General features: G+C 58.6%; 55 protein-coding genes and 4 pseudogenes (1 of these 59 only partly in view). 34 read left to right on the top strand and 25 right to left on the bottom strand.

All coding sequences use genetic code 11. From position 1 onward, the window contains the following. The 3 genes from AACY30_RS05195 to AACY30_RS05185 all read right to left on the bottom strand — a co-directional run. A protein-coding gene (locus AACY30_RS05195; RefSeq protein WP_339468581.1) for a DUF1120 domain-containing protein crosses the window boundary here: on the bottom strand, window positions 1-579 show its 5' portion. The gene continues 45 nt to the left of window position 1, outside the view; only the first 579 of its 624 coding nucleotides appear in the window; its start codon is at window positions 577-579; its stop codon lies off the left edge, out of view. 39 nt (window positions 580-618) lie between these two features. After that, window positions 619-1236 (bottom strand): DUF1120 domain-containing protein, encoded by a 618-nt coding sequence (locus AACY30_RS05190; RefSeq protein ID WP_339468582.1) that lies wholly within the window; start codon window positions 1234-1236, stop codon window positions 619-621. Between the two features lie 94 nt (window positions 1237-1330). Further along, window positions 1331-1960: a DUF1120 domain-containing protein gene (locus AACY30_RS05185; protein ID WP_339539957.1), complete on the bottom strand. Its 630-nt coding sequence runs from the start codon at window positions 1958-1960 to the stop codon at window positions 1331-1333. Window positions 1961-2351: 391 nt separating this feature from the next. Here AACY30_RS05185 and AACY30_RS05180 point away from each other — a divergent pair, with 391 nt between their 5' ends. The 7 genes from AACY30_RS05180 (at window position 2352) to dacB (ending at window position 10355) form a co-directional block, all read left to right on the top strand. Beyond that, the gene (locus AACY30_RS05180) at window positions 2352-3164 is read left to right on the top strand and encodes a response regulator (protein ID WP_339539956.1); all 813 of its coding nucleotides are present in this window, start codon (window positions 2352-2354) and stop codon (window positions 3162-3164) included. A gap of 180 nt (window positions 3165-3344) precedes the next feature. Continuing rightward, window positions 3345-3980, top strand: a complete 636-nt coding sequence (locus tag AACY30_RS05175; protein ID WP_339468587.1) for a response regulator transcription factor — start codon at window positions 3345-3347, stop codon at window positions 3978-3980. 464 nt (window positions 3981-4444) lie between these two features. Then, window positions 4445-4915, top strand: coding sequence for a nuclear transport factor 2 family protein (locus AACY30_RS05170; RefSeq protein ID WP_339468589.1), 471 nt, complete (start codon window positions 4445-4447; stop codon window positions 4913-4915). A 36-nt stretch (window positions 4916-4951) separates the two neighbouring features. Beyond that, window positions 4952-5224, top strand: a complete 273-nt coding sequence (locus AACY30_RS05165) for a GIY-YIG nuclease family protein (protein ID WP_339468590.1) — start codon at window positions 4952-4954, stop codon at window positions 5222-5224. Between the two features lie 75 nt (window positions 5225-5299). Beyond that, on the top strand, window positions 5300-6235 hold the full coding sequence (locus AACY30_RS05160; RefSeq protein ID WP_339539955.1) for a glutathione S-transferase family protein: 936 nt from the start codon (window positions 5300-5302) through the stop codon (window positions 6233-6235). A 109-nt stretch (window positions 6236-6344) separates the two neighbouring features. Then, window positions 6345-8765: a TonB-dependent siderophore receptor gene (locus AACY30_RS05155; RefSeq protein ID WP_339539954.1), complete on the top strand. Its 2421-nt coding sequence runs from the start codon at window positions 6345-6347 to the stop codon at window positions 8763-8765. Window positions 8766-8909: 144 nt separating this feature from the next. Further along, complete coding sequence (dacB, locus tag AACY30_RS05150) at window positions 8910-10355, top strand: D-alanyl-D-alanine carboxypeptidase/D-alanyl-D-alanine endopeptidase (protein WP_339539953.1); 1446 nt, start codon at window positions 8910-8912, stop codon at window positions 10353-10355. Between the two features lies 1 nt (window position 10356). Here the strand turns inward: dacB and AACY30_RS05145 are convergent, their stop codons facing one another. Continuing rightward, window positions 10357-11136, bottom strand: a complete 780-nt coding sequence (locus AACY30_RS05145; protein WP_339417709.1) for an IclR family transcriptional regulator — start codon at window positions 11134-11136, stop codon at window positions 10357-10359. Window positions 11137-11256: 120 nt separating this feature from the next. Between AACY30_RS05145 and hmgA the strand changes: the two genes are divergently transcribed. From hmgA to AACY30_RS05125, 4 genes are read left to right on the top strand one after another with little or no spacing between them, the layout of a single operon-like run. Continuing rightward, complete coding sequence (gene hmgA / locus AACY30_RS05140) at window positions 11257-12540, top strand: homogentisate 1,2-dioxygenase (protein ID WP_339468596.1); 1284 nt, start codon at window positions 11257-11259, stop codon at window positions 12538-12540. 3 nt (window positions 12541-12543) lie between these two features. Next, window positions 12544-13830 (top strand): fumarylacetoacetase, encoded by a 1287-nt coding sequence (gene fahA, locus AACY30_RS05135; RefSeq protein ID WP_339468598.1) that lies wholly within the window; start codon window positions 12544-12546, stop codon window positions 13828-13830. A gap of 12 nt (window positions 13831-13842) precedes the next feature. Next, a complete protein-coding gene (maiA, locus tag AACY30_RS05130; RefSeq protein ID WP_339539952.1) occupies window positions 13843-14484 on the top strand; it encodes a maleylacetoacetate isomerase in 642 nt (213 codons plus the stop codon). A 55-nt stretch (window positions 14485-14539) separates the two neighbouring features. Further along, window positions 14540-15907: an MFS transporter gene (locus AACY30_RS05125; protein WP_339539951.1), complete on the top strand. Its 1368-nt coding sequence runs from the start codon at window positions 14540-14542 to the stop codon at window positions 15905-15907. On the opposite strand, the gene AACY30_RS05120 is transcribed toward AACY30_RS05125, so the two are convergent. Further along, window positions 15904-16707: a SirB1 family protein gene (locus AACY30_RS05120; protein ID WP_339417717.1), complete on the bottom strand. Its 804-nt coding sequence runs from the start codon at window positions 16705-16707 to the stop codon at window positions 15904-15906. The genes AACY30_RS05125 and AACY30_RS05120 overlap by 4 nt on opposite strands. Window positions 16708-16894: 187 nt before the next feature. Between AACY30_RS05120 and AACY30_RS05115 the strand changes: the two genes are divergently transcribed. Next, complete coding sequence (locus AACY30_RS05115) at window positions 16895-17914, top strand: Glu/Leu/Phe/Val dehydrogenase family protein (RefSeq protein WP_339539950.1); 1020 nt, start codon at window positions 16895-16897, stop codon at window positions 17912-17914. Between the two features lie 54 nt (window positions 17915-17968). Here the strand turns inward: AACY30_RS05115 and AACY30_RS05110 are convergent, their stop codons facing one another. Next, on the bottom strand, window positions 17969-18229 hold the full coding sequence (locus AACY30_RS05110; RefSeq protein WP_003171979.1) for a YebG family protein: 261 nt from the start codon (window positions 18227-18229) through the stop codon (window positions 17969-17971). A gap of 252 nt (window positions 18230-18481) precedes the next feature. On the opposite strand from AACY30_RS05110, the pseudogene AACY30_RS05105 reads away from it, so the two are divergent. From AACY30_RS05105 to AACY30_RS05095, 3 genes and pseudogenes are all read left to right on the top strand, one after another. Then, a pseudogene (locus tag AACY30_RS05105) lies at window positions 18482-18727 on the top strand (phosphate-starvation-inducible PsiE family protein); the annotation flags it as partial. A 150-nt stretch (window positions 18728-18877) separates the two neighbouring features. Continuing rightward, window positions 18878-19315 carry a phosphate-starvation-inducible protein PsiE gene (locus AACY30_RS05100; RefSeq protein WP_339539949.1) on the top strand — a complete coding sequence of 146 codons (438 nt, stop codon included), beginning with the start codon at window positions 18878-18880 and terminating at the stop codon, window positions 19313-19315. 36 nt (window positions 19316-19351) lie between these two features. Further along, window positions 19352-20530, top strand: a complete 1179-nt coding sequence (locus tag AACY30_RS05095; protein WP_339539948.1) for a DUF3800 domain-containing protein — start codon at window positions 19352-19354, stop codon at window positions 20528-20530. Window positions 20531-20686: 156 nt separating this feature from the next. Here the strand turns inward: AACY30_RS05095 and AACY30_RS05090 are convergent, their stop codons facing one another. Beyond that, window positions 20687-21631: a hypothetical protein gene (locus tag AACY30_RS05090; RefSeq protein ID WP_339539947.1), complete on the bottom strand. Its 945-nt coding sequence runs from the start codon at window positions 21629-21631 to the stop codon at window positions 20687-20689. 43 nt (window positions 21632-21674) lie between these two features. Continuing rightward, a complete protein-coding gene (locus AACY30_RS05085) occupies window positions 21675-22529 on the bottom strand; it encodes a DUF3800 domain-containing protein (RefSeq protein WP_339539946.1) in 855 nt (284 codons plus the stop codon). Window positions 22530-22775: 246 nt separating this feature from the next. Between AACY30_RS05085 and AACY30_RS05080 the strand changes: the two are divergent. Beyond that, a pseudogene (locus AACY30_RS05080) lies at window positions 22776-23027 on the top strand (phosphate-starvation-inducible PsiE family protein); the annotation flags it as partial. On the opposite strand, the gene AACY30_RS05075 reads toward AACY30_RS05080, so the two are convergent. Continuing rightward, complete coding sequence (locus tag AACY30_RS05075) at window positions 23024-23338, bottom strand: DUF3509 domain-containing protein (RefSeq protein WP_339468604.1); 315 nt, start codon at window positions 23336-23338, stop codon at window positions 23024-23026. The pseudogene AACY30_RS05080 and the gene AACY30_RS05075 overlap by 4 nt on opposite strands. A 693-nt stretch (window positions 23339-24031) precedes the next feature. Then, window positions 24032-24160, bottom strand: a pseudogene (locus AACY30_RS05065) (L-serine ammonia-lyase, iron-sulfur-dependent, subunit alpha); the annotation flags it as partial. A gap of 41 nt (window positions 24161-24201) precedes the next feature. Here AACY30_RS05065 and AACY30_RS05060 point away from each other — a divergent pair. Further along, window positions 24202-24584 (top strand): annotated as a pseudogene (locus AACY30_RS05060) (LysR family transcriptional regulator). Window positions 24585-24796: 212 nt separating this feature from the next. After that, the gene (locus tag AACY30_RS05055; RefSeq protein WP_339468605.1) at window positions 24797-25207 is read left to right on the top strand and encodes an HPF/RaiA family ribosome-associated protein; all 411 of its coding nucleotides are present in this window, start codon (window positions 24797-24799) and stop codon (window positions 25205-25207) included. A gap of 61 nt (window positions 25208-25268) precedes the next feature. Here the strand turns inward: AACY30_RS05055 and fecA are convergent, their stop codons facing one another. The 3 genes from fecA to AACY30_RS05040 form a co-directional block, all read right to left on the bottom strand. Next, a complete protein-coding gene (gene fecA, locus AACY30_RS05050) occupies window positions 25269-27605 on the bottom strand; it encodes a TonB-dependent Fe(3+) dicitrate receptor FecA (RefSeq protein ID WP_339539945.1) in 2337 nt (778 codons plus the stop codon). A 91-nt stretch (window positions 27606-27696) separates the two neighbouring features. Beyond that, window positions 27697-28638: a FecR domain-containing protein gene (locus AACY30_RS05045; RefSeq protein WP_339539944.1), complete on the bottom strand. Its 942-nt coding sequence runs from the start codon at window positions 28636-28638 to the stop codon at window positions 27697-27699. Then, window positions 28635-29123, bottom strand: coding sequence for a sigma-70 family RNA polymerase sigma factor (locus tag AACY30_RS05040; RefSeq protein WP_339417724.1), 489 nt, complete (start codon window positions 29121-29123; stop codon window positions 28635-28637). Before AACY30_RS05040 ends, AACY30_RS05045 begins: the two co-directional genes overlap by 4 nt. Window positions 29124-29293: 170 nt before the next feature. Between AACY30_RS05040 and AACY30_RS05035 the strand changes: the two genes are divergently transcribed. Genes AACY30_RS05035 through AACY30_RS05015 form a run of 5 tightly spaced genes read left to right on the top strand, consistent with a single transcriptional unit; the run spans window position 29294 to window position 33054 of the window. Then, window positions 29294-29596, top strand: a complete 303-nt coding sequence (locus tag AACY30_RS05035) for a DUF3649 domain-containing protein (protein WP_339417725.1) — start codon at window positions 29294-29296, stop codon at window positions 29594-29596. After that, window positions 29593-31167 carry a PepSY-associated TM helix domain-containing protein gene (locus AACY30_RS05030; protein WP_339468609.1) on the top strand — a complete coding sequence of 525 codons (1575 nt, stop codon included), beginning with the start codon at window positions 29593-29595 and terminating at the stop codon, window positions 31165-31167. The genes AACY30_RS05035 and AACY30_RS05030 overlap by 4 nt, the downstream gene beginning before the upstream one ends. Continuing rightward, window positions 31168-31494 (top strand): DUF3325 domain-containing protein, encoded by a 327-nt coding sequence (locus tag AACY30_RS05025; RefSeq protein WP_339468610.1) that lies wholly within the window; start codon window positions 31168-31170, stop codon window positions 31492-31494. 7 nt (window positions 31495-31501) lie between these two features. Then, window positions 31502-32080, top strand: coding sequence for an RNA polymerase sigma factor (locus AACY30_RS05020; RefSeq protein WP_445261417.1), 579 nt, complete (start codon window positions 31502-31504; stop codon window positions 32078-32080). After that, window positions 32077-33054 carry a FecR family protein gene (locus AACY30_RS05015; protein WP_339539943.1) on the top strand — a complete coding sequence of 326 codons (978 nt, stop codon included), beginning with the start codon at window positions 32077-32079 and terminating at the stop codon, window positions 33052-33054. The genes AACY30_RS05020 and AACY30_RS05015 overlap by 4 nt, the downstream gene beginning before the upstream one ends. On the opposite strand, the gene AACY30_RS05010 is transcribed toward AACY30_RS05015, so the two are convergent. Both AACY30_RS05010 and yejK read right to left on the bottom strand, forming a co-directional pair. After that, the gene (locus AACY30_RS05010; RefSeq protein ID WP_339468615.1) at window positions 33055-33405 is read right to left on the bottom strand and encodes a glutaredoxin family protein; all 351 of its coding nucleotides are present in this window, start codon (window positions 33403-33405) and stop codon (window positions 33055-33057) included. It abuts the gene before it with no gap. Then, entirely contained in the window at window positions 33405-34409 is a 1005-nt protein-coding gene (gene yejK, locus AACY30_RS05005; protein WP_049709838.1) for a nucleoid-associated protein YejK, read from the bottom strand. Before yejK ends, AACY30_RS05010 begins: the two co-directional genes overlap by 1 nt. Before the next feature lie 397 nt (window positions 34410-34806). On the opposite strand from yejK, the gene AACY30_RS05000 reads away from it, so the two are divergent. Next, window positions 34807-35088 (top strand): HU family DNA-binding protein, encoded by a 282-nt coding sequence (locus AACY30_RS05000; RefSeq protein ID WP_003212743.1) that lies wholly within the window; start codon window positions 34807-34809, stop codon window positions 35086-35088. Window positions 35089-35165: 77 nt separating this feature from the next. On the opposite strand, the gene rlmF is transcribed toward AACY30_RS05000, so the two are convergent. The 5 genes from rlmF to AACY30_RS04975 form a co-directional block, all read right to left on the bottom strand. Continuing rightward, window positions 35166-36185, bottom strand: coding sequence for a 23S rRNA (adenine(1618)-N(6))-methyltransferase RlmF (gene rlmF, locus AACY30_RS04995; RefSeq protein WP_339539942.1), 1020 nt, complete (start codon window positions 36183-36185; stop codon window positions 35166-35168). Window positions 36186-36390: 205 nt separating this feature from the next. Then, the gene (locus AACY30_RS04990) at window positions 36391-39237 is read right to left on the bottom strand and encodes a valine--tRNA ligase (RefSeq protein ID WP_339539941.1); all 2847 of its coding nucleotides are present in this window, start codon (window positions 39235-39237) and stop codon (window positions 36391-36393) included. A gap of 121 nt (window positions 39238-39358) precedes the next feature. Next, on the bottom strand, window positions 39359-39739 hold the full coding sequence (locus tag AACY30_RS04985) for a DNA polymerase III subunit chi (protein WP_339539940.1): 381 nt from the start codon (window positions 39737-39739) through the stop codon (window positions 39359-39361). Window positions 39740-39746: 7 nt separating this feature from the next. Continuing rightward, window positions 39747-40175, bottom strand: a complete 429-nt coding sequence (locus tag AACY30_RS04980; protein WP_339417743.1) for a DNA polymerase III subunit chi — start codon at window positions 40173-40175, stop codon at window positions 39747-39749. A 51-nt stretch (window positions 40176-40226) separates the two neighbouring features. After that, window positions 40227-41717, bottom strand: a complete 1491-nt coding sequence (locus tag AACY30_RS04975) for a leucyl aminopeptidase (RefSeq protein ID WP_339539939.1) — start codon at window positions 41715-41717, stop codon at window positions 40227-40229. Between the two features lie 283 nt (window positions 41718-42000). Here AACY30_RS04975 and lptF point away from each other — a divergent pair, with 283 nt between their 5' ends. From lptF to tadA, 10 genes are all read left to right on the top strand, one after another. Beyond that, the gene (lptF, locus tag AACY30_RS04970; RefSeq protein WP_339468621.1) at window positions 42001-43119 is read left to right on the top strand and encodes an LPS export ABC transporter permease LptF; all 1119 of its coding nucleotides are present in this window, start codon (window positions 42001-42003) and stop codon (window positions 43117-43119) included. After that, on the top strand, window positions 43112-44191 hold the full coding sequence (gene lptG, locus AACY30_RS04965) for an LPS export ABC transporter permease LptG (RefSeq protein WP_339539938.1): 1080 nt from the start codon (window positions 43112-43114) through the stop codon (window positions 44189-44191). Before lptF ends, lptG begins: the two co-directional genes overlap by 8 nt. 151 nt (window positions 44192-44342) lie before the next feature. After that, complete coding sequence (gene lepA / locus AACY30_RS04960; RefSeq protein ID WP_339539937.1) at window positions 44343-46142, top strand: translation elongation factor 4; 1800 nt, start codon at window positions 44343-44345, stop codon at window positions 46140-46142. Window positions 46143-46147: 5 nt separating this feature from the next. Further along, entirely contained in the window at window positions 46148-46999 is an 852-nt protein-coding gene (gene lepB, locus AACY30_RS04955; RefSeq protein ID WP_339468623.1) for a signal peptidase I, read from the top strand. 152 nt (window positions 47000-47151) lie between these two features. Further along, window positions 47152-47841: a ribonuclease III gene (rnc, locus tag AACY30_RS04950; protein ID WP_017136295.1), complete on the top strand. Its 690-nt coding sequence runs from the start codon at window positions 47152-47154 to the stop codon at window positions 47839-47841. Continuing rightward, window positions 47834-48736 carry a GTPase Era gene (gene era, locus AACY30_RS04945; RefSeq protein WP_339539936.1) on the top strand — a complete coding sequence of 301 codons (903 nt, stop codon included), beginning with the start codon at window positions 47834-47836 and terminating at the stop codon, window positions 48734-48736. The genes rnc and era overlap by 8 nt, the downstream gene beginning before the upstream one ends. Before the next feature lie 157 nt (window positions 48737-48893). After that, entirely contained in the window at window positions 48894-49583 is a 690-nt protein-coding gene (gene recO, locus AACY30_RS04940) for a DNA repair protein RecO (protein WP_339417755.1), read from the top strand. A 51-nt stretch (window positions 49584-49634) separates the two neighbouring features. Beyond that, window positions 49635-50378 carry a pyridoxine 5'-phosphate synthase gene (pdxJ, locus tag AACY30_RS04935; RefSeq protein WP_339468625.1) on the top strand — a complete coding sequence of 248 codons (744 nt, stop codon included), beginning with the start codon at window positions 49635-49637 and terminating at the stop codon, window positions 50376-50378. Between the two features lie 160 nt (window positions 50379-50538). After that, complete coding sequence (locus tag AACY30_RS04930; RefSeq protein ID WP_339493626.1) at window positions 50539-51915, top strand: multicopper oxidase family protein; 1377 nt, start codon at window positions 50539-50541, stop codon at window positions 51913-51915. After that, the gene (tadA, locus tag AACY30_RS04925) at window positions 51915-52412 is read left to right on the top strand and encodes a tRNA adenosine(34) deaminase TadA (RefSeq protein ID WP_339468627.1); all 498 of its coding nucleotides are present in this window, start codon (window positions 51915-51917) and stop codon (window positions 52410-52412) included. Before AACY30_RS04930 ends, tadA begins: the two co-directional genes overlap by 1 nt. A 140-nt stretch (window positions 52413-52552) precedes the next feature. On the opposite strand, the gene cmoB is transcribed toward tadA, so the two are convergent. The 5 genes from cmoB to AACY30_RS04900 all read right to left on the bottom strand — a co-directional run bounded on the left by cmoB (window position 52553) and on the right by AACY30_RS04900 (window position 56003). Continuing rightward, a complete protein-coding gene (gene cmoB / locus AACY30_RS04920) occupies window positions 52553-53509 on the bottom strand; it encodes a tRNA 5-methoxyuridine(34)/uridine 5-oxyacetic acid(34) synthase CmoB (RefSeq protein WP_339539933.1) in 957 nt (318 codons plus the stop codon). Continuing rightward, window positions 53506-54249: a carboxy-S-adenosyl-L-methionine synthase CmoA gene (gene cmoA / locus AACY30_RS04915; protein ID WP_339539931.1), complete on the bottom strand. Its 744-nt coding sequence runs from the start codon at window positions 54247-54249 to the stop codon at window positions 53506-53508. The genes cmoB and cmoA overlap by 4 nt, the downstream gene beginning before the upstream one ends. Window positions 54250-54394: 145 nt before the next feature. Next, the gene (locus AACY30_RS04910; RefSeq protein WP_339468631.1) at window positions 54395-54817 is read right to left on the bottom strand and encodes a hypothetical protein; all 423 of its coding nucleotides are present in this window, start codon (window positions 54815-54817) and stop codon (window positions 54395-54397) included. 135 nt (window positions 54818-54952) lie between these two features. Next, window positions 54953-55612: a lysoplasmalogenase gene (locus AACY30_RS04905; RefSeq protein ID WP_339539930.1), complete on the bottom strand. Its 660-nt coding sequence runs from the start codon at window positions 55610-55612 to the stop codon at window positions 54953-54955. Between the two features lies 1 nt (window position 55613). Further along, entirely contained in the window at window positions 55614-56003 is a 390-nt protein-coding gene (locus tag AACY30_RS04900) for a protease inhibitor I42 family protein (RefSeq protein WP_339437914.1), read from the bottom strand. Window positions 56004-56168: the final 165 nt, after the last annotated feature.

Raw genomic sequence — 56168 nt, 5'->3', positions numbered from 1 at the left:
TTCGTCGAGCAGGGTCAGGCTGCTGGCGGGGGCGATGGACGGCGTGACAGCCAAATCAGTGGTGAGCACCTGGACCGGAATCGGCGCCATGGTCGTGTTGTCGGCAACCGATGTAATGTTGCCGGTTGCCAGGGTCGGTTGCCGGACCCAGGTCGTGCCGCCGTCCGTTGAGCCAATGATGCGTCCGGCTACGCCGTCGGCGAGCGGAGCTTCGAGCCACATCTCGAGGAACCCGAGCTTCTCGGCACCGTTGATCAGGCCCAGGCCGAAGCGCGACGGGACGTTGTCAGAGCTGGAGCCTGCGCGGTTGTCCTGAGGTTCAATCGCCATCAAGGTTGCAGCGTCGCACGTCACGGTCAGTTGGAGGCGGTATTCGCCCAAGTTGGTGATGTCATCGAGCTTGAGATCCTTGGCGGAGATTTTGCCGACATCGACATTTCCACCATTGGGCAAGCTCGGCTCACAGGCGCTCGGCGTGATCAGGCCCTTCACGGTTAAATCAACGCTGGAGGCCGCGAGCGCATTACCGGCGCTCGCGATCAGCACAGCGGCAAGCAGGGGGTTCAGGCTTTTGTTCATGGTATTGCTCCTTAGCGGGAAAAGTTGAAAAACGGCTGCTCACAGGTACTTCAGTTGCAGCGTGGCCTGGCCGTCGATGGGCACTTCATCGAGCAGGGTCAGGTCGGTGGATTGAACGATGATGGTGAAGGCGCGCAACCTGGCGCTCAGTTTTTTCAGCGCGATAGGCGTGTGGGGGGGCGCGCCCACGGCGGCAAACGACGTCAGCGCCTTGTGGCCCAGATAGGGCGAGAGGCTCCAGCTGGCACCGCCATTGCGCGAGATGATCACGTTTACCGCGTTTTCATCCGCCACGGGGTCAAACAGTGAGAACGCCACACTGCCCAGTTTCTGGTCTTCAGGGGTGGTACCCAAGCCATGGTGCGCCGGGTTGATCGCCGAGCTGCCCGCACGGTTATCCACCGTGCTCAGGGTGAAAAAAGTCTCTCCCTCGCACTGCACTTCCAGGCGCATTTCTGCCGGATCAAGCTGGGTCGGCTTGGTCGGTTGCAGGTCTCGGGCGGTCATTTTGCCGTGATCGATCACGCCGCCATTCGACAGCAGGGGCGTGCATGAACTGGGGGTGATGGCCCCGGTTACATTCAGGTCGGTATTGCTGGCGGCGAAAGCGCCTGGCGTAAACGCCGCCAGCAGGAAGGCAAGAGCGTTTTTGTTCATAAGCACATGTCCTTGTGAGGGCGCGCAGTCGGTCTGCAGGCAAGCGCGCCTAACGTGGGTTGGTCGCCCAGCGGAAATTTCCAATCGAGAGGGGTCACAGGTAACGCAGTTCAAATGTGGCTGAGCCGTCCAGCGCTATCGTTGTGCCGGTCGGAATATCCGTTTTCGAGTGGATGAAGGACTCGACTAACAGGTCTAGAGAAACGTTCGTGAGGTGGACCGGTGCTCTGATGCCTGAGGTCTGGTTGCCAAACGCTATAAGCGTGCTGGACGGCAAGTCCTGTTCAGAATTGAACAGCCAGGTCGAGCCGTTATCGAAGGAGTAGATCGCATAGGCGGCAGGGTCATCGGTCAGGATGTTTTGCATCGTCAAGAAATAAGAACCGATCCACGTTGTTGGCGTCAGACGCCCCATGACCCAACTAGAAGAAGGGCCAGGTGTTGAAGCACGATTGTCTACGGACGCCAGTGCGAACAAACTTGCGCCCTCGCAATCAATTCCCAGTTTCAGGACGGCTTTAGGCAGTTCGGTTGGCCCTGTGGGTTCGAGGTCCTGTAACGAGATCTTGCCGTGATCCACCAGCCCGTTATTGCTGATGCTGGGGGTACAGGCGCTCGGCGTAATTGACCCTTTGACCGATAGGTCCACCGTGCTGGCGGCCATTGACACACTGGCGTGGGCAATGAGCAGGGCGCCGGTCAGGGCTGCGAGAGAGTCTTTCATGTCGGCTGGTCTTCCTGTGCAAGGGCCATGGGGACAGATTCGCGCGGTGAAGTTGCCCAAGGGTTTATGGTTTTTTCGGGCATGCGCAGCTTCAGCGAAAAGCGGGAGAGAATGTATCGCCGGGACCCCACACAGGAAATGCAACTATTACGAATGACAGGTCGGCACTTTCAAAAGGGCTTGTTTCTTGAAAGTTCGCGCTTGAGCGTCGGTTGTCGTACTTGTTGTATCGCCGTTTTCCATACATTCGGATACTTTTGCGCGCTCTTTGATTACCTGAACGCCTTCATTTGGACTCGCGTAATCGTCTCGCTGCGAGCAAGTCGGCTGTGATCCACGTGTTGCTCGCGCAGGTTGGGCGGTTGGACTGATCGCTCTCGATGAGGGCTCTATGCCGGGCAACTTTCCAGACCTAGGTGCGCCCGAAGACGCCCTGGCGAACCCTTGGTCCCGTGTGCGGGTGTTGGTGGTGGACGACCACTGCACCTATCGCCTGCTGCTGGGCTCACTACTGGGAAAACTCGGCGTGGCCCATCAGTGCTGCTGTAATGGCGAGCAAGCATTACAGGCGCTGGCGATCAAGCGTTTCGACCTCGTGATCAGCGATTGCCGCATGCCAGTCATGGACGGTTACACCATGACCCGCGAACTGCGCCAGCGCGAGCACGCCGAAGGTCGCCTGCCCATTACGGTGCTGGGGATGACCGCCAGCCTGGGCCCGGAAGAAACCCGCCTCTGTGTGGCATGCGGCATGGATGGATGGCTGCCCAAACCCATCGGTTTTGCGCAGTTGCGTGACGCCTTGCGTTGTTGGCTACCGCCGCCGCAATGTGCGGCTTTCGCCGGGACGCGAACAGGTTCGACGGTGGCGCACAACAGCACTTTCCCTAGCCGCGCCAGCCTGATCGAGGCATTTGGTTCCTGGGATGTGGTGGAGCCGATGCTGTTCAGTCTGATTCAGGAAGCTCATGCCGACTTGGCAATGCTGATCCATGCGCAAGCGACGCTGGACGCCAGGATGGCCGCACAATGTTTGCACCGCTTGGTGGGCAGTGTGGCGTTCCTCGGGGAAACCGGATTGGAAGGACCTACGGTGGCGTTGATCAACAGCGTGCATTCAACAGGCATGGCGTTGAACCGAACGGCCTTGGATGCGTTACGCCATGAAGTGGCGCGTTATTTGGATTATCTAAGTCATCTCTGAAGGAATACATCCTTTTGTTACGTAGTACTTTTCTGTATTACTTTTCTCTTATTTGTGTAGGTGCTTTTGTTGGGGCTTTAAATGCAGGACTAAATCGAAAGTTGGAGATTTATTACCTATTGTTGCAAAAAGACTATCGCGGTATTTTGCCGGTCTCAAATTGCCATCATGGAGCAGTCGATGATCCGCATTATTATTGCTGACGATCACCCTATAGTTCGTGTTGGACAACGCGTCGTGATCGAGGCGAGTGGCAAGTACAAAGTAGTGGGTGAGGCCGAGGGTCCGGATCAACTGTTGGAGTTGGTGAGTCGTGTGCCGTGTGATCTGATCGTCACCGATTTCGCGATGCCCGGGAACCAGCAGGCTGACGGGTATGGGCTGTTGGGATTATTGAATCGCACCTATCCGGATCTGCCGGTGATCGTGGTGACGATGTTTGCCAATGTCGCAACGCTGCGGGCGGCCTTCGGCCATGGCGCGCGCGGTGTGGTTGCCAAGAGCGCATCTGCCAGGGAATTGCCCCAGGCCCTTAACACCGTGGCTCAGGGGCGCACCTTTGTCAGTGAGTGTTTGCGCGTTCAGTTGGACCAGGCATGTTCGGCCCAGCCAACCACTGCGCCTACGCTTTCCGGCAAGGAGCAGGAGGTGGTGCGCATGCTGGCCAGCGGCATGACCGTCAGCCAGATTGCTGCGCGGGTTAATCGCAGTATCTCGACAATCAGTAAACAGAAGAGTACGGCGATGCAGCGGTTGTGTATTTCGACTGATGTCGACTTGTTTGCGTATGCACGAGATACCGGCATGGTGCCTTAGTTTGGCGAATGTTGAAGGGTTCGTAATTGTTGTATTGGGTGTGCAATAGCGGCGTTGTAAAGTATTGCAGGCTCTCGCGCAAAGAGTGTAGGCGCCTCAGTCACTCGTTTAATTGCAGAGGCGTACTGTTTAGCCGTCTGGCGGACAAATATGCCTTATGTTTGTCGATAAAGATGCAAGCTGGTGATCAGGGTGTTAATGAATGAATTACCGATCTCAGTGGCGGTTGTTGTTGCATGGGGCGCGATAAAAATAGCGATAAGCGGCGAGTAGTTCATCCACTACGACCCTGTTACGGACGCCGCTGCCCAAGGATCAAGAAATACCCATCCACGGCAGCGCTACCCTGGACATCGTCTACCTCTAACCGCACCGCCCTCATCTATGTGGCAAATGGGCATAGCCTTCCTCTCACGTGCAGACTATCGTGCAGCCCTGATAACAACGAACTGCGGAGCCTGCCCATGAGTGATGCCCACGACGCCTTGATCACCCGATTCTACCAGGCGTTTCAACGCCTCGACGCGCAAGCCATGGCGGCCTGCTACACCGACGATGTGGTGTTCAGCGACCCGGCCTTCGGCGAGTTGCACGGCCGTGATGTCGGCGACATGTGGCGCATGCTCACCACCCGCGCCAAGGATTTCTCCCTGACCTTCGACAATGTGCGCAGCGATGAAACCACCGGCAGTGCTCACTGGGTCGCGACGTATCTGTTCAGCGCTACCGGCAATACGGTGGTCAACGATATCGGCGCGCGATTTGTATTTCGTGATGGCAAGATCTGTGCGCACCACGACCACTTCGACTTGTGGCGCTGGTCGCGTCAGGCCCTGGGCGTCAAGGGGCTGTTGCTGGGCTGGTCGCCGGCGCTGAAAAACGCCGTGCGCGCCCAGGCGCTCAAAGGCTTGAAGGCATTCCAGGCCAGTCGTTGATAAGCTTGGCATCCCTTGGTCTTACCGAATGCACCCGTGACCACGCCTGAACCCAAACCCTGGTTTGTCTACCTGGTGCGCGCCGCCAATGGCTCGCTGTACTGCGGCATCAGCAATGACCCGGTGCGCCGCTTTGCCGCTCACCAGAGCGGCAGGGGCGCGCGGTTTTTCCTGTCCAGCCCGGCGGTGGCGCTGGTGTACACCGAGCAGTGCGCGAGCAAGGGCGAGGCGTTGCGTCAGGAGCGGCTGATCAAAAGGTTGAAGAAGAGCGCCAAGGAATGCCTGGCGGCGAGTGGCTCATTGATTTGACTGATGGGCTCTCATCGCCCCTAATCGGGTTTTTGCAGGCTAAGCTAGCGGCTCATTTCAAGAGCGGAATCTGGCATGTCTGAGTTGATTCTTCATCACTACCCGCAGTCCCCCTTCGCTGAAAAAGCCCGCCTGTTGCTGGGATTCAAGGGCTTGTCCTGGCATTCGGTGTTGATCCCGCCGGTGATGCCCAAGCCTGACTTTACTGCCCTCACTGGCGGCTATCGTAAGACGCCAGTGTTGCAGGTCGGCGCGGATATCTACTGTGACACCGCTATGATTGCGCGTCGTCTGGAACAGGAAAAAGCCGCTCCTGCGTTGTTTCCCCAAGGCCTGGAAATGGTCGCCCAAGGCTTCGCTGCCTGGGCTGATTCTGTAGTGTTTGCCCACTCGGTTGCGTTGGTGTTCCAGCCCGAATCCCTGGCGGTCAAGTTCGCCAAGGTGCCGCCGGAAATGATCAAGGTATTGGTGGCGGATCGCAGCAAACTGTTCAGCGGTGGCACGGCGGCGCGTCTGCAACTGGACCAGGCCAAGCACCAATGGCCGGCGATCATCAGCCGCATTGATCAGCAACTGCGGCACCAGTCGGGGGACTTCCTGTTCGGTGAGCCTTCTATTGCCGACTTCTCCCTGGCCCACCCGTTGTGGTTCCTTAAGGGCTCTTCGGTGACGGCGCCTTTGGTGGATGGGTATCCCTCCGTTGTTGCATGGCTGGACCGTGTGCTGGGTTTTGGCCATGGGGCTTCCACTCAGATGAGCGCCGAGCAAGCCTTGGACGTGGCGCGCAGCGCGACGCCGGCGGCAGTGCCGCATGAAATGTTCAAGGACTTGAACGGCTTCGAGCCAGGCCAGCAGGTCACCATTTGCGCAACTGACTATGGCACTGACCCCGTGGCGGGCGAGTTGCTATTTGCCGGCCGCGAAGAGCTGATCCTGAGGCGTACCGATGAACGCGCGGGCACCGTGCATGTGCATTTCCCACGCTTCGGTTTCCACATTCAGGCGCAATAAGTAAAAATATTTGCAAATAAGAGTGAGGTAAATTGCCGTCCCATCCGTGTAGTGCATGAAACTGCGATCTATTCGCATTAACAGCGTTTTCTACACGGGTTCTCACAGCATGAAGTCGACGGCGGGCGGTTTGGTTAAACAGTGGTTGGGCGCCTCGGTATTGGCAGCGTCGGGGTTGGCGTTGCTACCCCTCTGCGTGGCGCAGGCGCAGGAGCAGCAAAGTGTGCAGTTCAACTTTGCCCTGGCGGCCAAACCGCTGCCCCAGGCCCTGAGCGATTTCAGCCGGGTCACCGGGATCAGCGTGATCTACACCGATGAAGCGCCCTACGGCCTCAAGGCCCCGGCGGTCAGCGGGCAGATGAGCGCGACCCAGGCCCTGCAACGCCTGCTCGGTAACAGCGGCTTTACCTTCCGTCAGATCGACGCCCGCACCCTGGCCCTGGAACCGGTGCCCACCGAGGGGGCGGTCAACCTCGGTGCCACCACCATCAGTGGCGTCGGCCAGCAGACCCAGGACAGCACCAGCTACCAGCCACCGCCTACCAGTTCGGTGATGCGCTCCCACGGCCTGCTGCTCGAAACCCCGCAAACCGTCAACGTCGTCCCCGCCCAGGTACTGCGTGACCAGACCCCGCGCAACCTGGATGACGCCCTCGCCAACATCAGCGGCATCACCCAGGCCAACACCTTGGCCAGCACCCAGGACGCGGTGATGCTGCGCGGCTTTGGCGACAACCGTAACGGCTCGATCATGCGCGACGGCATGCCTATCGTGCAGGGGCGTGCGCTGAATGCCACGGCGGAGCGCGTCGAAGTGCTCAAGGGCCCATCCTCGCTGCTGTACGGCATCCAGGACCCGGGCGGCGTGGTGAACATCGTCAGCAAAAAGCCTGAGCGGGTGCAGTCCACGGCTCTGACCGTGCGCGGTTCAACCTTCGGTGACGGCAAGAACGGCAGCGGCGGCAGCCTCGACACTACCGGCCCGATTGGCGACAGCGGCCTGGCGTATCGGTTGATCGTTGACCATGAAGACGAGGATTACTGGCGTAACTTCGGTACTCACCGTGAGAGTCTGATCGCGCCGTCGCTGGCCTGGTATGGCGACACCACCAAGTTGCTGTTGGCCTACGAACATCGCGAGTTTCTCTCGCCGTTCGACCGTGGCACCGCCATCGACAAGTCCAACCACCCGCTGGATATCCCGTCTACCCGGCGTCTGGACGAGCCGTTCAACAACATGGAAGGCCGCTCCGACCTGTACCGCTTCGAAGCCGACCATGATTTGAACGACGACTGGAAAGCCCATTTCGGCTACAGCTGGAACCGTGAAACCTACGACGCGAGCCAGGTCCGTGTCAGCGCCGTGGCCACCAACGGCAACCTGACTCGCAGGATGGACGGCACCCAAGGTGCGATCACCACTGACCGCTTCACCACCGCGAGCCTTGAAGGCAAGGTCAATGTGTTCGGTCTGCAGAACGATCTTGTGTTTGGCATGGATGATGAGTACCGCAAGATCTACCGCGCCGACCTGATCCGCCAGAATTCACGCAGCCCGTTCAATTACAACAACCCGGTGTACGGCAACGAAGTGGCGGGCACCACCGTCAGCGCCGCCGACAGCGCCCAGACCGACCTGCTGCGCAGCGACTCGCTGTTCTTCCAGGACGCGATCCACCTGACCGATCAGTGGATTTTCGTCGCCGGCGCGCGCTACCAGATGTACGACCAATACGCCGGCAAAGGCGTGCCGTTCAAGGCCAACACCAACGGCAATGGCCAGGCCTGGGTGCCGCGTGCCGGCCTGGTGTATCGCTACACCGATGAGCTGTCGTTCTATGGCAGCTACACCGAATCGTTCAAACCCAACTCCACCATTGCTGCCTTGGCGGATGGCAGCACCTTGACCGGCGACCTCACGCCCGAAGAATCCAAGTCCTGGGAACTGGGGGCCAAACTCGACATTCCGGGGCGTATCACCGCCAGCGCGGCGTTGTTCAATATCGACAAGCGCAATGTCCTGGTGTCGTCCGAAGTGGCTGGAAGCACCATCTACAGTCTGGCCGGCCAAGTCCGCTCCCGTGGCCTGGAACTGGACGCCACCGGCCAGTTGACCGACCGCTGGAGCCTGATCGGCAGCTACGCCTACACCGACGCCGAAGACATCAAGGACAACGACCCGACGCTGGAAGGCAACCGCCTGCAAAATGTGGCCAAACACACTGGCTCGCTGTCGGTGGCCTATGACTTTGGCAACATTTTTGGCGGTGATCAGCTGCGTGTGGGCACCGGTGCGCGCTATGTCGGTGAACGCGCAGGTGATGCGGCCAACGATTTCACCCTGCCGGGTTACACCGTGGCGGATGCATTTGCCATCTACGACACCAAAATCGATGGGCAAAAGGTCAAGTTCCAGCTCAACGTGAAGAACATGTTCGACCGCGTCTACTACACCTCGGCCGCGAGCCGGTTGTTCGTGTCCATGGGCGATGCGCGACAAGTGTCGGTCTCCAGCACCCTGGAGTTCTAATGTGGGCTTGTAGTGAACGGGCTTGTCGAATCGTCGCACCGTCCCCCAGCGCGGGACGAGCCCGCTGACTGCACCAGCGCGCTCGCCACGCAGGGAGCGAGCTGGTAGCGTGGCCGCACAGTTTTTTGCGGAAATAAAGCACCGATGTTTTTTGGAAAATGGATATACGCCAGCGTCATACTGTTTCTGCTGGGTGGTTGCGCGAGTGTTTCGCCAACCTCCACCCAGGCCTCCCTGGACCATCTCCTGGCTGATCCAGCGCTGCATGGTGCCACCGTCTCCCTGATGGTGCGCGACGCCCGCAGCGGCAGCACCCTCTACCATTACAACCCACGTACGCGATTGGTGCCGGCTTCCAATCTCAAGTTGTTCACCACTGCTGCGGCGATGGACGTGCTGGGGCCGCAGTACCGGTTCTCCACTCAACTGCTCAGTAATGGCGCGCAGCAAGGTGAGCGCCTCAGCGGCAACCTGTACCTCAAAGGCCTGGGAGACCCGACCACGCAATTCGCCGACTACCAAGCGCTGGCCGCGCAACTGGCGGCGAAAGGCGTACGCCAGATCCAGGGCGACCTGGTGTTCGACGACACCTGGTTCGACGCTGAGCGCCTGGGTGTTGATTGGGCCCAGGACGACGAAAGCACTTACTACGGTGCGCAGATTTCGGCGCTGACCGTATCGCCCAATACGGACTTCGGTGCGGGCACCTTGCTCGTCACGGCGAAGGCGCCGGTCGCGGTCGGCCAGCCGGTAAGCGTGGTGATAAGCCCAGCCACTGACTATGTGCAACTGAGCAACCGAGCCGTCAGCGGCCCTGGCAACAGCTACGGCATCACGCGCCAGCACGGCACTAACCTGTTGCAACTCACGGGCGCTTTGGCACCGGGCAAGCAAAGCCGGCAGTGGGTGAGCGTGTGGGAGCCGACACAACTGGTGGCCAATCTGTTTGAACAGGCATTGGCGCAGCAGGGCATTCAGGTGATGGGACGGCGTGTGATCGGCGGTGCAAGCCCTGTGACGGCCAGGGTCCTGGTGGAGCATCAATCGGCGCCTTTGCGGGAATTGATCACGCCGCTGCTCAAGCTGTCGAACAACAACATGTCCGAAGCCTTGCTCAAGGCCATGGGGCGCAAAGCATCCAATGCAGGCACGGCGCAGGCCGGTGTCGCGGCAGTGGCGGACTTCATGCGCCGCCAGGGTTTGGACCCGATGACGCTGAGCCAGGTCGATGGTTCGGGCTTGTCGCGGCGCAATCTGGTGTCGTCGCAGAACCTCACCGACCTGTTACTGGCCACGGCCAAACAGCCCTGGTTCGAGGCTTGGTACAACGCCTTGCCGATCGCCGGCAACCCGGACCGCATGACCGGCGGCAGCTTGCGCTACCGCTTGCGTGGGACGGCTGCAGAAAACAATCTGCACGCCAAGACCGGTTCCATGGCCGGGGTTTCCTCGTTGAGCGGCTACATCACCGACGCCGAGGGCCGACGCCTGGCGTTTTCAATAATCAGCAATAACTACCTGAGCAATGCCGCGCCTATCCGTGCGCTGGAGAATCGCGTGGCACTTGCACTGACCCAATGGCACGACTAGCTCACGGCTGATAGCCCATACGCCAACTCACGGCCCGGGTCGCCGCCAGCAAGCGCTGCGCCGCCGGGCCATCTTCATCGGCGTGGAACAATGAGGTGGGACCGACCACGGTCATCACCGCCGCCACTTGGCCGATGGCGTTGAACACAGGCGCCGACAAGGCATCCACCCCCGGCATCAGCAGACCATGCACAAAATGCAGGCCACGGCTGCGGATCTGCTGGCAGACGGTGGCGTAAGCCTGGTCATCGGCCAGGGCATGGGCGATGCCAGCCTGGATCTCGCGCTCACGCAATTCCACGGTTTCCCGCGACGGCAGAAAGGCGCTGAACACCAGCCCGGTGGACGAGCTGAGCAGCGGCAGCACGGAACCCAATTGCGTCACCACGGTGACGGCGCGCACGGCGGGTTCGATCTGCACCACGGTCGCCCCCTGGTTGCCCCACACCGCCAGAAAGCAGGTCTCATTCAACGCGTCGCGCAACTCCGCCAGCGGCATTGCGCCGACTTTCAGCACATCCATGCTGCCCAGCGCCGCCAGGCCCACGCGCAAGGCTTCGCGGCCCAGCCCATAGTGGTTGGTGGCGGTGTTTTGTTCGGCAAATCCCGAGGCGATCAACGCCTGCAAATAACGATGCACCTTGCTCGCCGGCATCTGCACGTGCTCGGCCAGGCGCGACAGCGAGGTGGCCGGCGACAGTTCGGCCAGGGCCTTGAGGATGTCGGTGCCCACTTCGGCCGAGCGGACTTTCTGTTTACCGGTGTCGCGGGGCTTTTCCATGGAAGGGCGAGAATCCGAGAGATGAATGGGCGTCTTTATAGCTTGACGGTCGACAGTGATCAAATTACGTTATGCGTAACTGGATTACGATAAAAACAACTTCCGTGTAGAGGACGATCCATGAACCTCGAATACCTGTCGGGCTTCGGCAATGAATTCGCCAGCGAAGCCCTGCCTGGCGCATTGCCGGTCGGCCAGAACTCCCCGCAAAAAGCGCCTTATGGGCTGTACACCGAATTGTTCTCCGGCACAGCGTTCACCATGGTGCGCAGCGAAGCCCGGCGTACCTGGCTTTACCGCATTCAGCCGTCGGCTAATCACCCTGCGTTCGTCAAGCTTGAGCGGCAATTGGCCGGTGGGCCGTTGGGCGCGGTGACGCCCAATCGCTTGCGTTGGAACCCGTTGGATGTTCCAAGTGAACCGACGGACTTCGTTGATGGGCTTGTAGGAATGGTCGCCAATTCGGCGCTGGAAAAACCCGCTGGCATCAGCATCTATCACTACTGTGCCAACCGTTCCATGGAGCGCGTGTTCTTTAACGCCGATGGCGAATTGTTGATCGTCCCCGAGCAAGGTCGGCTGCGTATCGCCACGGAATTGGGCGTGCTGGAGGTGGAACCGCTGGAGATCGTCGTGCTGCCGCGAGGCCTCAAGTTCCGCGTCGAACTGCTGGATGCCCAGGCGCGTGGCTACGTCGCCGAGAACCACGGCGCGCCGTTACGCCTGCCGGACCTGGGCCCCATCGGCAGCAATGGCCTGGCCAATCCGCGCGATTTCCTCACGCCGGTTGCTCACTACGAAGACCTGAAAAAGCCTACGACGTTGGTACAAAAATTCCTCGGTGAACGCTGGGCCTGTGAACTGGACCATTCCCCGCTCAACGTCGTCGCCTGGCACGGCAATAACGTGCCGTACAAATACGACCTGCGCCGTTTCAACACCCTCGGCACCGTGAGTTTCGATCACCCGGACCCGTCGATTTTTACTGTCTTGACCTCGCCGACGAGCACCCATGGCTTGGCTAACCTCGACTTCGTGATTTTCCCGCCGCGCTGGATGGTGGCCGAAAACACCTTCCGCCCGCCGTGGTTCCACCGCAACCTGATGAACGAATACATGGGCCTGATCCAGGGCGCCTACGATGCCAAGGCCGAAGGCTTCCTGCCCGGCGGCGCGTCGCTGCACAGTTGCATGAGCGCCCACGGCCCTGACGGCGAGACCTGCACCAAGGCGATCAACGTCGATCTGGCGCCGCACAAGATCGATAACACCATGGCTTTCATGTTCGAGACCAGCCAAGTGCTGCGTCCCACGCAGTTCGCCCTGGAATGCCCGCAACTGCAAAACACTTACGACGCGTGCTGGGCCTCGCTGCCCGCCACCTTCAACCCGAATCGGAGATAACCCATGACTCAGCCAACACTAACGCGCAGCTGGGTGGCCTCGGCCAATGGTCACGCGGATTTCCCCCTGCAAAACCTGCCGCTGGGGGTGTTCAGCCTCAACGGTTCGGCGCCGCGCAGTGGCGTGGCGATTGGTGATTCCATCCTTGATCTGCACGCAGCCTTGGATGAGTTCGAGGGTGAAGCGCGTCGCGCCGTTGAAGCGACCGCCGGCGGCCAACTGAACGCGTTTTTTGAACTCGGCCGTGGCCCGCGCGTGGCCTTGCGCGAGCGTCTGCTGGAACTGCTGGCTGAAGGCAGCACACTGCAAACCCGCGAGGCACAGGTGCTGCACCGCGCCGCTGATTGCCAGATGCACCTGCCGGCGAAAATCAATGACTACACCGACTTCTACGTCGGTATCGAACACGCGCAAAACGTCGGCAAACTGTTCCGCCCCGACAACCCGCTGCTGCCCAACTACAAGTACGTGCCGATTGGTTACCACGGCCGCGCATCGACCATCCGCGCCTCGGGCACCGAGGTGCGTCGTCCCAAAGGCCAAACCTTGCCAGCCGGCCAGACCGAGCCGACCTTCGGCCCGTGCGCGCGCCTGGACTACGAACTGGAGCTGGGCATCTGGATCGGCCAGGGCAATGCGATGGGCGATTCGATCGCCATTGGTGACGCGGCCGAGCACATTGCCGGTTTCTGCCTGCTCAATGATTGGTCGGCGCGGGATATCCAGGCCTGGGAATACCAGCCGCTGGGGCCGTTCCTGTCGAAAAGCTTCATCACCAGCCTCTCACCGTGGGTGGTGACCGCCGAGGCCTTGGAGCCGTTCCGCAAGGCACAACCGGCGCGGCCTGAAGGCGACCCGCAACCGCTGCCGTACTTGCTGGATAAGCGTGACCAGGCTGCGGGTGCGCTGGATATCGAATTGGAAGTACTGCTCACCACCGCCGCCATGCGCGAGCAGAACCTGCCGGCTCATCGCCTGGCTCTGAGCAACAGCCTGCACATGTACTGGACCGTCGCGCAGCTGGTTGCGCACCACAGCGTCAACGGCTGCCAGTTGCAAGCGGGTGATCTGTTTGGGTCGGGCACCTTGTCGGGGCCGCAAGAAGGCCAGTTTGGCAGCCTGTTGGAAATGACCGAAGGCGGCAAAAAGGCCATCGAGTTGCCATCCGGCGAAGTGCGCAAGTTCCTTGAAGACGGCGACGAAATCATCCTGCGCGCCCGTTGCAGCCGCGAAGGGTTTGCTTCGATCGGCTTCGGCGAATGCCGCGGCACTGTGATCGCGGCGCGCTAGGAGGGCAGGGTGATGGAACTCTACACGTACTACCGTTCGACCGCGTCGTACCGGGTGCGTATTGCCCTGGCGCTCAAGGGCCTGGATTTCAGCGCCGTGCCGGTCAACCTGCTGGTGCCGGCGGGTGGTGCCAATCGCCAGCCGGAGTACCTGGCGATCAACCCACAAGGTCGCGTGCCGGCGTTGCGTACTGATGAGGGCGAGTTGCTGATTCAGTCACCGGCGATCATCGAATACCTTGAGGAACGTTATCCACAGGCGCCGTTGCTCTGCAAAGATTTGGCGACCCGCGCGCATGAGCGTGCGGTGGCGTCGATTATCGGCTGTGATATCCACCCGCTGCACAATTCGAGCACCCAGAACCTGCTGCGGCAGTGGGGGCATGACGAGGCGAAGGTGTTGGCGTGGATCGGTCATTGGATCAGCCAGGGGCTGGGCGCGGTGGAGCAATTGATTGGTGATCAAGGTTATTGCTTTGGCGAGCAGCCGGGGTTGGCGGATGCGTTTCTGATCCCTCAGCTGTATGCGGCAGAACGCTTCAAAGTGCCATTGGCGGCGTACCCGCGCATTGGCCGTGTGGCGGGGCTGGCGGCGCAGCATCCGGCATTTATACAGGCTCACCCTGCCAATCAACCTGACACACCCCAACCCTGAATGTGGGAGCGGGCTTGTTCGGCGTCATCTCTATAAAAATAATAGGTACCTTGCGATGCACAACCAAATTGCCAGCTTTCGCGCGGCACTCGACGCCCGTCCGGTGTCGCGCTATCAGTGGTTGATTCTCCTGTTGCTCGCGCTGCTGCTGGTCACCGATGGCTACGACGCCCAAGTGCTGGGTTATGTCGTGCCGGCGCTGGCCAAGGATTGGGGGCTGGAGAAAGCCGCATTTGGTCCGGTGTTCAGCGCCAACCTGCTGGGGCTGACGCTCGGGTCATTGCTGGTCACACCCTTGGCCGATCGCTTTGGCGTGCGCCGCATCCTGCTCGGCTGTGTGCTGATCTACGCCAGCCTCACCGTGCTGATGGTGTTTGCCAACTCGCTGAACACGCTGATGGCCGCGCGGTTTATCTGCGGTATCGGCATGGGGGGCGCGATGCCGAGCGCGATGGCGTTGATGTCGGACTACTCCCCACCGCGCTTGCGCACGTTGATGGTGACCTTGGCAGCCTGTGGCTTCTCGTTTGGCGGGGCCGCGGGTGGTTTTGTGGCGGCGGGGTTTATTGAAGGCTTCGGGTGGCAGGCTGTGTTTCTTGCAGGAGGCGTGACACCGTTGTTGCTGTTCCCGTTTCTGGTGTGGCTGCTGCCGGAATCTCTGCCGCGTTTGCTGCGTGATGCCCCGTCCTATGCAAGGTTGCGGAAGGTGACGGTGCGTATGCTTCCCGACTGGCAACCGCCGTTAGCGACCGAGGCTGAAAACCAACCGGCGCAAAGCAGTAAACTGACGGTCGTGGAGTTGTTCCGTAACGGCTACGCGCGCCCGACCGTGCTGATCTGGGCGACCTTTTTTGTCAGCCTGATCCTGCTGTATTTCATGATCAGCTGGTTGCCGTCGCTGCTTCTGGAAAGTGGTTTGACGCTGAAAGACGCCAATCTGGTGACGTCGATGTTCCTGTTCGCCGGCACCTTGGGCGCCATCGGCATGGCTTGGTTCGCCGACCGCTTGAAAAGCAAAGTACGACTACTGTCAGGCGTGCTGGCGGCGGCTGCTGTGTGCACCGTTTTACTCGGCCTGAACCATGACAACCCTCGCTACTTGGTGGCCTGCGTATTTGCGGCCGGGTTTTGCATCATCGGTGGCCAGTTGACCCTCAATGCCTTTGCCAGCAACTTCTACCCGGCGCATGTGCGCGCTACCGGTACGGGCTGGGCGTTGGGGGTAGGGCGATTTGGCTCAATCCTGGGGCCGCTCTTTGGCAGCATGCTGCTCGCGATGCATATCCCGGTGGAGCAGATTTTCTTCTTCTGCGCGATACCGGCGGTGATTGCGGCGTTGTTGATTATTCAGGTGCGTTCGCCCGGGGTTGATGTGCCGAAGAGCCGGATGACAGGAAATATTCTCAAGACGCCACAGGCTTAGTGCACCACTGAATTGGGTGGCAGGTGCCCCAGCCGCTCGGTCAGGCGCAGGCGTTGGATGGGATCTTCGCTGAGCATCAGTGCGTGCTCCAGGTCGAAGCGTTCGGCGTTAGGGCAATCCAGGCGCTGATACAGGCTGGCCCTCGCCAGGTAATCGGCGGCGCTGGCGTTGCCCAGCTCCAGCACGCGTTCGGCATCGACCAGCGCTTCAAGCGGGGCGTCATTGGAAAGGTGCAGTTGCCGCAAGTTGCGCGACAGCCGTTGCAGGATCGAACGCGGATCGGCGGTGTACAGGTGGTCGGCCTGCAACTTGAGGTTGGGGCCGTACTGGCGTTGCAGTAGGTCGCGACAATCATTGGGGTACAAACGCCGCCCGCCGCAGGGGTCCAGCAGGTGATCGGCACCGGGTACCCGCAGCAGGAAGTGGCCGGGGAAATTCACGCCGACCATGGGGATGTCCAGGCGGCGCGCCAGTTCCATAGCGATCAGCCCCATGGCCAAGGGTTGTCCACGTTTGCGTCGCAAGACCTTGTCCAGCAGGGCAGCGGCGGGGCGCAAGGGGGTGAATTCATCCTGGGCAAACCCCAGGTCATTCATGCGCCGCAGCAGCGGCTGAGCCTGCTCATCCGCTGGCAGCATGGGCATGCCCAGGCTCACCTGCTGTTGCAACAGGGTCAATTCCTGCAGGATCAGCAAAGGCTGCACCGCCGGGTCGTGCTCGGCGGCAATCCACAGCGCCGCTTCAAACAGCGCAGGTGGTGAGCGTTCCAGGCAGGCGAAAAAGGCTTTGCGGGGATTCATTGCATTCTCCGACATAGGCCCCCGTTTTAGCCTTGCTGGGGTTTTTCGTCCAGTGGCTTAGCAAATATCCAGCGCGCTTATGTCTCAAATCCTGCAAAAACGGGCGTTTTATTCCAGCGTGGTCCGGCATTTTTCTGCCGCAAGCCTATACTTGGCCCACTACCAAAAGTGATTCGGGAGCTTGACGATGTTTGCTCTCATGCATAGCACCCGCCTTGAATCGCTGCACTTGAGCGTCGACCCGGTCACCGGGCTGAAGGCGGTCATCGCCATCCATAACAGTCGCCTTGGGCCCGCCCTCGGTGGTTGCCGTTACCTCTCCTACCCCGACGACGAAAGTGCCGTGGCCGATGCCGCGCGCCTGGCCCAGGGCATGAGCTACAAGGCCGTACTGGCGGGGTTGCCGGTGGGCGGCGGCACCGCAGTGATACTGCGCCCAGGCCACGTGGAAAACCGCGCGGCACTGTTTGAAGCGTTTGGCCGTTGTATCGAACAACTCGACGGCCGCTACATCACCGCCACCGACAGCGGCACCTCGGTGGCGGACATGGATTGCATCGCCCAGTACACCCGTTACGTCACCAGCACCACCGCCGCGGGCGACCCTTCACCCCATGCCGCCATGGGCGTGTTTGCCGGCATCCGCACCACCGCCATGGCCCGCCTGGGCAGCGACAACCTCGAAGGGTTGCGCGTGGCCATCCAGGGCCTGGGCAATGTTGGCTACGCCTTGGCCGAACAGCTGCACGCCGCCGGTGCCGAGTTGCTGGTCAGCGACATTGACCATGGCAAGGTGCAACTGGCCATGGAGCAACTGGGCGCGCACCCAATCGCCAACGAGGCGTTGTTAAGCACGCCGTGCGACATCCTCGCGCCCTGCGGCCTCGGCGCCGTGCTCAACCGCCAGAGCGTCGGCCAGCTGCGCTGCGCCGCCGTGGCCGGTTCCGCGAGTGCGCAACTGACCAACCTGCAAGTGGCCGACCAACTGGAAGGGCGCGGCATCCTCTACGCCCCCGACTACGTGATCAACTCCGGTGGCCTGATCTACGTGGCTCTTAGGCACCGCGGCGCAGAGTTGCCGATCATTACCGCGCACCTGTCCAACATCGGCACGCGCCTTACCGAAATCTTCGCCCACGCCCAGGCCGAAAAGCGCTCCCCCGCACGGGTGGCGGATGAGCTGGCCGAACGGTTGCTGTACCAATAGCCAGCTATTAAAAAGGCCCTGAATCCATGATTCAGGGCCTGTTCAATTCTGGCTTTACTCCGCTGCAGCGTTGAGCAACTCGGACAATGCGTCCGGTTGGCTCTTGAACGCCTTGGCAAATACATCGCGGTTCTTCGCCATGTAGATCCCGGCTTCTTCCACCTGCTGCTCACTCAGGGACGGCACTGCTTTTTGCAACACTTCTGCCAGCAACTCAGCGAGTTCAAGCATCTTGTCATGACGGTCAGCTTCGGCTTTATCCATGAACAAACGCTCCAGATCTCGGCTGCTGCGGTATACCACTTCGACGGCCATTCACCACCTCACATGCCTTCACGATAGTTGTCTTTTGCGACTACTGTATTTATATACAGCAAAAAGAGTAAGCCAAACCGTGGGGTTTGGATAGCAGTTTTTAATGTAGCCGGTAAATACAGGTTAAGCGTGTCTCATGTCACCCGGCCATCATCTCATGCCTGCCCTGGCCTTTTTTCTGCATGCAAAAGCATAACAACCGTCACGTCTAACCCGCATTATCCGGTCGAGTCGACCTAAGGAAGCATCATCGTGAAAATCAACTGGGCCGAAAGGCTACGCCAGCAAGTACATGGTCTGGCCGAGTCCCTGGGCAATCTGTTTGTCGAGTCGTTCCACTTCCTGGCGTTGTTCGCCATTGGTGCGGTGACCGCTTGGGCAGCGGTGATGGAATTTCTGGGGATGCTGGAGAACGGGCACATCAAGATTGATGACATCTTGCTGCTGTTCATTTACTTGGAATTGGGCGCCATGGTCGGGATTTATTTCAAGACCAACCCTCCTGTATTTAACATTTTTCGCTACTCACGAGTTTTTAATAAAATTAATAAAAATCAGTGGGTTATGGCTTAGTCCTTCTCGGATGAAGCTCATGTGTCGCGTGTAAGATTTTTTTACCGGTTTGGATTGTTAGGTGGAGGGAAGGGTATGAAATGGGCAGATCGAATGCGTGTCAGAGTGCACGCAGCGGCAAACAGTCTTGGCAACCTTGGGGTCGAGCTATTCCACTACCTTGCTCTGTTTGGAATTGGCGCAATCACGGTGTATGCTGGCATTACGACATTCATCGAAATGCTTCATCAAGATAAAATCAGCGTTGATGACATTTTGCTGCTGTTTATCTACTTAGAATTGCTGGCGATGAGTGGGATTTACTTCCGCACAAATCATATGCCGTTGCGCTTTCTTTTATATATCGGTGTCACGGCTTTGATTCGACTGCTGATTAGCGATGTGTCGCATCACAAATCACCAGATGAAGGGATTTTGTATTTGACGGGTGGAGTGGTGCTTTTATCTCTATCTATTCTCGTCGTTCGGTATGCGTCTGCGCGATTCCCTTCTGTAAAAGAAAAGGCAGACTGAATTAAGCTCGTTAACAAGGAAGATGAGGGTTTTGATATGGTAGTAAAAGATCTATATCTCGATGAAAGCGGTAATAGTGGTGATTTGATTAGCCGCAAAAATGGTCTTGGCTTTGCCGGACAGCCAGTATTTTCGTTGGCAGCGGTTGATATTTCGCAGATTGAAAATTTTGAAGACAAGATCAATGGTCTGAAAAAGAAATTTGGAGTTCAAGCTGCCGAGTTGAAATCATCAGATCTTTACAAGAAAAAACCTCAGTTTATGCTTGAGGTTTTTTCGATTTTGATTGAGTCTAAATCCCCGTTCTTTGTTGAGGTTGTTGATAAGAAGTACTATATTTGTACCTCGATTTCAAATCATCAATTATTACCTCCATATTTTACAGGCGATGAGTCGCATGGGCGTTTTCAAGTTTCAAGAAACATTACCGCAGGAGTGATGGCTCTTGAAATGCCTGATGAGTACTTTGAGAGGTTTTTTGATTCATGCCATGAGCCGAACGAAGAAAATCTTCTGAGATCTATGGAGGGTATTAAAGAGTTCTTTAATAGCCACCCTGAATATAGTGGGCACGTCCAGGACTTGGATATGTCTATTGAAGATTATCATGACATGAAGAAAGAAATTGGCGATGAAGCAGTATTTAAATTCATCCCAATTCCAGATGACGGAAAAAGAGGAAACAAGATTCTTCTATTGCCGCATGTGTCTTCTTTGACGAATATCATTGCACGTGTGAATTTGGCGAACAAAGGTAGTGTTGAGGGAGTCGCCTTCTATCATGATAAGCAAGATCATTTTGATGAGGTTTTGGTCGCCATTAAAGAGTTGATGGTTTCGAACAATCCGCATGGTTTTTCCCCTCCTACTCCAAATTCTAATTTTCAAATTAAAACAAGTGCGGATTTGCAATTCTCGGACTCGAAAAAGTCGTTGGGGGTGCAGGTAGCTGATTTGCTTGCCGGATTTTTTAGCCGTTATTATGAGAGCTTCTTTAACGAAGGAACAGAACTCGATAGCATCTATCATGAGATTTATAATAAAATTCTTGATGGGGCCGATCAAGAAAAAAGTATTGGAGTTAACTGGGTTGTGCCTCCCTCGAGGCTATACGAACTTGAGCACTTCCAGCAGCTTGGAACAAGAAAGACACCTTCACCTACCGATTTGCTTTACTACGTCGCGAAAGATTTCGGTGTTGTAGTAGGGCATTAATCGATATATACGGTTAAAAGAAGAAGGGCGATCGTTGGTTGCCTTTTTTCTTTTGTTCTCCCGCATTGTAGGTGTTTATGTGCGTGGTTAAGTAATATTTCTGGTCTTGTGATATTTTGATGCTTTGTAATTTTATGTTGGGTGGTGTGTAAGGCTTTAAGTAAATAAGTTTCCCTGCCCAGCAATGTATTTTTTAGCTTGTCGATACTCTCTTCCCTGTGAGGTTTCATTGACGGAGGATGCGTCTATCTTTTCGATGACTGTTGTAACTGCATATCCTGTTATTTTTATCTCACCCACCTCATCGAGTTCTCGGCTAATCCTGAGAATACATGTTATGAAAGTTCCGTGCTGAAATGCTATATTTTCTAAAATTACTGCATCTTTAAATTTTGCATCAAGCATCTGGAAGCTTATGGCTTGTTTGTTATATATTCCTTTCCATTTGTATTTTCCCTCTTTAAGTACGGGGGATACTATCTCTATAGTCGTTTCTGTTTCTTCGGATTTCAGTTTGTTGCTGCTTAGAATGAAATTTTTGAAATCTTCACGTAGTACTACCTTCTCCTCGTGATTAAAATTTGTCTTGCTATTGGATAGGCTAAAGCCTACTTTTTTAACTTCATGGTTGTGCGTTAAGAGTTCGTAGAAATTCGATTTTCTTTTTATTATTTTTAGGTTTTTTGAAAGTTGATTTATTGTTTTTTTTATGGTTTTTTGCGAACGGCTGTTTACTTTGGCTTCAAGTTTTAAGGTTTCAAGCCTGTGCTGACTTTCCTCAATTTGGAGACGAATTAGCTGCTTTTCCAGCTCTTCTTTTTCAGACTTTAAAAATAATGGAGCTGCGGAAATTAAAGCTTGAGCTAGAGTTAGTATTAAAGTTATTGAAATAGCATTGTCTTGAATGAGCTTCCAGAATTCACGAAAGCCTCCTGCCTCAACGGCTTCAGCAACAATTTTTACATTGAGACCTAGGGCGTTAGATATTTCTAGTATTATCGCGAGAATTTCAGTCTCGCATTTGTTTCTCAGTAGTGCGTCGATTTGGTGAGAGTTGTTAGCTAGGTAGTAGTGCAATTCAAACTTGTCGAGAGTACTCATGCGTGGCCCACATAGTTGTTTATATATTTTTATTGGGTGTTTGTCAGCGCCTTATTCCATACGCTCTGCGCCATTGTACTCGCGCTTTGCATTGCATATTTATAATGTGCTCGTTCATATAGTTTGTATTTCTTCCGTTTCTCTCGATTACGTTGCGCCCCTTTACTCTGGAATCTATAATGTCAAAGCACTCAGCATAGAATCTTTTGACATTCTGATGGACTCTAGGCTTGTATCCTTTTTCAATTTCCATAAATCTACGAATGCACAGTGCTATGAGGTCTGATAACTGTATCATTGGATTTTTTCGCGAATCGATAGGGTAGCTAAATTCTACTATCCATTTAACCTTTTGGTTTGCAGGAACTTCAAAGCGACGGTTCTGAATTATCTTTTCAACACTGTTATGGTGTTCCTCTTTTTCATCCATGACTATCATTCCTCGCGCGGATTGGCCAAGGTTTTCTTTGACATGCCAGTTCATGTAGGTTATGAGGTAATCAAAAGATAGTAAGTAAGGATGACAGGTATCATAGACTGTTTGGTATTGGCAATTTGCATTTTGTAAACTTGATTTTTCTATCGCATAATAATGCACGTAGTGTCTTAGCTCTACGATCAAGTTGAGCAGGTCTTTGACTAGCTTAAGTCTATCTTCTATCGGGTGGTCTGCAAAAAAGCCTTCTCCGTTTGGCGATAGTAGCTGATGAGAGTGGACCTCAAAGTTTTCAGGAATATTGCCTTTAAAATAATCAGCAATTACTGCGTCCAAACGTTCCTTTGTATTGTTCCATTTCTTATCCGCCACGCTCATGCCAGCCAATACAAATATTGGTTGTTGGGCGTCATGTAAATTTGCACCAGTGTCGCCACTTTCATCGAGATAGAAAAAATGCATAACATAAGCTCCTTGCTATTAATGTTAGCTATACGCCGCACATGAGAATTCGGAATTACCTGCATTCGTCTATTGTGGTGGCCAGATGCTACTTCGGGGAGGCTGTCTACGCTAGCGATTTCGAGACGCGATAAATCAGGGAGTGGATGCCGGATGTATAGTTTGAGCTTGGGCATCACTTATGAAAGTTAAACCGCACCAAAAATCAAAATCATCTTTAAAGAAAATCAGGGAAACCCCGCCGTCAAGACCAACCACATGCCGGTGCGCTTCCTGATCTACGTGGCGATCACCGCCCTGACGCGGCTGCTGATTTCCAACGTGTCGCACCACAACCCACCAGACGTAGGAATCATCTACCTGTGCGGCGGGATTCTGCTGTTGGCGTTCGCCATCCTGGTAGTGCGCTACGCGTCGTCGGCGTTCCCGTCGGTGAAGGTCGAAGGCCCGCGTCGCAAGGGTAGTGCGAGCCTGGAAACCGAGAAGGGCGAGCTTTAAAGTCCGGCGCTGAAGGGCAGGGGACGGGCAGGCGGTCGCTGTAGCACTGTGTGATCGCCATCGGTCATGGCCGCGAGGATTTCCATGGCGCTGTGGCCTTGTTCGATGGCAATACCGAATTGGATGCTCTGCACTAGACGCTTCAGCCGCTTTGGATCGTTGCGCTGTTCGGCGCTGATCATGCGTTTGGCCACCACCCCGTCCTCATTGGAGAGGGTGAGCATAATGCTGCCGTCCAACCGTTGGATGCTCAGGTTGACCCGATAGTCCGGCGTGAAGGTGTCGGTGATGATCTGAAAAGGATTGTCCATGGTGCGTACCGCCTGATAAGAACATGCAGTCATTGACGACCGGTGTTGGGATTAGTTCGTGTCTCCTGACCACCGGCCACTTCGTCGCTGAAGCGTCACAAGATCCGTTTGCTTCGTAAGCTGTACAGCAAGGGGCGTGCCGTGTAGCGATCTATCAGCCAGTGAGGTGTCAATATGGGCGCGGGCTTGCTCGCCCGCGCCCATATTGAATGGGCGTTGTGGGCTATTTCAGGGCAGTACTGCAAAAACGATCGCAGACAGCGCAATCAGCCCGATCCCCCCCACAAATACATTCGAGACTTGGCCCGAATACTGGCGCAGGGAAGGCACGCGGCGGATTGCGTACATCGGCATCAGGAACAGCAGGCACGCGATGATCGGCCCGCCCTTGGTCTCGATCATGCCCAGAATGCTCGGGTTGAAAGTGGCAACGGCCCAGCAGGTCAGCACGATGGCCATGAGGCCCAGGATCAGTACCAGCGACAGGATCGCCCGCGGCAGCGGGGTCATGTGCAGTTGGTGCTCCATGAAACTGCCCAGGGTGTTGGTCAGCGCCACGCTGTACACCAGCAGGATCGAGAAGACCGCAAAGAAATAGAGCAGGGTGATCAGCTTGCCCGCGCCGACGCCAGCATTGATCGGCAGGAACAAGGTACCCGCACCGATGGCGGTGCCGTAGAGGCCCAGCATCCAGCTGACCGCCAGGCCACCCCGTGAAGTTTCCTTGTATTTGTCATGCATATCGGCGCCGGTATCGCGCAGGGTGCGGATCACCCGGTCGAGGGAGATAAAGTGTTTGCCGTCACCGCGCAGGGCCATTTGCACGAATTATCCTAAGACAGCCTTTAGCAGGACTAAACGCTATGACCCGATCCCTCCATGGTCAGACTTACGTCTGGCTGCACGTTTTTTCCAGTGCGGCGCGGCATTTGTCGTTCACCCGCTGCGCTGAAGAACTGCACATCACGCCGGGGGCGGTGAGCCAGCAAATCCGTCAGTTGGAGGAGCGATTAGGTTTCCGCTTGTTTCATCGACGCGCGTGTGGCGTACCTTGCTTAACGATGAGCTGGAGCGCGGTACTTTGATCGTGCCGTTTGGCCTGGCCGTGCCTAACCATAAACGCTACGTGCTGTTGTATGCGCCAGGTGCGCTGAACCATCCGGGCGTGCGGGCAGTCCATGATTGGCTGGTGGAAGAAGCGATGATTTTTCGCGGATTGCACCCCTTGGGAGAAGGGCAATTGTAGGGAATTGGGAGCGTAGGAAGATGTACCCAACTCCCGAAGATAACAGCGTGTTTGATCCTTGTCAGACTTAATTTGTAATGTGTGATTTATCTTTGCAAAGGGCTTGAATTGTTTCGCGGTCTGCCCAATTGTGTAATCAAGAGGTCATGGTTTTACCTGCCGGGTAAAGCAGTCGTGACCTCTCGCGAGCTAGCTGAAATAAGGGAAAAACTATGCAAATCCAAGTCAATAGCGATAACCATATTGAAAGCAGCATCCGACTGGAGGAGTGGGTACGTACTACCATTGAAAGCACGCTCGAACGTTATGAAGAAGACCTGACCCGCGTTGAGGTCTACCTTAAAGATGAGAACGGGGATAAGCCCGGTCCCCACGATTTAAGTTGCCGCCTGGAAGCACGGCCAAAAGGCCACCAGCCGGTTTCGGTACTGCACAAGGCCGATACCCTGGAACAGGCGATCGACGGTGCAGCCACCAAGCTGGACCATGCGTTGGAACATTTGTTTGGCAAACTGCAAGGCAAGCCGCGCGCTGCCGGTAAAAACCTGTCGGTCAATAAAGTGAACGATGACGCGCTTGAAGAGGAATTCCTGGAAAACGAAAATGCTGCACTTAACGGCTGACAGTTTTTTCACACCCCACTAAAAACGGGCCTGCATTTGCAGGCCCGTTTTCGTTTCAGTCTTAAAACGCGATGGAGGTTTGCACGTAGACCGTGCGCGGCTCGCCCACGTATTTGCCCTTGTTGTTATCGTCGAACGAGCGGGTGAAGTACTGCGTGTTGAAGATGTTTTTCACGCCGACTGCCACGTTCAAGTCCGACAACTGCGGGCCGAAGTCATATGCCGCGCGGCTGCTGAATAACAGGTAGCCCGGGATGCGTCCGTTTGCGCCGTCAGCACTTTCCTTTTGGGTATTGGCGTTGTCGGCGAACTGGCTGCTCTGGTAGCTGCTGTCCAGGTTGAGCTTCCAGCGGCCTTCGGTGTAACCCACGCCCAGGGTGCCCTTATGCTTGGACGAGAACGGCACGCGGTTGCCTTTGTTCGGGCCGTCTTCGCGGATGGTGGCGTCGACGTAGGCGTAGGTGGCATACACATCAAAGCCTGCCAGCGCCGGGCTCAAACCGTCGAGCGCATAGTTGACGCTGGTCTCGATGCCTTGATGGCGCGTTTCGCCACGGGCAATCACCGAGTCGTTGGTCTGGTTGCTTTCGTACTGGTTGTCGAAGTTGATCAGGAACGCACCGATTTCTGCACGCAACGTGCCGTCGTCGTAGCGGGTGCCCAGTTCCCAGGTGCGGGCTTTTTCCGGTTTCACTTCGTCGCTGGTGACGCGGTTGGGCATCTGGCTGTACTGCACGCTGCCGAACGAGCCTTCGGTGTTGGCGTAGAGGTTCCAGCTGTCAGTGAGGTGGTAGAGCACGTTCAGCGCTGGCAGCGCGGTGTTGTAGTCGCCCTTGTATTTGACGTTGGTGAGGTTGTTGGTCTGCTGGGACTCGATCATCTCGTAGCGAATGCCCGGGGTGAGGGTCCACTTGCCGATATCAATCCGGTCATCGACGAAGAAGGCGTTGGCTTCGGTGCCGCCGCGGGTGTCGCGGTCGTTGCGGCTGTCGGTGCTGGGGATTTGCTGGTTGGCGGCGATCGGCGTGCGGTAACGCAGTTCGTGGCCAGCCTCGTTGATGTAGCGGTAACCGACGCCGACTTCATGGCTGGTCGGGCCCAGGTCGAAGCCTTGGGCGAAGCGGGTCTCGATGCCACGTACCCAATATTCACGCGGGGACAGCGAAAGGAACGTGCCCTGGTCCAGGTAGCCGCTGCGCAGGGTCTTGGTGAAGAAACTGTTTACGGTGAATTCGCGACGGTCCTGCTCATAGCGATAGCCGATGTTGAACATCGTACGGCGGCCCCAGAATTTGTCGTAGGGGCGTGTGGACTGGTACGGGTCGGCCTTGTAGTTCGCGACGTTCAGGCCTCCAGGCATATCGGCCTGGCCTTCGTAGTACTGCGCCATGGCGTTGAAGCTGTTGGCGTCGTCGAGTTGGTATTTACCCTTGAGGATCAGGTCGTCGATTTGCGTGTCGCTGTGTTCGCGCCAGTCGCCGCCACGGGTACCGGAGTACAAAATCGCCCCGCCCAGGCCGTTGTCGGCAGTGCCGCCCGCGAGCAGGTTGCCGGTGGTCTTGAAGCCGTCGTGGCTGGAAGAGGGGCTGGTTTCGGTCTGCAAACCGCCTTTGACGGTGGGCGCATCCGGAATTGCGCGGGTCACGAAGTTGACCACACCGCCGACGTTTTGCGGGCCGTAGCGCACAGCGCCGCCGCCGCGCACCACGTCTACTGCATCCATATTGCCCATGCTGATCGGTGCAAACGAAAGCTGCGGCTGGCCGTAAGGCGCGAAAGGCACCGGGATGCCGTCCATCAGCACTGTGGAGCGTGATGCCAGGCGCGGGTTGAGGCCGCGAATACCGAAGTTCAGCGCCATGTCATGGCTGCCGGTGCCGTTATTGTCCGGGGCGTTGACGCCGGGAATGCGGTTGAGCACGTCTTTGGCCTGGGTCGCGCCCTGGCGTTCGAATTCTTCACGGCGGATCACATCACGGGCGCCGGGGTGTTCGAAGACATTGGTTTGCGCGGCGTCGCCGAGCCAGTCGCCGACCACGCTGGAGGTGCCCAGCTCAATGCTGGCTGGGGCAGTGGCCGGTTGCAGGCTGTAGGCATTGTCGCCTTCGGCGCGGGCTTGCAGGCCGGTGCCTTCCAGCAGTTTTTGCAGGCCTTCAGCCGCGCTGTAGTTGCCCGTCAAGCCACGGCTCTGCATGCCCGCCGTCACTTCGGAACCAAAGGAGATCAACACGCCGGCTTCGCGGCCAAATTGATTCAGTGCGGCTTCCAACGAAGTCGGCGCGATGTGAAAAGGCTTGGCGTCGGCGGCCATTACCTGAGGCAGTACGGTAAGACTCAGGCTGGCGCCGAGTAGGAGTTGGCGCAGTGAGCGGGCGAGAAGCGTCGGTTGCTGGGGCATGACGGGCGGTCCTGAGAAGGAAGGATCTAGGTGGCTTTCCTTCTCTGTCACGCGAGGTGTGGAAAACGGCTCATCGTTTTTAAGAAAAAGTTCAGGCGCGGGCCTGGACGGTCACCCAGTAGCGGGTAAACCGCCGAACGTTGACCGGCAGGCTCACTTCCAGCAGGTCGAGAATGCGTTCGCTGTTGTCCAGTGGATAGCTGCCGGAGATCAGCAGATTGGCCACCTGTGGGTCGCAATTAACCTGGCCACGGCGGTAACGGCCGAGTTCGGCGAGGAAATCTTCCAGGCGCATGTGAGCCGCGACTAGCATGCCGTCGGCCCAGGCGCCGCTGTTGGCGTCGGTAGGGCGCGGGGTGTCCCAGCCTTTGCGCGTGAAATTGACCTGATGCGAAGCCTGGACTGTCAGCGGCAGGCCGCTATAGGTATTGGGCATGACGTCGACGCGCCCCTCAAACACCGACAGTTGAGTGTGATCGCTGAACTGACGCACGTTCAAACGCGCCGCCTGGCTGGTGAGCAGGCCCTGGCCGGTCAGCACCTGCAGCGGCGTATTGCCTGCGGCGCCGGTCAGCAGGATCTCGCCTTCGAGCAAGCGGATCAGGCGTTGCTGGCCGTCGAAATGCACATCCACCGCACTGGCGGTATTGAGCTGCAATTGGCTGCCATCCGCCAGTTGTACCTTACGGCGCTGGCCGACGGGGCTGCGGTAGTCGGCGCTCAGCGGCGGCAATATAGGTTGCTGGCGCAGGCCCCAGGCGGCGGCCGAGCCTGCGCCGAGTATCAGCAGCAGCTTCAGGGCCTGGCGTCGGCTGGCGGAGGTGGGGGCGTTCAGTGCCGCGTGGGCCAGGGGCAGCGGCATGCCGCGCAGGCGCTGATTGACACGCTGCATGTGGTCCCACGCGCGCTGGTGTTCGCTGTGGGCTTTCAACCATTGCTGCCAGGCGGCTTGCTGGCGTGGATTGAGGGCGCCTTGCTGCATTTCCATCAGCCAATGCACGGCTTGTTCGGCGACGTGCGTGGAAAAATTCATAGGGCGAAGTAGCAGCGCATCGCCGCTTTGCTCAAGTGGCGTTTAACAGTGGCGATGGAAATGCCCAACTCAGCGCCGATTTGCGCGTAGGTCAGGCCATCCAGTTGGGCCAGCAGGAAGGCACGCTTGACCTGCGTGGGCAGGCCGTCGAGCAGTTGGTCCAGCTCAACCAGGGTTTGCAGAATGATCGCGCGTTCTTCTTCCGACGGTGCCACGTGTTCGGGCATTTGCGCCAAGGCATCGAGATAGGCGCGTTCCAGGTCTTGGCGACGGTAGAAGTTGAACAGCACGCGCTTAGCGACAGTGGTGAGGAACGCGCGGGGTTCGATCAGCGTTGGCGTTTCCCGCGCGGTGAGCACGCGGATGAACGTGTCCTGAGCCAGGTCGGCGGCACTTTCCGGGCAGCCGAGTTTGCGTCGCAACCAGCCGGTGAGCCAGTGGTGATGGTCGTTGTACAAAACTTCGACAGTAGTGGACGGGCTCAACGGGAACGCTCCGCAAGCATCGGTATGCTGTAGAGAACAAGAATTGTTCTCATTGTAGGGTGCGTGGCGGGCTTCGGCAATCCATCGGCACAGGTGATTTATCCGTTCTCTTTTGCTTATGAGAATATTTATCATTAATATCGCGTGCTGATGAACCTGGCGCCTCTCGCATGAAAAGCAAAACCTCGCTGCCTGTCTCCTATCGTCTCGCCGTGACCTCACGCGTACTGGCTGCTGTGGTGGGCGGTTACCTGATGGCTTCACTGGCCAGCATCTGCCTCGCGCTGTGGATGCCCACATCGCGTGCCGACGCTGTGATCACCGGGATGATGAGTTCATTCGTGTTCTATCTGCTGGCCGTGCTCTGGTGTTTCGCCTGCCGCAGCGCCATACGCGCCTGGTTCGGCGTGATGCTGCCGAGCGCAGCATTTGCCACGCTGGCGGGCGTGGGCTTTTGGATGGCGCGCACATGAAAGAGGGCTTTCGCCAGGCCATGGCCTGGTTGCACACGTGGGCTGGATTGATCTTCGGCTGGCTGTTGTTTGCGATTTTTCTGACAGGCACGTTGGCGTATTTCAAAGACGAAATCAGCCACTGGATGCAGCCCGAAGTGCAGGCTCGTCCCTTGGACGATGCGCGTAGCCTGAACGTCGCTCAAACCTATCTGCAGCACGTCGCGCCGACCGCTGCCCGCTGGTTTATCACCCTGCCGGACAGCCGCGACCCCAGCCTGTCGGTAATGTGGCAAGACAAAGTCGACCCCGGCAAGCGTGGCAACTTTATCCAGAAAACCCTCGATCCCGTAACCGGCCAGGCAGTGCAGGCCCGTGAAAGCATGGGGGGCGAGTTCTTCTATCGCTTTCACTTCCAGCTGCAAATGCCGCATCCCTGGGGCCGCTGGCTGTCGACCATTGCCGCGATGGTGATGTTTGTTGCACTGATCACCGGGATCATCACCCACAAGAAAATCTTCAAGGACTTCTTCACTTTCCGCCCCCGCAAAGGCCAGCGTTCCTGGCTCGACGGGCACAACGCGGTGGGTGTGTTAGTGCTGCCATTTCACCTGATGATCACCTACAGCAGCCTGGTGATTTTCATGAGCCTGGTGATGCCGGCACCGATCCTGGCCTCGTATGGCAACGACACCCGCGCCTTCTTCAGTGAGGTGTTCCCGGCGACAAACAATGCACCGGCGCTCGGGCAACCTGGGCAGTTGAAGCCGCTGGTGCCGATGTACGAACAGGCGCGTGAGCAGTGGGCGGGTGGACATGTCGGGCGTGTGGCGGTGAATAACCCCAGTGATGTGAACGCTTCGGTCAATGTGTTTCGCGCCGGCTCTGACAGCGTGGTGCATGATTTCGGCAGCACGGTGTCCTTTAACGGCAACACGGGCGAGCTGTTGCGGGTCAGTGGTGAGCAGTCACTGCCGGCCGTGATCGGCGGCAGTTTTTATGGCCTGCACATGGGCCATTTCGCCGGCCCGGTACTGCGCTGGCTGTACTTTATCTGTGGTCTGGCGGGCACGGCGATGATTGGCACCGGGCTGGTGATCTGGCTTGGCAAGCGCCAGCTCAAGCACGCTAAAAGCGCGGTGATGCCGTTTGAATTGCGCCTGGTGGAAGTGCTGAACATCGCCAGTATGTCCGGACTGATGATCGCCATCGCGGCGTTTTTCTGGGCCAACCGTTTGTTGCCGGTGAGCTTCGCCGAGCGTTCCGACTGGGAAGTGCAAACCTTCTTTATCGTCTGGGGCCTGAGCCTGGTGCACGCCATGCTGCGCCGCGGTCGCCAGGGGTGGATCGAACAGTTGAGCGCTGGCGCGCTGCTGTTTATCGCCATTCCACTGCTCAATGCGCTCACGACCTCCCATCACCTGGGCGTTTCCCTGGCAACGGGCGACTGGGCCATGGCCGGCTTCGACTTGACTTGCCTGGCCAGCGGCGTGTTCCTGGCCTGGGCCGCCTGGAAAATGCAGCAGCGTATGGTGCCTGCCTCCAAGCCTGAACGCGCACGCCGGTTGACGCTCAAGCAGGAGGCGAACTGAATGCTGCTCGCACTGCTGATGTGCTACGGGGGGTTCACCGCATTGTGCTTGTCTACCGACCGACATCACGGCGAACTGCTGCACAGCAAGCCATCGCCCCGTCGTCGGCTGGCTCTGCGTGTGGCCGGTTGGGTGCTGCTGACGGTGTCGATCTGGCCCGCCGTGAATATCGCGGGTTGGGGCCAGGGCCTTGTGGAATGGTGCGCGGTATTGATGCTCAGTGCGCTGTTGCTGGTGCTGTTGTTGCCGTATCGGCCAAGGCTGGCCTTGATCCTGGCGGGCGTCGGCCTGCTCGCCAGCCCTGTTGCGGCCTTTGCCACTCTTTGAGTTCAGCCTGATGATCAGCCCCCCACCCGAATCCCAGGACAGCCCGCACGCTGACGCGGTAGGTGGACGTGCGCATTTCCTGCAGGTGTTTTTGTCCCAGCGTTCGCAGATGGAGGCCTTGGTGAACCGCCGTGTGGGATGTCGCGCCACGGCGGCCGACCTGGTGCAGGACCTGTTCCTGCGCTTCTGGCGCCGGCCATTGGTGCAGGTCGAAGAACTCAGCACCTACCTGTTGCGCTGCGCCGGCAATATTGCCATCGACCACCTGCGCAGCGAAAGCGCGCGGGTGCGCAGCAGCGAAGGCTGGCTGCCCGAGCAGCAGGACAATCAGGGTTGCGAGCCGCAGGCCGCGCTGGAAGCCGGCAATGATTTGCGCCACGTCGAAGCCGCCTTGCGCAGCTTGCCCGAACGCACGCGGCAGATTTTCCTGCTCAACCGCATTCACGGCCGCAAATACGCGCAGATCGCCAAGGCCATGGGCCTGTCCCAAAGTGCCGTGGAAAAACATATGATGCGTGCCCTCGAAGCCTGCAAAGCCAGCCTTCGCGAACCATCGCCCCCACGCACGCCAGGGAAAGCACCGTGAACGTCACCCCCACGCCCGCGCAGGAGCAGGCCGCACTGGCTTGGCTGAGCCTGTTGCATGACCAACCCAGCAGCGGCGACCAGGCCACGTTCAGCCACTGGCTGCGCGCCGATCCCGCGCACGTCGAGGCCTATGCACAGGCTCAGGTGCTGTGGGAGTTGAGCGAAGTGCCGGCACGCAAACTGGCGGATGAAGAGGCCATGGCCTTGCAGGGTTATCTCAATGCGATGAACACCTCGAAGCGCTCACGGGTTGTGCGTTGGTCTGGCGCGTTGGCGATGGCCGCCTGTCTGGTGTTGATGGTGTCGATGGGCGCCGGTTGGCAGCCGTCGCGCTGGGTCGATGACTTCGGCGCCGACTACGTGACGGCGCCGGGGGAGGTCAGAACCTTCACGCTGGCCGACAAGTCCCAAATCACCCTCGATGCCGACAGTGCCATTGCCGTGGATTTCAGCCAGGGTGAGCGGCATATCCAGTTGCGTCGCGGTGCCGGGTTTTTCAGCGTAACTCACACCGGGCAATCCTTTGTGGTGGAGGCGGGCAGCGGTGAAGCGCGGGTGTTGGGTACGCAGTTTGAAGTGCGCCTGCAACCGGAGGGGGCTCAGGTAACCGTGTTGTCCGGGCGCGTTGGCGTCATACCGTCCAAGCAGGGCCAGCAGCAAATTCTTACGGCAGGCCAGCAAGTGATCTACGCCGACGGTGTCGCCGAGCCTCTGCATGCGGTCGACAGCGAATCACGCCTGGCTTGGCGTGACGGCTGGCTCAACTACTACAACGCGCCGCTGGCCGATGTGATCAATGACGTGGGGCGCTACTATCCGGGACGCATTCTGTTGCTCAACGAAGAGGCGGGCGCCAAACGGGTCAGCGGCAGCTTCCCGAGCAAAGACCCGCAGGCGGTGTTGAATGCGTTGCAGGCTGTGCTTGGCTTTGAGCAGCACACGGTATTGGGGCGGATGATCGTGGTGCACTGATTACTTCAGCGCAGCCATGATCTTCTCGGGGCTGTAATCGCGGATCAGCGTGCCATTTACATCCACGAACGGAATCCCACCGCCACCCAACGCCTCATACGCCTTGCGCGCCTGGGTGTTTTTCTCGATATCAAACGCCTGGTACGCAATGCCCTTCCGGTCCAGGAACCGGCGGATCTGCTTGCAGTAACCACACCACTCGGTGGAATAGAGCACCACGCGCGCCGAGGCGCGGGTCTGCTCTGGTACCACCTGCGATGGGTTGAACACCCGCTCGATCTTGCCCCAGTTCTGGATCGCCACCACGACCAGCAACACCAGCAGGACTTTCTTGAAAACCCCGCCGAGCATCAGTTACGGCGCTTGAGCTGGTCGGTCAGTTGGGTCGGCAAGCCCTTGATGATCAAGGTCCCGGCGGCTTCGTCGTACTCAATCTTGTCGCCCAGCAAGTGCGCTTCAAAGCTGATCGATAAGCCTTCGGCGCGGCCGGTGAAGCGACGGAACTGGTTGAGGGTGCGTTTGTCAGCCGGGATCTCTGGCGACAGGCCGTAGTCCTTGTTGCGGATATGGTCGTAGAACGCTTTTGGCCGATCTTCATCGATCAGCCCCGAGAGTTCCTCCAGGCCCATCGGCTCGCCGAGCTTGGCCTGGCTGCTGGCGTAATCCACCAGGGTCTTGGTTTTTTCGCGAGCGGATTCGTCCGGCAGGTCCTCGCTTTCGACGAAGTCGCTGAAGGCCTTGAGCAGCGTGCGGGTCTCGCCCGGGCCGTCGACGCCTTCCTGGCAGCCGATAAAGTCGCGGAAGTACTCCGAGACTTTCTTGCCGTTCTTGCCTTTGATAAAGGAAATGTATTGCTTGGACTGCTTGTTGTTCTGCCACTCGGAGACGTTGATGCGTGCCGCCAGGTGCAGTTGGCCAAGGTCCAGGTGACGAGAAGGGGTCACGTCCAGCTCATCATTCACCGCCACGCCTTCGCTGTGGTGCAGCAGGGCGATGGCCAGGTAGTCGGTCATGCCTTGTTGGTAGTGGGCAAACAGCACGTGACCACCGACGGAGAGGTTGGACTCTTCCATCAACTTCTGCAGGTGCTCGACGGCAGTGCGGCTGAACGTGGTGAAATCCTGGCCACCGTCGAAATATTCCTTCAACCAGCCGCTGAACGGGTGCGCGCCGGACTCGGCATGGAAGAAGCCCCAGGCCTTGCCTTGTTTGGCGTTATAGCTCTCGTTAAGGTCGGCAAGCATGTTCTCGATGGCAGCGGATTCGGACAACTCCGAGTCACGGGCGTGAAGAACTGCAGGTGTGCCGTCGGGTTTTTTGTCGATCAGGTGGACGATGCAATGACGGATCGGCATAGGCTTCTCGGCTGGTTGAAGGGGAGCGGTGCGCCCTCCCCAAAAAGTCGCCCAGTGTACCGCACCCATTGGGCAAGACGTGCTTCGAAGGCGGTTATGCGTGCCCTCCGACGGTTCATATACCTTTTTTTCACGGTTTAGAGCGATAAAGCTGACCAAATGGGTAGGTAGAGGCGGATATTTCCCCGTCTCTGTGCTAGTTTTGCCCCGTCTTACGCCAAGTCTCGGCGATAAGCGTGCATTCAGCATCTGTCAGGTCGAACCAATCCCCGTTTCAAGCATCTATAACCCCGATCTCAGTGGTTATAGCCGGGGGTGCCAGGCCGTGACGGTCGGGCTCGACGGCTGACACTGCACTCTGCAATCCATATGAATTTGATAGGGAAGGAACACCACAATGGCTATTACTAAAGACCAACTGATCGCTGACCTGGCTGAAGCAGTAGACGCACCGAAGACCACCGTGCGCGCTCTGCTGGACCAACTGAGCCAGATCGTTGCTGATCAGCTGGAAAACGGCGGCGAAATCACTCTGCCAGGCGTTGGCAAACTGAAAGTGACCGAGCGTCCTGCCCGTACTGGCCGTAACCCTTCGACTGGCGCTGCCATCGAAATCGCTGCCAAGAAAGTTATCAAGCTGGTTGTGGCCAAAGGCCTGACCGACGCTGTTAACAAGTAAGACGCAGCAAAAAAACCGTGCTCCGGAGCGATCCGGGCACGGTTTTTTGTTGCCTGCGATTCTACTGTGATGAAGGGCTAGTCGCGTACCCAGCGCTGGCGCCAGATCTGCTGTTCGTTCTTGGTCTGGAAGGTCCAGGCCACAAAGCGGCTTTGCTTCTGCCCCTGAGACATTTCCACCACTTGGCTTTCCAGCACGCCGGCTTTTTTCAGCGCAGTCTCGATGGCGGGCAAGTTCGACGCTTTTGACACCAGAGTGCTGAACCACAACACCTTGTGGGCAAAGTGCGCGCTCTCGGCGATCAACTGGGTCACGAAGCGTGCTTCACCGCCTTCACACCACAACTCGGCCGATTGGCCGCCGAAGTTCAGCACCGGCAACTTGCGTTTCGGGTCAGCCTTGCCCAAGGCTCGCCACTTGCGTTCGCTGCCCTTGGTGGCTTCGTCCATGGACGCGTGGAATGGCGGGTTGCACATGGTCAGGTCAAAGCGCTCACCCGGCTCCAGCAAGCCCAGCAGGATCTGCTTAGGGTTAGCCTGCAGGCGCAACTGGATGACCTTGCTCAGGTCATTGGACTGCACGATGGCCTTGGCCGCGGCCACGGCGGTAGGGTCGACCTCCGAGCCCAGGAAGTTCCAGCGGTACTCCATGTAGCCAATCAACGGGTAGACGCAATTGGCGCCCATGCCGATGTCCAGCACCTTGACGATTGAACCACGCGGGATCTTGCCGTCGTTGACGCTGGCCAGCAGGTCGGCGAGGAAGTGTACGTAGTCTGCACGTCCCGGCACCGGTGGGCACAGGTAATCCGCCGGGATGTCCCAGTGCTGGATGCCATAAAAAGCCTTCAGCAGTGCCCGGTTGAACACCCGCACCGCATTCGGGCTGGCGAAGTCGATGCTTTCCTTGCCGTAGGGGTTGAGGATCACGAACTGCGCCAGTTCCGGCGTGGTTTTGATCAGCGCAGGGAAGTCGTAACGGCCCGTGTGACGGTTGCGCGGGTGCAGGGTGGCCTCTTTGCGCGGCACGACGGGCTTGGCCGTGGCTGCGGTTTTAGGCTTCTTGCGCGGAGGTTTTGGCGTGCTGGGGGTGGTCATGATGATTCTGGTGTTGGCTCAAAGTGGTGGGCATTGTCACACATTCTTGAGGTGATCTCGGTCAAATGTGGGAGCTGGCTTGCCTGCGATGGCATCAACGCTCTCTTGCAGGTACACCGAGTTGCCTGCATCGCAGGCAAGCCAGCTCCCAAAAAAAGCAAAAAAAAAGAGACCCGAAGGTCTCTTTTTTCACGCGGTTCACACCTTACAGGCTGGAAATCCGCGCATGTTGCTCCGCCAGCTTACCCAAGGCCTGTTCAGCCTCGGCCAGCTTGGCGCGTTCTTTTTCGATCACTTCAGCCGGCGCCTTGTCGACGAACGCCGCGTTGGACAGCTTGCCGCCCACCCGCTGCACTTCGCCTTGCAGGCGCAGGATTTCTTTGTCGAGGCGGGCCAGTTCAGCGCCCTTGTCGATCAGGCCAGCCATCGGCACCAGCACTTCCATGTCGCCCACCAGAGCGGTGGCGGACAGCGGTGCTTCTTCGCCCGCAGCCAATACAGTGATCGACTCCAGCTTCGCCAGCTTCTTGAGCAGTGCATCGTTCTCAGTAAGACGACGCTGATCCTCAGCGCTGGCGTTCTTCACAAACACTGCCAGTGGCTTGCCCGGCCCGATGTTCATCTCGGCACGGATGTTACGTGTGCCCATCATCAACGTCTTGAGCCATTCGATATCGCTTTCGGCCGCCTCATCGATACGCGCTTCGTTGGCCACCGGCCAAGGCTGCAGCATGATGGTCTTGCCTTCGATACCGGCCAGCGGCGCGAGGCGCTGCCAGATTTCTTCGGTGATGAACGGCATGAACGGATGCGCCAGGCGCAACGCCACTTCCAGCACGCGCACCAGGGTGCGACGGGTGCCGCGCTGGCGTTCGACAGGTGCGTTTTCGTCCCACAGCACGGGCTTGGACAGTTCCAGGTACCAGTCGCAATACTGGTTCCAGATGAACTCGTACAAGGCCTGTGCGGCGAGGTCGAAACGGAACTGGTCGAGTTGGCGGGTCACTTCGGTTTCGGTGCGTTGCAGTTGCGAAATGATCCAGCGGTCAGCCAGGGACAATTCGACTTCTTCGCCGTTCTGGCCGCAGTCTCCGCCTTTGTCCAGCACGTAGCGCGCCGCGTTCCAGATCTTGTTGCAGAAGTTGCGATAGCCTTCGACGCGGCCCATGTCGAACTTGATGTCGCGACCGGTAGACGCTAGCGAGCAGAAGGTGAAGCGCAGGGCGTCGGTACCGTAGCTGGCGATGCCGTCGGCGAACTCGTCGCGGGTCTGCTTCTCGATCTTCTTCGCCAGTTTCGGCTGCATCAGGCCCGAGGTGCGTTTCTGCACCAGGGTTTCCAGGTCGATGCCGTCGATGATGTCCAGCGGGTCCAGGACGTTGCCCTTGGACTTGGACATCTTCTGGCCCTGGCCATCACGCACCAGGCCGTGCACGTACACGGTTTTGAACGGTACTTGCGGCGTGCCGTCTTCGTTTTTCACCAAATGCATGGTCAGCATGATCATCCGGGCAACCCAGAAGAAAATGATGTCGAAACCGGTAACCAGCACGTCGGTGGAGTGGAATTTCTTCAGGAATTCGGTCTGCTGCGGCCAGCCCAGGGTAGAGAACGTCCACAGGCCCGAGCTGAACCAGGTATCCAGTACGTCGTTGTCTTGTTGCAGCGCAACGTCCGGGCCGAGGTTGTGCTTGGCACGCACTTCGGCTTCGTCGCGGCCTACGTAGACCTTGCCTGATTCGTCGTACCAGGCCGGAATGCGATGGCCCCACCACAGTTGACGGCTGATGCACCAATCCTGGATGTCACGCATCCACGAGAAGTACATGTTTTCGTACTGTTTCGGCACGAACTGGATTCGGCCATCTTCCACTGCGGCAATCGCAGGCTCGGCCAGCGGCTTGGTGGACACGTACCACTGATCGGTCAGCCACGGTTCGATCACGGTGCCGGAACGGTCGCCCTTCGGCACTTTCAGGCCGTGGTCGTCAACGCTCACCAGCAAACCGACGGCGTCGAAGGCGGCAACGATCTGCTTGCGCGCTTCGAAGCGGTCGAGGCCGGCGTATTCGGCCGGGATCTTGCCGTCGATGCTCTCGTTCAGCGTGCCGTCCAGGTTGAACACCTGGCAGGCCGGCAGTACGGCGGCATTCTTGTCGAAGATGTTCAGCAGCGCCAGGTTGTGACGCTTGCCGACTTCGTAGTCGTTGAAGTCGTGGGCTGGGGTGATTTTCACGCAGCCGGTGCCGAATTCAGGGTCGCAGTAGTCGTCCGCGATGATCGGGATGCGACGGCCAACCAAAGGCAGCTCGACGAACTTGCCGATCAGCGCCTGGTAGCGTTCATCGTTCGGGTTAACCGCTACGGCGGCGTCGCCGAGCATGGTTTCCGGACGGGTGGTGGCGACGATCAGGTAGTCATTGCCTTCAGCGGTCTTGGCGCCGTCGGCCAGTGGGTACTTGAGGTTCCACAGAAAGCCTTTCTCGTCGTGGTTTTCCACTTCGAGGTCGGAAATCGCCGTGTGCAACTTGGTGTCCCAGTTGACCAGGCGCTTGCCCCGGTAGATCAGGCCGTCTTCATGCAGGCGCACGAAGGCTTCTTTCACGGATTCCGATAGGCCATCGTCCATGGTGAAGCGCTCGCGGCTCCAGTCGACGGACGAGCCCAGGCGGCGGATCTGACGGCTGATGTTGCCGCCGGACTGGTCTTTCCATTCCCAGATCTTTTCCAGGAATTTCTCGCGACCCAGGTCGTGACGGCTCTGGCCGGTCGCTTCGAGTTGGCGTTCCACCAGCATCTGCGTGGCGATACCGGCGTGGTCGGTGCCTGGCTGCCACAGGGTATTGCGGCCCTGCATGCGGCGGAAACGGATTAACGCATCCATGATCGCATTGTTGAAGCCATGGCCCATGTGCAGGCTGCCAGTGACGTTCGGTGGCGGAATCATGATGGTGTACGAGTCGCCCGCACCTTGTGGGGCGAAATAGTTCTCGGACTCCCAGGTGTTGTACCAGGAAGTTTCGATAGCGTGGGGCTGATAGGTCTTATCCATGCGCGGCGGGACCCTAGTTGGCATTAATTCAGGAAAGCCGGCAAGTATAACGGGGGGGAGCAGTTGCAAGCTACAAGCTATGAGCTACAAGCTTGGGGGCAACTGCTCTTGCAGCTTGTAGCTAATTGCTTGTAGCTGCGGCGATCAGCCGCTCCATCCGCGCATCCAACCGACGCTTGATCTCGGTCTCGATATGCGGGGCAAAGTCGTCGATCACGTCTTGCATGATCAATTGCGCAGCGGCGCGCAGTTCGTTATCCAAGTGCAGCAGCAGGGCGTCGGGCCCTTTTTCAGCGGGAGCGGGTTGTGCTACTGCAGTGACTGCTACCGGGGCTGCGGGCTTATTACCGACCATGTCGAATAACAGCGGAATCTGTACCTCGCCATCGACCGTCTCGGTCAGCAGCGGCGGCTGCAAGTCATCATCACCCAGCAACTGGCGGATCGACTCAAGGTCGTCCAGCAGGTGGTCGTCTTTTTTTACAGAATTGGGAGTGTCCATCGTGTGCTCAAAGTCGTTGTAACCGGTGATCTTGCAGAGGATAGCCCTGTTCGCGGTAGAAACGGAAACTCTCCCGCGCGGCCTGACGAATAGCCGGATCTTCCACCACCACTTCCGCCACACGGGCGAACGCCTTGGCAAAGGGCGGTACTTTCAGGTCCAGGTTGACCAGCAGGTCCTGATGAGCGCCGCAGTTGTCGCCTAAGCCCAGCACCACCAAGCCTTCAGGTTCAGACTCGGCGGGGCCGTGGGGCACGAAGCTTTCGCCCTTGAAGCGCCATAGGCGGGCATCAAGCTCGTCACGCTGCGCAGCATCGCTGCAATGCAGGTAAATACGGTGGCCCAAGCGCCAGGCTTTTTCGGTGAGTTTGCAGGCAAAGTCCAGGCGCGCGAGCGGGTCGGCGCTGGGCAATATATAGAAGTCGACTTGGGTCATTGCGGTTCCTGAGACCGGGACGGCGTGATGGCCGTCCCGGAATCGTCAGTTTCAGGCCTTGGCGCGATCCAACAGGTATTGGGTCAGCAGTGGCACCGGACGGCCAGTGGCGCCCTTGTCCTTGCCGCCGCTGGTCCAGGCCGTGCCGGCGATGTCCAGGTGGGCCCAGTTGAAGTTTTTGGCAAAGCGCGACAGGAAGCAGGCAGCAGTGATGGTGCCGGCTTTCGGGCCGCCGATGTTGGCGATGTCGGCGAACGGGCTGTCCAGCTGTTCCTGGTACTCATCGAACAGCGGCAGTTGCCAGGCGCGGTCGTCGGCAGCCTTGCCGGCGCTGAGCAGTTGCTCGATCAGCTCGTCGTTGTTGCCCAGCAGGCCCGAGGTGTGGGAGCCCAGCGCGACGATGCAGGCGCCGGTCAGGGTGGCGATATCGATCACGGCCTGTGGCTTGAAGCGCTCGGCGTAGGTCAGGGCATCGCACAGCACCAGGCGGCCTTCGGCGTCGGTGTTGAGGATTTCGACGGTCTGGCCGCTCAGGGTGGTTACGATATCGCCCGGGCGCGCTGCGCCGCCGCTTGGCATGTTCTCGGCGCAGGCCAGGATGCACACGAGGTTGATCGGCAGTTTGAGTTCCAGCACGGCACGCAGGGTACCGAACACGCTCGCGGCGCCGCCCATGTCGTACTTCATCTCGTCCATGCCCTGGCCCGGCTTGAGGCTGATGCCGCCGGTGTCGAAGGTGATGCCTTTGCCGACCAGGGCGTAAGGCTTCTCGGACTTCTTGCCGCCGTTGTATTGCATCACGATCAGGCGTGGCGGCTGGTCGCTGCCCTGGCCTACGGCATAGAACGAGCCCATGCCCAGTTCCTTGATCTTTTTCTCGTCCAGCACTTCAACTTTCAGGCCCTTGAACTCTTTGCCCAGTGCCTTGGCTTGTTCGCCCAGGAACGTCGGGTGGCAGATGTTCGGCGGCAGGTTACCCAGGTCGCGGGTGAACGACATGCCATTGGCGATTGCTGTCGCGTGGGTCACGGCGCGCTCGACTTCAGCCTGGGCCGCCTTGATGGTCAGCAGGGTGATTTTCTTCAGGGCACGCGGTTCGGCTTTCTGGCTCTTGAACTGGTCGAAGAAGTAACCGCCATCCACCAACGTTTCCGCCAGCAGGCGGGTCTTGCCGTAGCTGTCGCGGCCTTTTACGACGATTTCATCGAGTGCCAGCGCTGCATCGCTGCCGCCCAGGCCCTTGAGGGTGGTGAGGATGGCGCTGATGATCTTGCGGAACGGGCGGTCGCCGAGTTCGGCGTCCTTGCCCACGCCCACCAGCAATACACGCTCGGCTTTAAGGTTGGGCAGGCTCTGCAGCAGCAGGCTCTGGCCGACTTTGCCGGCCAGGTCGCCGCGCTTGAGCACTGCGCTGATAGCGCCGCCGCTGAGTTCGTCGAGTTGCTTGGCGGCAACGCCGAGTTTGCGGCCTTCGCCAATGGCGACCACGAGGGTGGCGGTTTTCAACGTTTCGGGGCTAACGCTTTTTACAACCAATTCCATTTTCGGGTCCCTTATAAGGTCTATTAGCCAGGAGTCTGTACTCCGGTTTTAATACCCGGCAGCTGTGTAAACCGCCGGCGACAAAGGCCGCAGTTTGAACCTCGCCGGCGGAGCCTGACAACCCTTGCCACCAGCTTTGTGCACGTGCATGAGGTTGCGCAGTGACAGGCGCGGTCAATCACAGGATAATGCGCCATCTTTTTAGCCGGCCCTGTGTAAAGGGGCTGACTCGGTATGCTTGCTTGTTTGGCCGCCTTAGCCTGACAACCCTGGAGTGTCTGGTTTGATCGTCTTCCGTTATCTGTCCCGCGAAGTCCTGTTGACCCTGAGTGCCGTGAGTGCGGTATTGCTGGTCATCATCATGAGTGGTCGTTTCGTCAAATACCTGGCCCAAGCCGCTTCGGGCGCCCTGGACCCAGGCTCGCTGTTCCTGATTATGGGCTTTCGCCTGCCGGGCTTCCTGCAACTGATCCTGCCGTTGGGCCTGTTCCTGGGGATCCTGCTGGCATACGGCCGCCTATACCTCGAAAGCGAAATGACCGTGCTCTCGGCCACAGGCATGAGCCAGCAGCGCCTGCTGGGCATGACCATGATCCCAGCCGCCGGCGTCGCGCTGATCGTCGCCTGGCTGAGCCTGAGCCTGGCTCCCCAGGGCGCCATGCAGTTCCAGTTGGTGCTGAACAAACAAGACGCGATGACCGAGTTCGATACCCTCGAGCCAGGCCGTTTTCAGGCGCTCAATGACGGCTCTCGGGTGACCTACACCGAAACCCTGACCGACGATCGCGCTAATCTGGGCGGGGTGTTCATCTCCGAGAAACGCCTGGGCCAGGACAAGAAGGACCGTGGTATTTCCATATTGGTAGCCGATTCGGGGCGTCAGGAAGTGCGCCCGGACGGCAGCCGCTACCTGATCCTGGAAAACGGCTATCGCTACGACGGCAGCCCCGGCATGGCCGATTACCGTGCAATCCAGTACGACACCTATGGCGTGATGCTGGCGCGTCCGGATATCAGCGACGAAGTTACCGACCGTGACGCCATCCCGACCTCCGAGCTGTTCGGCAGCAAGGAACTGCGTTCCATCGCCGAACTGCAATGGCGCATCTCCCTGCCGTTGCTAGTGTTCATCGTGACCTTGATGGCCGTGCCGCTGTCGCGCGTCAACCCGCGCCAGGGGCGTTTTCTCAAGCTGCTGCCGGCGATCCTGCTGTATATGGCGTACCTGACCATCCTGATTTCCGCCCGCGGTTCCCTGGAAAAGGGCAAGCTGTCCCCGACCCTGGGCCTTTGGTGGGTGCACGGGATCTTCCTTGTGATTGGCCTGGGCCTGCTCTACTGGGAACCCATACGTTTGAAAATGATGAGCCGTCGTGGCCAGAAGGAGTTGGCTCGTGGCTAAGCTCGATCGCTACATCGGTAGCAGTGTACTGATCGCCATCCTGGCGGTATTGGGCATCATCCTGGGCCTGGCGTCGTTGTTCGCCTTCATCGATGAAGTGGGTAACGTCAGCGACACCTATACCGTGTGGGATGTGCTCAGCTTTGTCGCGCTGACCGCGCCGCGTCGTCTCTACGAGATGATGCCGATGGCCGCGCTGATTGGCTGTCTGATCGGCCTGGGTACCCTGGCCAGCAACAGCGAACTGACCATCATGCGCGCGGCCGGGGTTTCCATCGGTCGTATCGTCTGGGCGGTGATGAAGCCCATGTTGCTGCTGATGCTGTGCAGCGTGCTGATCGGTGAATACGTCGCGCCGCCGACTGAATCCACGGCCCAGGCTAATCGTGCCTTGGCTCAGGGGTCGGGCGATGCGCAAAGCTCCAAGCGCGGTCTGTGGCACCGCCAGGGTGATCAATTTATCCACATCAATGCCGTTCAACCGGGCGGCCTGTTGATTGGCGTGACCCGCTACAACTTTGACAAACAACGCCATCTGCTGTCGTCAAGCTTCGCCAAACGTGCGCAGTACAGTAATGAAAAGTGGCAATTGAGCGATGTCACCACCACGTATTTCCGCGATATCGGCCAAGGTGCCAAGGCCAGCACCGAAGTGATCAACGTGCCAAGCGCAGAATGGGACATCGCCCTCAAGCCGCAATTGCTCAATACCGTGGTGATGATCCCGGAAAGCCTGCCGATCTCCGGGCTTTGGAGTTACATCCACTATCTGAAGGACCAGGGCCTGAACAACGGTCGTTACTGGCTGGCATTTTGGGTCAAGGTGTTGCAACCGGTGGTGACGGCTGCGCTGGTGCTGATGGCAATCTCGTTCATCTTTGGTCCGCTACGCTCCGTAACCCTGGGCCAGCGTGTGTTTACCGGCGTGCTAGTGGGTTTCACATTCCGTATCGCCCAGGACCTGCTAGGCCCGTCGAGCCTGGTGTTCGGCTTCTCGCCGCTGTTTGCGGTGCTGGTGCCCACGGCCATCTGCGCCTTGGCTGGCTTCTGGCTACTGCGTCGAGCCGGTTGATACCACGCTTATGAACAAAAAATGCCCCGGTCCAGAGTTCGGGGCATTTTTGTTCTGGTCAGCAAAGATGACGCCTGGCCTGAGCATCAGGTACAATTCCCGGCTATTTTTCAGCGGGCAATCTGCCTGCAGCCTTTTTGAGTGTTGATCCGTGAGTGATTTGAGTCATATCCGCAATTTCTCCATCATCGCCCACATTGACCATGGTAAGTCGACGCTGGCCGATCGATTCATCCAGATGTGCGGCGGCCTTGCCGAGCGTGAAATGGAAGCCCAGGTGCTGGATTCCATGGACCTCGAACGCGAGCGCGGGATCACCATCAAGGCCCACAGTGTCACCCTGTACTACACCGCCAAAGACGGTATCAAGTACCAGCTGAACTTCATTGACACCCCGGGCCACGTCGACTTCACCTATGAAGTCAGCCGTTCCCTGGCGGCCTGCGAAGGCGCATTGCTGGTGGTGGACGCGGGTCAGGGCGTTGAAGCCCAGTCCGTAGCCAACTGCTACACCGCCATCGAGCAAGGCCTGGAAGTGATGCCGGTGCTGAACAAGATCGACTTGCCGCAAGCCGATCCTGGCCGCGTCAAAGAAGAAATCGAAAAAATCATTGGCATTGATGCCACCGACGCCGTCGAGTGCAGCGCCAAGACCGGCCTGGGCGTCGACGAAGTGCTTGAGCGCCTGGTCAATACCATTCCTGCGCCAACCGGCAACTACGAAGATCCGCTGCAAGCGTTGATCATCGACTCCTGGTTCGACAACTACCTGGGCGTTGTCTCCCTGGTGCGCGTGCGCCACGGCCGTGTGAAGAAAGGCGACAAGATCCTGGTCAAATCCACCGGCAAGATCCACCTGGTGGACAGCGTCGGTGTGTTCAACCCGAAACACACTGCCACCGTCGACCTGAAAGCCGGTGAAGTGGGCTTCATCATCGCCGGTATCAAGGACATCCACGGTGCGCCGGTCGGTGACACCCTGACCTTGAGCTCCACCCCTGACGTCGATGTGCTGCCGGGTTTCAAACGCATCCAGCCGCAGGTCTACGCCGGCCTGTTCCCGGTCAGCTCCGACGACTTCGAAGACTTCCGCGAAGCCCTGCAAAAGCTGACCCTCAACGACTCGTCGTTGCAGTACACCCCGGAAAGCTCCGACGCCCTGGGCTTCGGCTTCCGCTGCGGCTTCCTCGGCATGCTGCACATGGAGATCATCCAGGAGCGCCTTGAGCGCGAATACGACCTGGACCTGATCACCACCGCGCCGACGGTTATTTTTGAGCTGGCGTTGAAAACCGGTGAAACGATTTACGTCGATAACCCGTCGAAGCTTCCAGACCTGTCTTCCATCGAAGACATGCGCGAACCAATCGTGCGCGCCAATATTCTTGTGCCACAGGAACACCTGGGCAACGTCATTACCCTGTGTATCGAAAAGCGTGGCGTACAGCACGACATGCTGTTCCTCGGTACCCAGGTGCAAGTGACCTATGATTTGCCGATGAACGAAGTGGTGCTGGACTTCTTCGACCGTCTCAAATCCACCAGCCGCGGCTATGCTTCGCTGGATTACCATTTCGACCGTTACCAGTCGGCTAATCTGGTGAAGCTGGATGTGTTGATCAACGGCGACAAGGTCGATGCCCTGGCACTGATCGTGCACAAGGACAATGCGCACTATAAAGGTCGCCAGTTGACCGAGAAGATGAAAGAACTGATTCCGCGCCAGATGTTCGACGTCGCGATCCAGGCCGCCATCGGCGGGCAGATCATTGCACGGACCTCCGTCAAGGCACTCAGAAAGAACGTACTGGCCAAATGCTACGGCGGTGACGTAAGCCGTAAGCGCAAGCTGCTTGAGAAGCAAAAGGCCGGTAAAAAACGCATGAAGCAAGTGGGCAACGTGGAAATTCCACAAGAAGCCTTCCTTGCGGTGCTCAGGTTGGATAGTTAGGTCCTATGTCACTAAATTTCCCGCTGTTGCTGGTCATCGCCGTTGCCGTTTGTGGCTTCCTGGCGTTGCTTGATCTGGTGTTCTTCGCCCCGCGTCGGCGGGCGGCTATCGCTTCGTATCAGGGCAGCGTCAGCCAGCCCGATGCCGTGGTGGTCGAGAAGCTGAACAAAGAGCCTTTGCTGGTTGAATACGGCAAGTCGTTCTTCCCGGTGTTGTTCATCGTGCTGGTGCTGCGTTCGTTCCTGGTGGAGCCGTTTCAGATCCCTTCGGGGTCGATGAAACCTACCCTGGACGTGGGCGACTTCATTCTGGTGAACAAGTTTTCCTACGGGATTCGCCTGCCGGTGATCGACAAGAAGGTCATCGAAATTGGTGACCCGCAGCGCGGCGATGTGATGGTGTTCCGCTACCCGAGCGACCCGAGCGTGAACTACATCAAGCGCGTGATCGGCCTGCCGGGCGATGTGATTCGCTACACGGGCGACAAGCGTCTGTTGATCAACGGTGAGTCGGTGGCCGAGAAGCTGCTCGGCTCTGAGCCAAGTTCCCTGGGCAGCGCCGAGCTGTACCAGGAAAAACTCGGCGCGGTAGAGCATGAGATCCGCAAGGAAATGTCGCGCTACCGCCAGCCTGGCGGTGAGTGGAAAGTGCCTGCCGGGCACTACTTCATGATGGGCGACAACCGTGACAACTCCAATGACAGCCGCTATTGGAATGATCCCAACATTCCCAAGGACCTGCTGGGCATGGTTCCCGACCAGAATATCGTCGGTAAGGCCTTTGCGGTCTGGATGAGCTGGCCGGAACCCAAACTCAGCCACCTGCCGAATTTCTCGCGGGTCGGGCTGATCAAGTAATACAGGCGGCGCTGTGAACACAGCGCCGAATGCTTTTCTGGGGCTGGGACAATTATTTGCCCGGCCCCATGCAGCACCAACCAGGATTTGAATTTGAACACTGCGTCAATCGTCGATGGCCGCCGGTGCCACCAAACAGATATGGGTAAACCGTGAGCGTTTCTTTAAGTCGTCTCGAGCGCCAGCTCGGCTACACCTTCAAGGACCAGGAATTGATGGTCCTTGCCCTCACACACCGCAGCTTTGCTGGGCGCAACAACGAGCGCCTGGAATTCCTCGGTGATGCCATCCTTAACTTTGCCGCCGGTGAGGCGCTTTTCGAACGTTTCCCTCAAGCGCGCGAAGGCCAGCTGTCGCGCTTGCGTGCACGCCTTGTGAAAGGCGAGACCCTGGCCGTGCTGGCCCGTGGTTTCGGCCTGGGTGAATACCTGCGACTGGGCTCCGGTGAATTGAAAAGCGGTGGCTTCCGTCGCGAGTCGATCCTGGCGGATGCCCTGGAAGCGTTGATCGGTGCGATCTACCTCGATGCAGGTATGGAGACGGCCAAGGAGCGCGTGGTCGCCTGGCTGGCCTCGGAAATCGAAAGCCTGACGCTGGTCGACACCAACAAAGATCCCAAGACCCGCCTGCAGGAATACCTGCAGTCCCGTGGTTGCGAACTGCCACGTTACGAAGTGGTGGATATCCAGGGTGAGCCGCATTGCCGCGTGTTCTTCGTGGAATGTGAAATCACCTTACTGAATGAAAAAAGCCGAGGTCAGGGTGTGAGCCGTCGTATTGCCGAACAGGTAGCGGCCGCTGCAGCACTGATTGCCCTGGGCGTGGAGAATGGCCATGACTGATTCAACCGCAACACGCTGTGGCTATGTTGCCATCGTTGGCCGCCCCAACGTGGGCAAGTCCACGCTGCTCAACCACATCCTCGGCCAGAAGCTCGCGATCACCTCGCGCAAGCCGCAGACGACTCGCCACAACATGCTGGGCATCAAGACCGAAGGCAGCGTGCAAGCGGTCTACGTCGACACCCCGGGCATGCACAAAGGCGGCGAGAAAGCGCTTAACCGCTACATGAACAAAACCGCTTCGGCGGCGTTGAAAGACGTCGACGTTGTGATCTTTGTGGTCGACCGCACCAAGTGGACTGATGAAGACCAAATGGTCCTCGAGCGTGTGCAATACGTGACCGGCCCGTTGATCGTCGCGCTGAACAAGACCGACCGTATCGAAGACAAAGCCGAACTGATGCCGCACCTGAGCTGGCTGCAGAAACAACTGCCAAACGCCCAGATCATGCCGATCTCGGCCCAGCACGGGCATAACCTCGAAGCCCTGGAACGCGTGATAGCAGGCTACCTGCCGGAGAACGAGCACTTCTTCCCGGAAGACCAGATCACCGACCGCAGCAGCCGTTTCCTCGCCGCCGAACTGGTCCGCGAGAAAATCATGCGCCAGATGGGGGCCGAGCTGCCGTACCAGATCACCGTCGAAATCGAAGAGTTCAAGCAGCAGGGCAAGACCTTGCACATCCATGCGCTGATCTTGGTCGAGCGTGACGGCCAGAAGAAAATCATCATTGGCGACAAGGGCGAGCGCATCAAGCGCATCGGCACCGAAGCGCGCAAGGACATGGAATTGCTGTTTGATTCCAAGATCATGCTCAACCTGTGGGTGAAGGTTAAGGGTGGCTGGTCTGATGATGAGCGTGCGTTGCGTTCGTTGGGCTACGGCGACCTGTAAACACCGCATACCTTTGTGGGAGCGGGTTTGTGTGGGAGCTGGCTTGCCTGCGATAGCATCACCTCGGTGCAATTGAAAAACCGAGGTGCCTGCATCGCAGGCAAGCCAGCTCCCACATTGGTTTGTCGCTGTTCTTAAGTTCTGCGAAGAGACTTCCATGTCCCAATCCCCGCCCCCCAGCCAACTCGCCTACGTCCTGCACAGCCGCGCCTACCGTGAGACCAGCGCCCTGGTAGACTTTCTCACGCCTCACGGTCGCCTGCGCGCGGTATTGCGCAGCGCGCGAGGCAAGGCGGGCACGCTGGCAAGGCCATTCGTGGCGCTGGACGTGGAATTTCGCGGCAAGGGCGAGTTGAAAAACGTTGGGCGGCTCGAGAGCGTCGGTACGTCGGCCTGGCTCAACGGTGATGCGTTGTTCAGCGGCCTCTACCTCAACGAACTGCTGATCCGCCTACTGCCCGCCGAAGACCCACACCCTGGCGTCTTCGATCACTACGCCGCCACCTTGCTCGCCCTCGCCGAAGGCCGCCCGCTGGAGCCGTTGCTGCGCGCCTTTGAATGGCGCCTGCTTGACGACCTGGGCTACGGCTTCGAACTCGCCAACGATCTGCACGGTGACCCCATCGCCGCCGACGGTATGTATCGTCTGCAAGTCGATGCCGGCCTTGAGCGCGTGTACCTGCTGCAACCTGGCCTGTTTCAGGGTACCGAGTTGCTGGCGATGAGCGAAGCTGATTGGAGCGCTCCGGGTGCGTTGTCCGCCGCCAAGCGCCTCATGCGCCAAGCGCTGGCCGTGCACCTGGGCGGGCGGCCGCTGGTCAGTCGCGAGTTGTTTCGAAAGCCCTGACAACCCCGTGTATGCTGTGCAGCGTTTCTTTCCCTATTCAGGAGCGCTTCCGTGACCACCAGCAATCGCATTCTTCTTGGCGTCAACATCGACCACGTCGCCACCCTGCGCCAGGCCCGGGGCACCCGTTACCCTGACCCGGTCAAGGCCGCGCTGGACGCCGAAGAAGCGGGCGCCGACGGCATCACCGTGCACCTGCGTGAAGACCGCCGCCACATCCAGGAGCGCGACGTGCTGGTGCTCAAGGACGTGCTGCAAACTCGCATGAACTTCGAGATGGGCGTCACCGAAGAAATGATGCAGTTCGCCGAGCGCATCCGCCCGGCGCACATCTGCCTGGTCCCGGAGACCCGTCAGGAACTGACCACCGAAGGCGGCCTCGACGTGGCGGGCCAGGAGGCAAGGATCAAGGCTGCGGTAGAGCGCTTGTCGAAGATCGGCAGTGAAGTGTCGCTGTTCATCGACGCCGACGAGCGCCAGATCGAAGCCTCGCGCCGTGTCGGTGCGCCGGCCATCGAACTGCACACCGGCCGTTACGCCGACGCTACTACACCGACCGAAGTCGCCGACGAACTGCAACGCATCATTGACGGTGTGAACTGCGGCCTCAAGGAAGGCCTGATCGTCAACGCCGGCCACGGTCTGCACTACCATAACGTCGAGGCCGTGGCCGCGATCAAGGGCATCAACGAGCTGAACATCGGCCACGCACTGGTGGCGCACGCGCTGTTCGTCGGTTTCAAAGGCGCGGTAGCCGAGATGAAAGCGCTGATCCTGGCCGCCGCCACGACTTAAGCCACAGCCTAAAGAACGCTGAATATCAAACGTGTGTGAGCGCCAGTGAATTCAGCCATGCGGCAATGCGGCAATGCGAAGCCTTACTGTTTAGCCGTTGCAGGTGTATCGTATCTGCCCTTTGCAGGCCCTGGGCTTGCGGCAGATACGTGAGGTTGTTGTGTCCCGATCCTTTTCCCGTCGACAAATCCTGGGTGGCCTTGCAGGCCTGGCCGTAGTGGGCGTGGGGGCCGGTGGCGCCTACCGCTACTGGCTGGGGAAAGTCGCCGAGGCTGAGGCTGGGCACGATTACGAACTGATCGCAGCACCCCTGGACGTGGAGTTGGTACCGGGCCACAAGACCGAAGCCTGGGCATTCGGCCCCTCTGCGCCGGGCACCGAGTTGCGCGTGCGCCAGGGTGAGTGGCTGCGGGTGCGCTTTATCAACCATCTGCCAGTCGCCACCACCATCCACTGGCATGGCATCCGCCTGCCGCTGGAAATGGACGGCGTGCCCTACGTCTCGCAATTGCCGGTACTGCCCGGTGAATACTTCGACTATAAATTCCGCGTGCCGGACGCGGGCAGCTACTGGTATCACCCCCATGTGAACAGCAGCGAAGAACTGGGCCGTGGCCTGGTCGGCCCGCTTATCATTGAAGAGCGCGAGCCTACCGGTTTCAAACACGAGCGCACCCTGAGCCTGAAAAACTGGCACGTGGACGAAGAGGGCGCTTTCGTGGCCTTCAGCATCCCCCGTGAAGCGGCGCGGGGCGGCACCGCCGGGCGTTTATCGACGATCAATGGCGTGTCCCAGGCGGTCATCGATCTGCCCGCCGGGCAGATCACCCGCGTGCGCCTGCTCAACCTCGACAACACCTTGACCTATCGCATCAATATTCCAGACGTCGACGCGCAGATCTACGCGCTGGACGGCAACCCTATCGAGCCACGCCCGCTGGGCAAGGAATATTGGCTGGGCCCCGGCATGCGCATCTGCCTGGCGATCAAGGCACCGCCTGCCGGTGAAGAACTGTCGATCCGCAACGGCCCGGTGCGCCTCGGTACGTTTCGTTCGGTGGCCAACTCCGATGCACCGAGTGAGTGGCCGCCCGCATTGCCCGCCAACCCGATCAGCGAACCGGACCTGGCCAATGCCGAGAAGCTCAACTTCAATTTCGAATGGGTTGGCAGCGTTTCAGTCGATGATGGCAAGCCACCAAGCCTGTGGCAGATCAACGGCAAGGCGTGGGACATCACAGACAAAACCTGTGCCGACCGCCCGATTGCCAAGCTGGAAAAGGGCAAGAGCTACATTTTCGAATTGAAGAACATGACCCAGTACCAGCATCCGATCCACCTGCATGGCATGAGCTTCAAGGTGATCGCCTCGAACCGCCACAAGGTGATTCCTTACTTCACCGACACCTACTTGTTGGGCAAAAACGAACGCGCCCGCGTGGCCTTGGTGGCGGATAACCCGGGGGTGTGGATGTTCCATTGCCATGTGATCGACCACATGGAAACCGGCCTGATGGCCGCCATCGAGGTGGCGTGATGCGTCAGTTTCGCCCAACGGCGATCATCGACCGCAGTCGCGACCAGGACTTCATGCGTGAAGCCCTGGCCCTTGCTGCCCAGGGCGCTGCACTCGGCGAAGTGCCTGTCGGCGCAGTGCTCGTACAAGACGGCGAGATCATCGGTCGTGGCTTCAATTGCCCGATCAGCGGCAATGATCCCAGCGCGCATGCTGAAATGGTCGCCATCCGCGCCGCCGCGCAAGCGATCAGCAACTACCGCCTGATCGGCAGCACCCTGTATGTCACGCTGGAGCCGTGCAGCATGTGCGCCGGCCTGATCGTGCATTCGCGCGTTGCGCGGGTGGTGTATGGCGCGCTGGAGCCCAAGGCGGGGATAGTGCAAAGCCAGGGGCAGTTTTTTACCCAGGGATTTCTGAATCACCGGGTGTTGTTTGAGGGGGGAGTGTTGGCTGGGGAGTGTGGGGCGGTGCTGAGTGAGTTCTTCAAGGCCCGGCGGGCCAAGCCCACACTCTAAAGAACACGGGTGAGCAAATGTGCAAGCGGGCTTGCTCGCGAATACGGTGTATCAGTCACACATGTACCGACTGACCCACTGCATTCGCGATCAAGCCCGCTCCCACATTTTCGATCTCAACTTGGCAGGCAGATTGACGGTTACTTCTTGGCGATGATCACTGCGCGCATCGGCGCCGGCAGCCCTTCGATGGTCTTGCTGTGATCCTCCGGATCAAGAAAATCACTCAGCGACTGAAACTTCATCCACTCGGTCCCGCGCTGTTCTTCAACCGTGGTCACGCTCACATCCACACAGCGCACATCGCTGAACCCTGCACGGCGCAGCCACAGCATCAACGCCGGCACCGACGGCAGGAACCATACGTTACGCATTTGCGCATAGCGGTCTTCCGGCACCAGCACTTGCTGCTGATCGCCTTCCACCACCAAGGTTTCCAGGACCAGTTCACCGCCTTTGACCAGCGTGTCTTTCAGCGCCAACAAATGGTCGATCGGCGAGCGGCGGTGATAGAACACGCCCATGGAAAACACCGTGTCGAACCCTTCCAGATTCGACGGCAAGTCTTCGAACGGGAACGGCAAGTGCCAGGCGTTGGGTTCGGACAGGTAACGCTGCACCGCCTGGAACTGGCAGAAGAACAACCAGTTCGGATCGACCCCAATCACGCTGTCCGCGCCGGCGCCGAGCATGCGCCACATGTAGTAGCCATTGCCGCAGCCGACGTCAAGGATGCGCTTGCCTTTCAGATCCAGGTGCGGCGCGACCCGCGACCACTTCCAGTCCGAACGCCATTCGGTATCGACATGCACGCCGAACAGGTGGAACGGGCCTTTGCGCCACGGGCTCAGGCCCATCAGCGCAGTGTGCATTTGCGCGCGGGTAGCGTCGTCGCAATCAGTGTCCAGGGTCAGGTCATTCAGCAAATCGACTTCGCTGGGCATCATTTTCGGTAAGGCATCCAACGCACTCTGCCAACGCTCCAGGTCGCCATGACCTTTCTCCATCTTGCTATCGAGTTGCGCTTGCAGGCCCTGGGCCCAAACGGCCAAAGGAGTGCCCACCAAGTGGCGGGCAAGGGGGGAGAGATCAATCATGGCAGGGCAATCAACGAGGCAAAGTTAAGACACTGGAACCACGGCACGACGTTCGAGAACCCCGCCGCCAGCAGGCGTTCGCGGTGTTCTTCGAGGCTGTCGGGCTTCATGACGTTTTCGATGGCGCTGCGCTTCTGGGCGATTTCCAGTTCGCTGTAGCCGTTGGCGCGTTTGAACGCGATATGCAGGTCGGTGAGTAGCGCGTGTTCTTCAAGGTCATTGAAGCGCAGCTTTTCCGAGAGGATCAGCGCACCGCCCGGCAGCAGCGACTGGCGGATACGCGAGAGTAAGGCCAGGCGTTCATCCGGTGCGACAAATTGCAGGGTGAAATTGAGTGCAACCACTGAGGCCGGTTGGAATTGCAGCGCGAGTATATCGCCCTCGATAACCTCGACTGGCAGCAACTCCTGGAACATCGAATCCTGGCCATTGAGGTACTCGCGGCAGCGCTCCACCATCGCCGCCGAGTTATCCACTGCAATCACCCGGCACCCGTCGGTGCGCACATGGCGGCGCAGAGCCTGGGTCACTGCGCCGAGGGAAGAGCCCAGGTCGTACAGCACGCTGCCCGGCTGGGCAAACTGCGCCGCGAGCACGCCGAGGTTCTCGACGATGGTCGGATAACCCGGCACCGAGCGCTTGATCATGTCCGGGAACACCCGCACCACGTCCTCGTTAAAGGCGAAGTCCGGCACCTGGGGCAGGGGCTGGGCGAATAGGCGATCGGGTTCTTTGCTCACGGTTGTTCCGGCGACGAAGGGGAAAGGCCGGCATTTTAGCCAAGTTAGCCTTCGTGCGCGCGAGTTGTCTGATAAACCGCGATGTAACAGGCAGTGGTGGCTTCACCACCCCTTCGGGTTGACCGGGAGGCGGTGGAGCGCTTTGTCACTGTTTGGAGAGTGGATTCGTGCGGATATCACAATCACCGACTACGCCAATAGTGTCTTTTGGCTGAAAAAGGTTTTTTGCAGTGAAGTTGAAGTGGCACCTGTAGCGGCCATTTTCACGTTCGAAATCAACGTTCACGCTACCGCTCTGAGTCAAATAGTGCGCGGGAGCAGATTTTCCACCGGCTATGAGTGCACAAATCTGCTCGCCCGGAAAAACATAGTCGCCGTTCTGTGTATTCGACAGCATCTCAATTTCGATGATGCGCAGGGGGCCGGGTGAATTTTCCTCGACGCCTACGATAGTGATCTGCTCATTCTCATTAGTCAGGTAGACCGCGCCTGCATTGAAACTCACGACACCGTTGACGGATGCGGTCAATGTTCCCGTTGCTTCCCCGTAAGCAGTACTGGTGGTCATGATCGAACCCTCTTGAACCACTCGCCCACCGGATTGTGTGCGATGTCGTGGAACGATAGAGGCAGGCACCCATCTGCGTAACTGTTAGAAATACCAGTTCTGCAGAGGTTATTAATCTAAATAGGCGGTGTTTTTTCAATAATGCCGCGTGGGGTGTTCAGTCCGTGGATTGAGGGCAAATGCAGCCGCAGTGATCCCCCACTGTCCCAGCCAGTAAGTACTGATCAGCACATACGGCGCCGCATCGAATGCCACCACAAACCGACTGATGCCGATCAGCGTGTCGGAAAACACAAACGACAGCGCGCCTGCTGCCGCCAGCAATGCCGAGTGTTTCGGCACGTCAGTGCCCAAGCGTGCCAGCGCACGCCAGAGCATCGCACTGATCACCAGCGCATAAACCACTACCGGCATCAGCAGGTCGCCAAGGCCGTGGGAGATCAGGATGCTCAGCAGAATCGCGCCCACGCCCAGCGCCAATGCCAACGGCAACAGGGCTAAGCGGCGGCAGTCGCTGAAGTAGGCTTTGAGGTAGGCCAGGTGCGCAAACAGAAATGCGCCCAGCCCAAAGATAAACAGATCGCCCGGCCAGGCGAGCAGCACATCGCCTATCAGGGAAAAGATCAAACCCAGGCTGATCCAGCGTCGATACTCGGTGGGCGGCGCATCATGCAGCCAGCCCAGCAGCGCCAGGACCGGCAGCGGCTTGACCAGCAGGCACAGCAACGTGGCATGGGTGGTCAGGCCGTAGATAAAAGTGCCGGCGCCCATCAACGCAAGAATCAGCCATGGCATATCAGTTCACCGTGATGGCGCAGTCGAACGTTTCGGCAGGTTCGGCTTCCGGCTCCCAGGGTTGCTGGGACGTCAGGCGCAAGCGCCCCTGGCCGGTCGCGAACGCCTGGAACCGCCAGGTCGACTGGCCGCCGCCACCGACCACGCCGGATTCCGAGCTGGTGTAGACCTCCGGGCTCAAGGCGCGCAACACACCGCCAGCGGAATCCTGGATGGCCCAGCGGTAACCCGTGGTGGGGTTGCTCGGCAGGGTGAGGATCAGGTTTTGTCCGGTTTTAAGCTGAAGTGGGCAGGCGCTCTGGTTGTCCACGCTGACGTTTTGCTTGGGGGCACTGGCGCAGGCGGCCAGCAGGGCAAGGCTCAAGGGGAGAAGCAGGCGAGCAGCGGTCATGAGGGCTCCGTTGATTGGCGACGAAGGGCGAGCATAACCGAAGATGGGACGAGGTGTGACTGGGTGGGATTTTGTAGTGACCGGGCCGGCCCTTTCGCGAGCAAGCCCGCTCTCACATTTCGACCGCATTCCAAAGGATTTACGCGGTCAACATGTGGGAGCGGG

The organism is Pseudomonas sp. RA_5y_Pfl1_P24 (assembly GCF_963970945.1).
In the GTDB taxonomy this organism is placed as follows: Bacteria; Pseudomonadota; Gammaproteobacteria; order Pseudomonadales; family Pseudomonadaceae; genus Aquipseudomonas; species Aquipseudomonas tritici.
Note: the sequence above shows the minus strand (reverse complement) of the source record. Positions and strands in the feature narration are given on the sequence as shown.

Bases quoted from the DNA above. Each gene is read 5' to 3' on its own strand.
- AACY30_RS05175 (WP_339468587.1), top strand. From the start codon at position 3,345: ATGATCCGCATTATTATTGCTGACGATCACCCTATAGTTCGTGTTGGA.
- AACY30_RS05030 (WP_339468609.1), top strand. From the start codon at position 29,593: ATGAAAGAGGGCTTTCGCCAGGCCATGGCCTGGTTGCACACGTGGGCT.
- fahA (WP_339468598.1), top strand. From the start codon at position 12,544: ATGACTCAGCCAACACTAACGCGCAGCTGGGTGGCCTCGGCCAATGGT.
- lepB (WP_339468623.1), top strand. From the start codon at position 46,148: ATGTCACTAAATTTCCCGCTGTTGCTGGTCATCGCCGTTGCCGTTTGT.
- AACY30_RS04910 (WP_339468631.1), bottom strand. From the start codon at position 54,817: ATGACCACCAGTACTGCTTACGGGGAAGCAACGGGAACATTGACCGCA.
- AACY30_RS05145 (WP_339417709.1), bottom strand. From the start codon at position 11,136: ATGGAAAAGCCCCGCGACACCGGTAAACAGAAAGTCCGCTCGGCCGAA.
- AACY30_RS04900 (WP_339437914.1), bottom strand. From the start codon at position 56,003: ATGACCGCTGCTCGCCTGCTTCTCCCCTTGAGCCTTGCCCTGCTGGCC.
- yejK (WP_049709838.1), bottom strand. From the start codon at position 34,409: ATGCCGATCCGTCATTGCATCGTCCACCTGATCGACAAAAAACCCGAC.
- era (WP_339539936.1), top strand. From the start codon at position 47,834: ATGACTGATTCAACCGCAACACGCTGTGGCTATGTTGCCATCGTTGGC.
- AACY30_RS04975 (WP_339539939.1), bottom strand. From the start codon at position 41,717: ATGGAATTGGTTGTAAAAAGCGTTAGCCCCGAAACGTTGAAAACCGCC.
- rlmF (WP_339539942.1), bottom strand. From the start codon at position 36,185: ATGACCACCCCCAGCACGCCAAAACCTCCGCGCAAGAAGCCTAAAACC.
- hmgA (WP_339468596.1), top strand. From the start codon at position 11,257: ATGAACCTCGAATACCTGTCGGGCTTCGGCAATGAATTCGCCAGCGAA.
- recO (WP_339417755.1), top strand. From the start codon at position 48,894: ATGTCCCAATCCCCGCCCCCCAGCCAACTCGCCTACGTCCTGCACAGC.
- AACY30_RS05100 (WP_339539949.1), top strand. From the start codon at position 18,878: ATGAAATGGGCAGATCGAATGCGTGTCAGAGTGCACGCAGCGGCAAAC.
- AACY30_RS05120 (WP_339417717.1), bottom strand. From the start codon at position 16,707: ATGAATCCCCGCAAAGCCTTTTTCGCCTGCCTGGAACGCTCACCACCT.
- AACY30_RS05090 (WP_339539947.1), bottom strand. From the start codon at position 21,631: ATGAGTACTCTCGACAAGTTTGAATTGCACTACTACCTAGCTAACAAC.
- AACY30_RS04990 (WP_339539941.1), bottom strand. From the start codon at position 39,237: ATGGATAAGACCTATCAGCCCCACGCTATCGAAACTTCCTGGTACAAC.
- dacB (WP_339539953.1), top strand. From the start codon at position 8,910: ATGTTTTTTGGAAAATGGATATACGCCAGCGTCATACTGTTTCTGCTG.
- cmoB (WP_339539933.1), bottom strand. From the start codon at position 53,509: ATGATTGATCTCTCCCCCCTTGCCCGCCACTTGGTGGGCACTCCTTTG.
- AACY30_RS04980 (WP_339417743.1), bottom strand. From the start codon at position 40,175: ATGACCCAAGTCGACTTCTATATATTGCCCAGCGCCGACCCGCTCGCG.
- AACY30_RS05095 (WP_339539948.1), top strand. From the start codon at position 19,352: ATGGTAGTAAAAGATCTATATCTCGATGAAAGCGGTAATAGTGGTGAT.
- AACY30_RS05180 (WP_339539956.1), top strand. From the start codon at position 2,352: ATGCCGGGCAACTTTCCAGACCTAGGTGCGCCCGAAGACGCCCTGGCG.
- tadA (WP_339468627.1), top strand. From the start codon at position 51,915: ATGCGTCAGTTTCGCCCAACGGCGATCATCGACCGCAGTCGCGACCAG.
- AACY30_RS05025 (WP_339468610.1), top strand. From the start codon at position 31,168: ATGCTGCTCGCACTGCTGATGTGCTACGGGGGGTTCACCGCATTGTGC.
- AACY30_RS05115 (WP_339539950.1), top strand. From the start codon at position 16,895: ATGTTTGCTCTCATGCATAGCACCCGCCTTGAATCGCTGCACTTGAGC.
- AACY30_RS05190 (WP_339468582.1), bottom strand. From the start codon at position 1,236: ATGAACAAAAACGCTCTTGCCTTCCTGCTGGCGGCGTTTACGCCAGGC.
- maiA (WP_339539952.1), top strand. From the start codon at position 13,843: ATGGAACTCTACACGTACTACCGTTCGACCGCGTCGTACCGGGTGCGT.
- AACY30_RS05035 (WP_339417725.1), top strand. From the start codon at position 29,294: ATGAAAAGCAAAACCTCGCTGCCTGTCTCCTATCGTCTCGCCGTGACC.
- AACY30_RS05000 (WP_003212743.1), top strand. From the start codon at position 34,807: ATGGCTATTACTAAAGACCAACTGATCGCTGACCTGGCTGAAGCAGTA.
- AACY30_RS05155 (WP_339539954.1), top strand. From the start codon at position 6,345: ATGAAGTCGACGGCGGGCGGTTTGGTTAAACAGTGGTTGGGCGCCTCG.
- AACY30_RS05125 (WP_339539951.1), top strand. From the start codon at position 14,540: ATGCACAACCAAATTGCCAGCTTTCGCGCGGCACTCGACGCCCGTCCG.
- AACY30_RS05160 (WP_339539955.1), top strand. From the start codon at position 5,300: ATGTCTGAGTTGATTCTTCATCACTACCCGCAGTCCCCCTTCGCTGAA.
- AACY30_RS04905 (WP_339539930.1), bottom strand. From the start codon at position 55,612: ATGCCATGGCTGATTCTTGCGTTGATGGGCGCCGGCACTTTTATCTAC.
- fecA (WP_339539945.1), bottom strand. From the start codon at position 27,605: ATGCCCCAGCAACCGACGCTTCTCGCCCGCTCACTGCGCCAACTCCTA.
- AACY30_RS04985 (WP_339539940.1), bottom strand. From the start codon at position 39,739: ATGGACACTCCCAATTCTGTAAAAAAAGACGACCACCTGCTGGACGAC.
- AACY30_RS05185 (WP_339539957.1), bottom strand. From the start codon at position 1,960: ATGAAAGACTCTCTCGCAGCCCTGACCGGCGCCCTGCTCATTGCCCAC.
- AACY30_RS05075 (WP_339468604.1), bottom strand. From the start codon at position 23,338: ATGGACAATCCTTTTCAGATCATCACCGACACCTTCACGCCGGACTAT.
- AACY30_RS05055 (WP_339468605.1), top strand. From the start codon at position 24,797: ATGCAAATCCAAGTCAATAGCGATAACCATATTGAAAGCAGCATCCGA.
- AACY30_RS05010 (WP_339468615.1), bottom strand. From the start codon at position 33,405: ATGCTCGGCGGGGTTTTCAAGAAAGTCCTGCTGGTGTTGCTGGTCGTG.
- AACY30_RS05045 (WP_339539944.1), bottom strand. From the start codon at position 28,638: ATGAATTTTTCCACGCACGTCGCCGAACAAGCCGTGCATTGGCTGATG.
- AACY30_RS05110 (WP_003171979.1), bottom strand. From the start codon at position 18,229: ATGGCCGTCGAAGTGGTATACCGCAGCAGCCGAGATCTGGAGCGTTTG.
- AACY30_RS05085 (WP_339539946.1), bottom strand. From the start codon at position 22,529: ATGCATTTTTTCTATCTCGATGAAAGTGGCGACACTGGTGCAAATTTA.
- AACY30_RS05170 (WP_339468589.1), top strand. From the start codon at position 4,445: ATGAGTGATGCCCACGACGCCTTGATCACCCGATTCTACCAGGCGTTT.